The organism is Gluconacetobacter asukensis (genome assembly GCF_014174375.1).
GTDB lineage: Bacteria > Pseudomonadota > Alphaproteobacteria > Acetobacterales > Acetobacteraceae > Gluconacetobacter > Gluconacetobacter asukensis.
Window position 1 is genome coordinate 57,672 of the sequence record NZ_JABEQE010000003.1, and the last position, 56,568, is coordinate 114,239.

The window sequence follows — 56,568 nt, forward strand, 5'->3', positions numbered from 1 at the left end:
CCTGAACGAGGTCCCGACTGGCTTCGCCGGTCAGGATGATGAACGCGACCTTCTGCGTCTTGGGATTACCGCGGACCGCGCGCAGCAGCTCAAGCCCGTCCATGACGGGCATGTTGAAGTCCGAGATGACCAGATGCGTCGGATTCTGGCCAAGGTACTCGATGGCTTCCTTGCCATCCTTCCTTTGCGCGACATGGGCGAAACCCAGTTGCAGCAGGCTGTTGGCCAGAATTTGGCGAATGGAAGACTGGTCATCGACAACGAGGACCCTGATCTGTGAAGCCGCGGGCATTTTTCTTCCTCTTTCCCTTTGAGGTCCGGCGAGGCGCGCCGGTATCAGTCGTGGTGCATGGTGAGCGCGCATGGCAGCAATGCGTGGTCGCGCGCTATTCGGCTCGTATTAGCGTATCTGGGCGTTCATGGCGGCAGCACTGATCTGATCAAGAGGGACGATCTGGGAGGCTGCTCCGAGCTCGGCGGCAACCCGCGGCATTCCATAGACGACCGAGGATGCTCTGTCTTGCGCAATTGTCCAGGCTCCGGCCCGGTGCATTGCAAGCAGGCCCTCGGCGCCATCCTGCCCCATGCCGGTCAGGATGATGCCCATGGCATGGTTGCCCGCATATTCCGCGACGGAGTCGAACAGGACATCGACGGATGGACAATGACCATTGACCGGGGCGGCTTTCAGCAATCGTGTCACATATTGGCCGTCGCGCCGTTCCACGGACATGTGGCGGTCGCCTCCGGGTGCAATGCGGACCATGCCGGGCAGCAGGACTTCGCCATTGCGGGCTTCGCTGATGGAGAGGGCCTCGATCTTCTGGTTCAGCCTGTTGGCGAAACTGGCCGTGAACAAGGCCGGCATATGCTGGCAGACGACGATGGGTGGGCTCTGGGGCGGGAAACCTGACAGCACCTGTTCCAGAGCTTCCACCCCGCCCGTCGACGCGCCGATCGCAACCAGTCTGAAATCGTGGGACCAGGCTTTCTGGTGCTGCTGCGCGGAGGCCGGGTCGTTGCGCTGGAATTTCGCGACGGGGGAATGGGCCGCCTGCCGGACGAGGCGGGCCAGGCCGGCAAAGGCGTCGCCGCCGGGCGTTACGGAAGAGGGTTTGGGAAAGCAATCGAACGCGCCCATCTGCAGGGCGGTGATCGCGATATCCGCTCCGCGCGCCGTCAGGCCGGACACCATCACGACGGGAATCGGGCGCAGACGCATGATCTTGTCGAGAAACTGCAGGCCGTTCATGCTCGGCATCTCGACGTCGAGTGTGATGACGTCCGGCTGATCCTTGATGATCAGGTCCCGGGCTTCGATCGGGTTCGCCGCCTCACCGCAGATGACGATATCGGGATGCTGTTCGAAAGAGCGCCGGATCAGGGCCCTTGCCGTTCGTGAATCGTCAACCACGAGAACCTTTATCGGCTTCTCCACGCTTTAATGGTCCTTTCGGTAAATGGTCGGCGCAACCTGTATCAGACCGCACGCGCTTGCACAGGATACGCGCTCGGAATGGCCGACATACAGAAAGCCGCCAGGTTCGAGCTTGTCCGCCAGGCGCTGCCACAGGCGTTCGCGGGTGGCGTCATCGAAATAAATGACGACGTTCCGGCAGAAAATGGCTGAAAAAAACCCCTGGATTGGCCAGGAGGCATTGAGATTGAGGACGCGGAACGCGGGCAGGCGGCGAATAGGGCCGGCAAACCGGTAATCCCCGTCGTCGGACGGCTCCATGAACTGCGATTTCCTGCCGGCGGGAATGGCCTCGACCTCTTCGGCATTGTAGGCGCCTTCGGTGGCCTGGGCGACGACATTGGCGTTGATGTCGGTCGCGAGGATGCGAAAATCGTGCGAGACCGCGTCGGGAAAGGCCGTCATGACGGACATGGCGATGCTCCAGGGCTCCTGACCCGTGGAGCAGGCGGCCGACCACACACGCCCCCGCCTGCCTGCACGAACCTGCGGGGCGAGATGGGGGATCACGACGGATTCGAGATGATCGAAATGGTTCTTTTCCCGGAAAAAACTCGTGACGTTCGTGGTCAGGGCGAAGATCAGGTTCTGCATTTCGCCCTCGCCGGCGGACGACGTCACGAAATCCAGGTAGGCGTGGAACGAACCCTGGCCCCGTTCCCGCACCCGGCGGGAAACGCGCGAATAGACGAGGGCCTTCTTGGTCGTAGGAAGATGGATGCCTGCCTGCTCGCGCGCGATCTGCCGGACTCTCTGGAAATCGGCATCCGTATATTCGGACTCACTGGCCGGCATCAGGTCTTTCATTCGGAAACCGTATCCCCGACCAATTGCGCGACGACGGTGTCCAGGCGCAGGATACCGATCATCCGGTCATCGACCAGCACCAGCCCGGCCAGACAGCTGCCTTCCTCGGACACGGCCTGCACGTCCTTGAGGTCGATATCGGCCATGTCGATGACGCGATCCACCAGCAATCCGCAGACGACGCCGTCCTTCGATTCGACGATGACCGCGACCCGGCGGGGATTATCGGGCTGCGGCGGCACGTTCAGATAGATCGCGAGGTCGATCACCGTCAGGATGATCCCGCGCAGGTTGATGGCCCCGCAGACATAGGGGGGGGCAAAAGGCAGGGTCGTTGTCTTTTCGAACCCACGGATCTCGCGAACGCTGAGGATCGGAATGCAATATTCCTGCACACCAATGGCGAACACGATCATCTTGACGATCTTGGGGTCCGTGGCCCTTTTGAGTTCGATCTGCTCCGTCATCTCGATTCCCTGCTTAAATGTCGATTGCCTGGATGGCGCGGCTAGGCTGCCAGTTCCGGGCGGGTGTTTGATGGCTTGCTGTCGATATGTCCAATGGCGGAGGCCACCAGCGCCGAGACATCGAGAATCAGGGAAACGCTGCCGTCACCGAGAATGGTTGCCGCCGATACGCCGAATATCTGCCGGTAGTTGCTCTCGATGCTCTTGATGACAACCTGGGTCTGGTCGCGGATTTCATCGACAATGAGGGCGGCGCGGGCGCCGGATTCGTTCTCGACGACAAGAATGATCGAGGCATCGAGGGAATCGCGTGACGGTGCGTCGGACAGTTTCAGCGCCGTGGCCAGCGGAATCAGCGGCATGCAGTCGCCGCGGATGGAAATCACGTTGCTGCCGTCGGGCAGGGCGTAAATATCGCTCTGTTTGACGATCATGGTTTCGATGACAGACGAGATCGGAATGACCATGGTCGACCCGCCGGCGGCGATCAGCATGCCATCGAGAATGGCCAGGGTCAGAGGCAGGCTGAAACCGAATATGGTTCCCTTGCCGGGAGTGCTGCTGATCGTGATTCTGCCGCCTAGGCTTTGAATGGCCTGTTTGACGACATCCATGCCGACGCCGCGACCGGAGAGGTTGGAAATCGTTGCTGCCGTCGAAAAGCCCGGCATAAAGATCAGGTTGTTGATCTCGTCATCCGACAGGACCGCATTGGGCGGGATGATGCCCCGTTTGACCGCCGTGTCGAAGACGCGTTGACGGTTGATACCGGCGCCGTCGTCCTTGATGGTGATCAGGATCCGACCCGAACGGTGTTCGGCGGACAGGACGATGTGGCCTTCCGCCGGCTTGCCGGCGGCGATGCGGGCTTCCGTGCTTTCAATGCCATGATCCACGGCGTTCCGCAGCATGTGGGTCAACGGATCGGTCAGCTTTTCGACCAGCGTCCGGTCGACTTCCGTATCCTCGCCCTCGAGCGTCAGTACGATGTCCTTGCCGGTCATGGAACAGGCTTCGCGCACCACACGCTGCATGCGCTGGAAGACGGCGCGGACGGGCTGGGCCCGTACCGCCATGACGGCATCCTGGATATCCCGCGTCAGGGACTGCATGCTGCTGATGCTCTGGACCAGTTCATGCTGTCCCGCGGCATCGGTCCGGCGGGAGAGGGATTCGATCGCTGCCTGCGCGATCACCAGTTCGCCGACCAGATCCATGAGATCGTCGATCCGATGCAGGTCGACGCGAATCGATGCCTGCTCGGGCTTGCGGGCGGCGGCCTGTGCGGCCCCGGTGGCGGGAGGCGGCGTGGTGGTGCTGCCGGGATGGAGATCAAGCGCCGCCGCAACCGGCATGGGGAGGAGTGCTTCAACCGGAGGCGGCAACGCAGGCTCGGGAGCGGGGGGCTCTGCCGTGCGTTCTTCCTCGGGCGGGGGAGCGCCTGCGGCTTCCGTTTCCGCCGGTTCGGCCTGTTCTCCATCCTGTTCCAGGGGGACTTCGTCCTCGGCGGATTCGCGGACGATCGAGAAATCGCAGTCTTCGCTGACCCAGTCGAAGACCGTATTGGCGCTTTCTTCCGAGACCTCGGGCGGCAGGACGATATGCCAGGTGAGGTAGGATTTGTCGGGAACCAGGTCGGCGAGGGGAGGGAGTGCCGACCAGTCGCAGGTGATCTGGATCTCGCCACCGCATTCCCGGGCGATGTCGGCCAGGCCGATCAGAATGTTTCGTGCATCGTCGCCGCGCTCGTACAGCGCGTCATGAGGGTGGAAGGTCACGCGCAGCGCGGCGGCGGCCGGTGCGGGTGTCTCTTCGCCGAAGTCGAAATCAAAGGGAATCGGTTCGAAATCCGCCGCGACGGGTTCGAAATCTATGGGGACAGGGGAAAAATCCACCGGAATGACGTCTTCGGTCGTCGCTGCCGAGGCGCCGCCGTCATGATCCCCTCCGGTGCTGTTGATGGCTGCCAGTTCGGCGTGGCTCTCGGCGACGCGCGCCGGATCGACCGCCGCGCCGCCACGGGCCTCGTTGACCAGATCGCTCAGGACATCCATCGCCTTGAGGAAGGTCTTGACGACGTCGTGGGTTGGCGCGAAACGCCCCGAACGCAGGCCATCGAGAGAATTTTCGAAGACGTGCGAAAACCGCACAAGGTTATCGAGCCCGAAAGACGCTGCCCCGCCCTTGATGGAATGCACGGCGCGAAAGACAGCGTTGACGGTTTCATGCTCGGACTCGCCGTCCGACAAAGCCGAGAGCCCGCGTTCGAGCTCCTGTAGCTGCTCGTCACATTCCTGGAAGAAGATCTGGAGGATATCGTCCATATCGGAACTCATGCCGTCCCCGCTTTTTTCAGGCCGTTACCCGACGGATTGCCGCAACCAGACTGTCGGAGCTGAACGGTTTGATGATCCATCCCGTCGCCCCGGCTGCCCGGGCCCTGGCCTTCTTCTCCGGATCGCTTTCCGTGGTCAGGACGATAATCGGCAGATGCTTGAACGCGGCCATCTTTCGAACGGACTCAATCACGCCGAAACCATCCATGCGCGGCATGTTGATATCCGTAATGATCACGTCGGGAGGGGGGCTGGCGCTTTCCAGGACCTCGATGCCCTCCACACCGTCCCCGCCCTGAATCACATCGTGCCCGGCTTCTTCCAGCGCCTTGCGCAGCATGCCCTGCATGGTTCGGGAATCATCAATCGTCAGAACACGCAAAATCTTTTTTTCCGTCATGCTGAAAGCTCGCTGGAGGAAGTGGAAGGTTCTGACAGGAATTCACTGACCCCGAAAAGGGCGAACGCTTCCCTGACTTTCTCTGACGGCGCGACCAGGGGGCGACCGCTTGCCAGAAGAACCTGAAGGCACAGGCCGCCGATATACGCAACGCCTGAGGCGTCCAGAGCGGAACCCTCCGCCTCGGCCCGCGCGACAAGATGCTTGAGCGCCTCGACCGCCGCAGTGTCCAGGCGTTCTGGCAATGGAACCGGGGCGATGGAGAGCGTGGGGCCCGCTTCGTCTTCAGCGATCATCAGAAATCTTCCCATCCCTGATCGGATGAGGTGGTCAGCAGCGGTGTGGCTGACACGCTGGCATTGGCCGACCGCGGGGGCTTGGACGCCGGCGCCCGTCCCGAGGGAATGGTAAAGGCGCTTTCGTCGAACAGGCTTTCCCGATGATCGTCGCCGACCTTGAACCGGCTGATGGTCTGGGTCAGCGTCCTGGTTTCCGCCGTGAGGTTATGGCTGGCGGCTGTCGTTTCCTCGACCATCGCGGCGTTCTGCTGAGTCACCTGATCCATGTCGCCGATCGATGCGGTGACTTCGGACAGACGCTGGGCCTGATCGCGGGTGGAGACGGAAATCTCTTCAACCCGCGTCGAAATGTTCTGCGTGCTTCCGGCGAACTCGCTCAGGTACCGTCCGGTCTGCTGCACCAGGTCGACGCCCTTGTCGACCTGTTCCGCCGAGACGGAAATCAGGCGCTTGATCTCGCTGGCCGATTTGGCGGATTTTTCGGCAAGGGACCTGACTTCCTGCGCGACCACGGCGAAGCCTCGCCCGGCATCCCCGGCCCGGGCGGCCTCGACGCCTGCGTTCAGGGCCAGCACGTTGGTCTGGAAGGCAATGCCGTCGATAACCGAAATGATCTCGCCGATCGCGTCGGATGATTTCTTGATGCCATCCATGGCCCGCGTCGTCTCGGTCATGATATCGGTGGCCGATTTCACCTTGTCCAGGGATTGTTTCGCTTCGGAGTTGGCCTCGGAGCTGGCTTTGGCTGTGCGCTGGACACCATCGGTAATGGTGCGGACCGAAGCTGCGGCCTGGCCGAGATTGGCGGCCTGCTTCTCCGTTCGTTTCGCCAGATCGTCGGACGCGGTCGAAATCTCGGTGGCGCCGGTCGCGATCAGTTCCGAATTGCTGGCCAGGGCGCGCAGTGCATCGTTCAGGTGCGACGCCGAATTGTTAAACGCGTCGCGCAGGGGGGCGAATTCGCTGTTGAAGATCGTGGAGGTGATCCGGGTCCGCAGATCGCCGCGCGCCATGTCTGCCAGGGCGGAACCGAGGGCGTCGATCACTTCGTGGGTCTGCTTGTCGCGGGCCTGGCTGCGTTCGAGCGATTGCTGAATTTCCGCGGCCATGGCGGCCTGGCGGGCCTGCGCCGCGTTCTGCTCCTGAACGATGCGGGCGAATTCGACCATCACACGGGCCATGCGCCCGGTACCGTCCTGGTTTTCAAGAAACGGTACATTGCCGGAAATTTCGCCACGCCCAAGCCGTTCGCCGAGATCGGTCAGCGTCTCAAGCGGCTCCGTCACTACGCGCGTCAGCATGAACCAGATCAGTTGGACGACGACCGCGCCAAAGGCGAGGGCGCACATGTTCACGAAGAACATGTGCTGGATCGGCTCATGGATGAAATATCCGAGGGCTTCTATAACGATCTGAAGCAACAGATAGGCTTCCAGACCCAGCATCACGGTTCTGATCTTGCTCCGGAACGGTGCGTCCCGATACAGCCAATTCAACATGCTGATCTAACTTTCCTTACACACCTGGCGGGGCGCCGTCATGTGGAGCTACGCGCGTATACGGTCTCGCTTCGATGGCACGCCGGATTCCGATGGTTTTTCACGGCGTCCTCCTGCCCTGCGCGAGGATAATGGGCTGGTGCTTGTTCTCCAAGGCCCTTGGGGGCGCTTGTAAAGAGATGTTTTTATTTGAATGTCGGTCTGTGGCGCACGAGGCAGGATCGTGGCGGGCTTTCCCGGCCGGCCCGCCTGGAGCCGGACGGCAGGACGTGGTCCTTGCATGAGATTGCTCGCCAACTTCGAACGCCTGCATTGCCTGTTGGCCATTCCCGCTTTGTCTGCTGCCGCCGGAACGGGGCATTTCCCGAGGGAAGGGCCAGGGAGAAGGCCTCTTTTACCCTTCAGGTGTTGATATCGGGCATGACGTAAATCAATTAATAAGTCGTTAAATCTTATCGTGAGTGGGGTGCCGCTTCTACCGGCTTCGGGTTCCGGCTACCAGTCGCGGTTGCTATCTTTTTCCGCCTGCTGAACAATCGGATGATGCGGGAACGCGTTCATTCATGCGGCCCCGCCATGTCGGGGCCGTCATGATTCGTTCATCCGCCGAAGCTTCGGACCAGGCCGCCCGCCACCATCTGCCAGCCATCGACCATGACGAAGAAGATGAGCTTGAACGGCAGCGAGATGGTCGCCGGGGGCAGCATCATCATGCCCAGGCTCATCAGCACGCTTGCCGTGACGATATCAATGACGAGAAATGGAAGATAAAGCAGGAAACCCATTTCGAAGCCGCGGCTGAGTTCACCGATCATGAAAGCCGGCATGATGACCCGCCAGGGTGTTTCGGCCGCCGTCTTCGGCGTCGGTAGATTGGCCAGATGCTGGAAGGTCGCGATGTCGGCCGGTCGGGCATTGGCAAGCATGAAGGTGCGAAAGGGTTCGGCCGCCGCCTTCAGACCATCGATCTCGCTGACTTGTCCTTCCATCATGGGGACGATGCCGTGGGTCCAGGACTGTTCAAGGACCGGCTGCATGACAAAGAAGGTGAGGAACATCGCGAGTCCGATGATCACCGTGTTCGGCGGTGTTCCCTGCGCGCCAATGGCGCCACGCAGGAGCGACAGGACAATGATGATGCGTGTGAACGCGGTGACCATCACCAGCAGGCTGGGGGCGAGGGACAGCACGGTGATGAGCGCTGTTAACTGAATGAGGCGACTCGTCGTGCCCGTGTCCCCGAGCCCCTTGCCGAGATCGAGGGTCAGAGCCTGCGCGTGGGCCAGATCCGGAATGACAGCTAGCGTCGCGAAGGCCAGAATGCCGGTGATGATGGCCCCGGAACCGGTAGGACGGCTCGTGAGCAGTCGGACTGTCAACGCGTCATGCTCCCCTGTTCATCTCGATTGCGATGAAGCTCCGAATCCGTATTCTGGGACATTCGGCACGGTTTCATAAGACATTCCCATGGCGGCCCGCCGGTGACCGCGCAGGCTCCCGCGCTTCGAGCTGGCGCGCTATCAGCCGGCATGGATATCCGAAGGCTGGGCGGCCGATGGCAGGACGGGCGGAGGGAGGGCGCCCTGCTCGTCCACCCATCCCAGGAACAGGTCGTTTCCGCCACCGGTCAGAATCAGTCCCGTTTTCCTGTTGTATCGTATGATGCTGAGCCGGCGACGCTGATCGACGGCCAGGCTTTCGACGATCGCCAGAGTGCGGGTCTGGCGCCCTTTCAGCAGATAGGGCTCCAGATATTTCAGGCCGTGGCGGCTGAGGAGAATTAGTGCGATGACGATCGCGAACGACGCAAGATAGGCGAGCCATGGGAACGACCCGATACCATACGCCGGTGATCCCGTCTGGGACGTGGTAAGAAGGCCTGTCCCAGACATATTCCGCCCCTTTCAGCCCTGCGTGGCCGGAGACGAGGAAAGGATTTCCGTCATCGTCACGCCGATATGGTTATCATCGACGACCACGACTTCACCGCGCGCGATCAGCCGGTTGTTCGCATAGATGTCCACCGCTTCGCCCAGTTTCTTGTTCAGTTCCACGACCGCGCCGCGACCCAGCCGCAGTAACTGGCTGACCGGCATCGTTGCCGTGCCGATGACGGCCGTGATTCGGACCGGGATGTCGTAGACGGCCTCCATCTGGCTGGCGCCGACGGTTGTCGCGTCCTTGTCGCCCTGTTCCGGTGCGCTGGCGGCCGGAGACGCCGCCGACGCGCTGGTGGAGAAATCCTCCAGTCCGATATGTCCGCTATCCGAGTTCATGTTTCTCTCCGCCTAGTCTAAGCCTTTGGTGTTGGCTGATCTGCACGCTGTCCGGCCAGTGCCGTGACAGCGGTGATAATTTTTTCCGCAATTGATTTTCGCCACTGTTGCGGATCGATGACAATGTTATTCGCCGCCGAAACGATACTGATGGCGGCGGGTCCGGTATCGGGTACGGTTTCTATACGAATGCGCCCGTCTGTCCCGGCGACCGGTCCCAGAGAATGCGCATCGGCCTCCCGGCAGCGGATTGTGACATCGCCTTCGCATTCCCTGGCGAAGCACGCCGCGTCCGCGACTAGGTCGCGTTCCAGCCCGACAAGCATCGTGCCGTCCAGAGCCAGCAGGCCCCCGACGATCTCCACCACGGCAGAGACGAAGGCTCGGGTAGCGTCCTCGACGACCTGATGCCGCCGGACGTTCTCGGTTTCGAACGCCGCGGCGAGAGATGACAGATGGGATACGAATTCGCTGCGCAGCGCCTCTTCCCTCTCCTTCGCACCTTGCTCGAGGCCTTCGCGGAACGCTGCTTCGCGCAGGGACGCGAGGTCGTCGCAATGCATCGTGACAAGGTTGGGGTCGGGTGTGGGTTCGGCGGCAGGGATTTCGGTTGCCGCGATGCGGTCCGCGTCGAGTCCCGGGGCCGCGCCAAAATCCTCCAGGTCGATCAATGGACGGGGCGCGCGCCTACTGTCGGCCGCCCACGCGGCCTTGGGGCGGGCATCTGCTCTCGCCATGTCAGGCACATCCGACCAGCCGGAGGAAAGTGGAGAGGTCACGGAATGATCTCGTCATTGCCGGCGGTTTCGGTCAGGTCGATTTCACCGGCGTTGGCCAGGTTCTTGATCATGCCGACGATTTCGCCCTGTGCCGTTTCGACATCTTTGACGCGAACGGGGCCTAGCGACGCGATCTCTTCGAGGAGGATGCTACCGGCACGTTTGGACATGCATTGCAGGAAGAGCTTCCGGATGGTGTCGGAGGCGCCCTTCAGGGCCAGCGGCAATTTCTCGCGGTCGATTTCGTTGATGATCCGCATGAGCGAGTCGCGCGGCAGCCGCTTGATGTCTTCGAAGGTGAACATTAGCGCCTTCACTTTCTCCATATCGTCGTGATTGCGCTTGTCCATCGCCTCCATCAGGCGGGTCTCGGTCTTGCGGTCGAAATTGTTGAAGACTTCGGCTAGCAATTCGTAGCTATCCCGCCGGGCCGGCCGGCCGAGGGTCGAGATGAATTCGGAACGCAGCGTGGCTTCGACGCTGTCCAGAACTTCGCGCTGCACCGTCTCCATATGCAGGATCCGCATCATGACATCGGTGGCGTAATCGTCCGGCAGTAATGTCAGGACGCGGGCGGCATGTGCTGGCTGCAGACGGGTCAGGATGACCGCGGCAGTCTGCGGGTATTCGCTGCGCAAGTAGTTGGCTAGTACGGTTTCCTGCACGTTGCCCAGCTTGTCCCACATCGTCCGGCCAGCGGGACCACGGATTTCGTCCATGATCTTTTCGACCTGGTCGGGGGGTAAGGCCCGGCGCAGGAATTCCTCGGTGGTTTCATACGTACCCACCAGTCCGTCCGGCGATTCGAAGTTCTTCGTGAACTCCTGGCAGACACTCTCGACCGTTTCAGCCGTCACGATACCGAGGCTGGCCATCGCAATGGAAATGTCGCGGATTTCATCTTCATGCAGCAGTTTCAGCAGATTCGCTGCCTTGTCGCGTCCGATGGCCAGCATAAGGACTGCGGCTTTCTGCTTGCCGGACAGACGGGGTACAAGGGGTGGGTGCGCCATGAGTCCCGACGTGGCTTCCATCGCGGTTTCACTCACGGTCGCGTCCTTTCTTGATGTCGGGAGCCGACAGCCAGTTGCGGATAATGAAGAGGGTCTCGCGGGGGCTCTGCTCTATACGGTCTGACACTCTCGTCAGCGCGGCCATCCGCAGTTTGCCTTCGATCCCTGCAATGGAGATAGTCTCGTCTTCATCGCCCTTGGCGGCGGCCAAGGCAGGTGCGCCCTGACCCGGAAGGCCGGCAGCGGCGGCCGGCGGCCCGCCCGGCAAAGATTCTAAGTGCGTCGTCGCGAGAAGCGCCGGCAGGTCCTTGCCGCGTCGTAGCATGGGCCGGACCGCCAGGAAGATGGCGCCGACCGCCAGGAGGATGGGAACAACCCATTCGGCCACGTAAAGCATGTTATCGCGGCTGAACAGGCTGGAATTGTCCGCCGCGAAGCCGCCTTCCTGGTCCGACATGAAGCGCATGGAAACGACACTGACTTCGTCGCCACGGCTCTTGTCGTAGCCGACAGCCGTCCTGACCAAGGCTGTCAGCCTGTCGACCTCGGCGGTGTCCAGCGGCTTCCAGATATCGTTGCCGTTCTTGTCCCTGGTGTATGTGCCATCCACCAGAACGGCTAGGCTGATCTTGGAGACTCTTGGTCGAGTCTGGTTTATGATTCGGACCCGCTTGCCGATCTCGTAATTGTCGGTCTCTTCCTCGCGGTCATCGTTGGATCCGGTGCGGTTGTTCTGGTTCGCATTGACATTAGGCAGGTTGTTCGCGACTGAGGTGTTCGGCGTCGCTTCGGTATTGACGCTCTTGTCTGATGTCGTCTGCTGCGATCTCAGGACCTGCTGATTGGGGTCGTAGCTTTCCTCTGTTTCGCGAATTTCGTCGGTATTGATGGTGACGGCCGCCCGCGCGCGGACGTGGCCGCTGCCCAGTGTGGGCACCAGGATCTCTTCGGCGGCCTGTGCAAGGCGCTGTTCTTCTGCGTGGCGGAATTTGTCGAGTGACGCTTCCTGCCCATCCGTGCTGTCCGGATCGCCAGGCTTGGCCAGGACGTCGCCGCGGGTGTCGACGATCGAGATATTCTGCGGACGCAGGCCGGGGACGGCCGCCGCCACCAGGTTCTGGATGGCTTGGATACCGTCCGGCGCGATACGGGCCGCGCGGCCAATATCGAGCACCACGCTTGCCTGGGACGGGCTGGTCTGGGTCGAGAACAGGTCGCGGTGAGGAAGGACGAGGTGGACCCGAACGTTGCGCACCCCCTGGAGGAGACGAATGGATCGTTCAAGTTCGCCTTCCATGGCCCGAGTTTCGTTGATCGTCTGTTCGAACTGCGTACTGGTGAGAGTCGCGCTCTTGTCGAACAGTTCGTATCCGATGCTTCCGCCGCTCGGCAGGCCGTCCTTGGCGAGCAGCAGTCGCGCATTGGCAACCTGATCCTGCGGCACATAGATGCTTGTGCCGTCGTTGCTCGTTCTGGTGGCGATATGGGCTTTGGTCAGGTCGTCGACCATATGGGCGGCTTCATTGAGGTCGACGCCACCATAAAGAAGGGCCATCGACTGGCCGCTGCTCCGGGAGGCAAAGATACCGATTGCCGCAAGGAGGACTGCAGCGGCAGCCCCCATCACCATCAATCGTGTACGCCCCAGCCCCTTAAGGCCGGCCAATAAATTCTGCATAAGGAAACCGCTACGTTGATACAGCGCTGGACCGGGACTTCACGCAATTCCCAGGGAGTTTGATCATTCGAAATCTCTGCAGTTCGCATTGCCATCGCGCTGTCAGGCGCATCAAGGCGATCCGGAAGTACTGTGTCGCCATCATAGCGCAGCCGGTCTTCTCAGGAAGGGAGAAACGCCAATTCATGACGAAAATGCCCAAAAACCAGATTTCATCATGAGACGACAGGCAGATGGGGCGCCTGTCGCGCGGGGGCGCGTGTTCCGAAACTTAGGTTCTGTTTCACTGTGTCAGGGAAGATAGTCGTTGGTCGGCGGGGCCTGTTTGACATCCATGTTCAGTCGGTCTGCATTCTGGTCTTGAGTCAGGCCGGTGGGTCCTTGGGCTACCTGCCGCGCGACATTTGGCATTTGTTCCGGACGGCCCCAGCAATCTACGCCATTCCAGCTTTGCGTACAGTATGGCTGTGGAACGGGTGGTCTTGCCGGCGGTGCGCACCAATCCTCGCCTTCCTGAATATAGCCGGCATTGCACTCACGGCCCGCGAGATGCTGGGTGACGGTGTCGGCGGAGCAGCCCGCGAGAAGTGCGGTCATCAGAACCATCGCCCCGCGCTTGATTGTCATGACTGCTAGTTCCTGCTCTTCAGTAACACTGCGTTCCGGTCGCGTGGCGCCTGGCCGATCCAGAATACAGCATGGATGAATGACGCGGAATATGCCCGTGCACGTGCGCCTTCACAACTGGCGGCGTCATTTTTCCCGTGCAAAACATTCGCAAGGAAGACAACCCCTTTCGCGAAATTCTTGAAAGTAATGCATTCTGGGCTTCAGCTATGATTATTTCCAATCTGGATGAGCCGTTAGGGATACGCCTAGTCGCGCAGGAAGCGGTCACTGGCGCGACAATTTCAGTGCGTCCTGGTCGGATTCGGATTGCTTCTGGTCGGCTTTGGATTTGGACCACCAGGTCAATGTCCCCGAATCCACGGGCTGTCCGGTCGTGCCGTCGAAGGATGTGCGAAGGGGGCGGAATGTCCTGACCCCCGCCATGTATTGCGAAACGATATTGACCCGCTCGGGCATCATGTACCCCATGATGGCCGATATCTTGCGGGGGGCCATCTTGTTGGCCACGGAAACGAGGACGTGGATGTCCATGATGTTGAAGACTGCGGCGGCCTCCTTGGGAGGCATTTCCTCATAGATCCGTACCAGCCTGTCTGTCTCGGCCGACATCGTTTCGCGATGCGCGGCCTGCCGTTCGGCCAGCGCGGCTATCGAGCTATCCAGGCTCCGCATCTTTTCGTTGAGTGCCGCCTGGGCGGCGTCGAGGATGTGTTTCTGCTCTTCCAAGTTTTTCTGTTCATTCTCGAAGGTCGACTGTCTCGCCAGGATATTCTGGACCAGATCCGTTTCCACCCTGTCGACTTCGGGATCGGCGCCCTGTTTAGGCGTTACTGTCGCCACCGCTGCCTTCGCCACATCGGGGCAATCGCCGTCCGCGCATGCTTCGGCGCGACGGGCGATGGTTGCCTGCGCGGTTGCGGGGCGCGTCCCCGCATCGCGGTCATCGGAGGGGAGGGCGGAGATCCACCCTTCGGTGGCATTCCTCTCGGCGTTTGGATTGGGGTCTGTGTTTTCTGCGGATCTGCTCTGGCGTGGCTGCGGGACTGTGTCCTGCGTGGGCGGGTCATCGGCCTCTATGGCGTCGCCTTTCAGGTGGCCGGCGAGGGCGTGCATGTTCATCGCCAGCAGCAGAGTCATCAGAATTGACGAAACATGCACAAGCTTCCCGAATGACAGGCGAGGTATCAGCATCTTAACCTGATCGGCTTTCGGATTCGTGTCGATGACATGACGTTGGCCCAAATCGAGAATGCGGGCAATTAACTGGATTTAAACAGACAATTCGGCGCAGATTTTTGCGATCTGTTCGCAACGAGTTCTCGTAAAGTATGTAACTGTCTTGCGTTTCTGCAAGTCATGGGGTCTCCGGAGGCATTGAATGCAACGGACGTTGTAATTCGGAAACCGTAATCACATGTTTTTAATACCGCGCAATAAAAATGCTGGGAATGAAGGTTTCTGTCAAGCCGGACCATGGCCCGACGGCCTATTTTCTCCCGGCCGGGATGAAGTGTGGCCTGTGGAAAGGCAAGGAGCGATGTCAGTATGCATTTCTGGTGTGCGATGCTTCAAGCCGCCAAGTGGCTGTGCGCTTGTGTCGAGTAAGCGGGAGCGTGACTTAAAGGCGCTGCCCGGCTTGGCTCTGTGGCAGATTGTCTGGTTATTGCAGAGGAAGATGGCGTTCTTCTGCATTTATTGTGACAATTCTGTTTACCATCTTTTCTTGAAAGAATGGTGGAAGGGGTTGGATTCGAACCAACGTAGGCGCACGCCAGCGGATTTACAGTCCGCCCCCTTTAGCCACTCGGGCACCCTTCCGTGTTGGAAAGGGTGGTTAAGGCCATCGGCCGGACGTGTCAATGGTCTTGTCGTACGTTCTCTTACGGCATGTCGTGACGGGCGGGACGGTTCGTCCTATATCGAGGAAATGCGCACCCGTCCCCCGCGTCGTCCGGACGCCAGAATCGCTTCTCATTCGACCGATAACCGGGCGGAAACCGCCGGTCGGGAGTCTTTCCGCTCGCCCCGGCGCAGTGGCGGGACCACGCCGCGCGGAACCTACTGGCTGTATGGGCTGCACCCGGCGCTGGCGGCCCTGGCCAATCCGGAGCGGCGAATCCGCCAGATTCTGACGACCGAAGAGGGCGAGGCCGTGTTGCGCCAGCGGTTGGACGCCTCCCTGCCGATGCAGCCCCAGCGGGCCGATCGGGCACGGTTCGAGGCGTTGTGCGGTCGTGATGCCGTGCATCAGGGCATCGCGATTCTGACCGATATCCTGCCGCCCCTGGCGATCGAGGATGCTGTGGAGCGGCCTGGTCCGCTGCTGTTGCTGGACCAGGTGACCGATCCGCGCAATGTCGGGGCGATCCTGCGTTCCGCCGCTGCGTTTGGCGCCGCCGCCGTCGTGATGATGGATCGCAATGCACCCGACGAGACCGGGGCCTTGGCCAAGGCCGCCTCGGGCGCGCTGGATGTCGTGCCGCTGGTGCGCGTGGTGAATCTGGCCCGTACCTTGGATCTACTGAAGGAGCGGAATTTCTGGGTCGTGGGACTGGATGCCGGCGGGGGCGTGCTGGATGGAGGAACGTTCGGACAGCGACGCGCCGCTCTGGTCCTTGGGGCCGAGGGAGACGGGTTGCGGCGCCTGACCCGCGAGCATTGCGACGAGATCGCTGGACTGGCTATGTCGGGCGATATGGAAAGCCTGAATGTCTCGAATGCCGCGGCGGTCGCGCTGTATGAGGTGACCCGCCGACGCTGATGGTGTGGGGAGGCGATTCTAAAATCGCCCTCATGATCCGTGAAATGCGGCCGAGAATGGCTGACGGCAGGGAGGGAATCTGGCACCCTGGACGTGCCCGGTGGAGAGCGTTGCCGATGAGAGCCGCCATTCCTCTTCTGTTCGCTGCATCCCTTATGCTCGCCGGTTGTGTCGAGCGGCGTGCCGATGGGATCGTTGCCAGGTCCGATGTCTTGGCGGGCCCGGCGGCCGATGCCCATTTCGTCCGGGACTTCGCGGTGGCTGCTGGCCAGCCCGGCATAATCAATACATGGTTCATGCTGAATCCCGACTGCTCGGTCGGGGGCCAAATCACGGTGCGGGTGCAGGAGGCGCCGACACATGGCACGGTGACGATCGAACCGGGCGCGTATTATCCCAACTATGCGGTCGGCAGTCAGCGGCGGACCTGCAATCTGCGGCCTCAGCATGGTGTGCGGGCTATCTATCATCCCGCCCCCGGCGCGCTGGGAAAGGATCGCTTCTCCATATTGGTCGTAACGCCGCTGGGACGGTCCTGGACGACCGACATTCATGTCGTCATCCGCTGACGGGAGCGTGGACGCTGGCCGCCCCCTGACCGGAAGCTGTCTGTGCGGCGCGGTCGTCTATCGTCTCGACGGTGCGCCGTTGGATTTCGTGCTGTGTCATTGCGGCCGCTGCCGCAAGACGACGGGGTCGGCTTTCGCCGCCAACCTGATTGCCCATCCGAAGGATATGGTCTGGATCTCCGGCGACCCGGATGGGATCATGCGCTGGGACCTGCCGACGGCCAGCAGCTTTGCCACGGCGATCTGTCGTGCCTGTGGCACGTCGGTTCCGCACGCTACGCGAAACGGGCAGCTGATGATCGTTCCGGCCGGCACGCTGGACGATGACCCTGGTATACGGCCGCGCCGGCAGATCTTCACCGCCTCGCAGGCAGGTTGGTGCGTCGATCTTGAGGATGTGCCCGTGGAGACCTGACCATTGGCAACGGGAGCTTGATTGATGTTCAGCCATGTAACCATCGGTGTTGACGACGTTGCCCGCGCGATCCCGTTCTATGACGCATTTCTGGCCCCGCTGGGCATTACCCGGATCTGGACCGACGAGGACGGTGGCTTTGCCGGCTGGGGCAAGGATGAGGTGGGACCGAAGCTATACCTCACCCGCCCGTTCGATGGCCGGCCGGCGGCCCCGGGCAATGGAGGGATGTGCGCGCTGGTGGCGGACAGCCATGATTCGGTGCGCGCTGCCTGGGAGGCCGCTATGGCTCATGGCGGTAGCGACGAGGGTGCGCCGGGACTGCGCCCCAATTATGGCCCCGATTATTTTGGCGCCTATGTTCGCGATCCGGAGGGCAACAAGCTACACGTCGTCTGTCGCGGCCTCTGACGGGGTGATCCACGCATCGCCATGATGTCGCGAACATGCAAGTGGCGTGTCATTTTTGTAAAAGATTTTGCCGGGTGCGGCTTCCATCATCGCCCACGATCGCGCGTGTCGGTGCGGAGGTGAAGTCAGATCGCCATGCAGAAATTTTCCGCGTTTTCCCTGGCCCGTCAGGCAGTGGGACGTCATCTGGGGTGGCGACCTCAGTGGCGTTCGGTCGCGCCGAAGCCGAGCTATGACATCATCATCGTCGGCGGCGGTGGCCATGGGCTGGGCGCGGCCTATTACCTGGCCAAGCAGCATGGGCTGCGTAACATTGCGGTGGTCGAACGCGGATGGCTGGCGGGCGGCAATACCGCGCGCAATACCACCATCATCCGGTCGAATTACCTGTTCGAGCAGAGTTCGTCCTATTACGAACATGCGCTGAAATTGTGGGAAGGTCTCTCGGAAGAGCTGAACTACAATGTCATGTTCAGCCAGCGCGGCTGCCTGATGGTGGCGCATACGGTTCATGACGTGCAGGTCTTCAAGCGTCATGTCTATGCCAACCGGTTGAACGGCATCGATAATGAATGGCTGACGCCGGAAGAGACCAAGGCGTTCTGTCCGCCGCTGAACATCTCGCCCAACATCCGCTATCCCGTCCTGGGGGCTGCGCTGCAACGCCGCGCCGGTACCGCGAGGCATGATGCGGTGGCCTGGGGGTTCGCGCGGGCGGCCAGCGACCTGGGCGTCGACATCATCGAGAATTGCGAGGTCACGGGCATCGACCGCGACCCGTCGGGCAAGGTGACGGGCGTGCAGACGACGCGGGGACCGATCCGTGCGGGCAAGCTCGGCGTGTCGGCGGCGGGCCATAGTTCGGTAGTGCTGGCGATGGCCGGCATCCGCCTACCCTTGCAGGTCAATCCGTTGCAGGCGCTGGTGTCTGAACCGGTGAAGCCGGCCTTTCCCTGCGTGGTGATGTCCAACACCATTCACGCCTATATCAGCCAGTCCGACAAGGGCGAGATGGTGATCGGTGCCGGCACCGATTCCTATGTGTCGTACACCCAGCGCGGGGGCCTGCACATTCCGGCCCACACGCTGGAGGCGATCTGCGAACTGGTGCCGGATTTCCGCCGGCTGCGGATGCTGCGGTCATGGGGCGGGATCACCGACAACACGCCCGACCGCTCGCCCATTACGGCGAAGACGTCGGTGCCCGGCCTGTATGTGAATTGCGGCTGGGGCACCGGCGGTTTCAAGGCGACGCCCGGGGCGGCGAACCTGTTCGCCTGGACGATCGCACGCGACGAGCCGCACCCGATCAACGCGCCTTTCACCATCGAGCGTTTTCGCGACGGCACCCTTATCGACGAAGCCGCTGCGGCGGCGGTCGCGCACTGAAGCGGCGGAGACTGTCATGCTTCTGATCGACTGTCCCTATTGCGGTCCCCGGGCCGAAATCGAATTCGCCTATGGGGGGGAGGCGCATATCGCTCGCCCCGCCGCCGATGTGTCCGAGGTGGAATGGTCCGCGTTCCTGTATCTGCGCGACAATACCAAGGGTGTTCTGGCCGAGCGCTGGCGCCATTCTCATGGGTGTGGCCGCTTCTTCAACGCGCTGCGCGATACGCGGACCGACCAGTTCCACGCCTTTTATGAAATCGGGACGCCTCGGCCCGATATGGGAGGCGCGGTATGAGCGGCGCTTTCCGGCTGGCCGGTCGCGGTTGCATCGATACCACGCGGCCTGTCGTCTTCCGCTTCGACGGGCAGATGGTCAGGGGGTATGCTGGCGATACAGTGGCTTCCGCCCTGCTGGCAGAGGGCCGGCATCTGATGGGGAGATCCTTCAAATATCACCGGCCGCGCGGCCCGGTTTCCGCCGGGTCGGACGAGCCGAACGCGCTGATCGGCGTTGGCGAGGGGGGGCGGTACACGCCCAATCTGCGCGCGACCCAGGTCGAGATCTATGGCGGGATGGTTGCGGTCAGCCAGAATCGCGCGCCCAGCCTGCGCTTCGATATCGGGGCGTTGAACACGCTGGCGGCGCCGCTGCTGCCGGCCGGGTTCTACTACAAGACCTTCATGTGGCCGCGCGGATTCTGGGACAAGGTTTACGAACCGCTGATCCGCCGTGCCGCCGGGCTGGGCCGCGCGCCCACCGCGCCGGATCCCGACCATTATGCGCTGCATTACGCCCATTGTGACGTACTGGTGGCGGGCGGTGGCCCGGCTGGCCTTGCGGCGGCGCTGGCGGCGGGGCAGGCGGGGGCGCGGGTCATCCTGTGCGATGAGAACGCCGAATGCGGCGGTAGCCTGCTGACCGATACGTACAGCCTCATCGATGGCCTGCCCTGTGGGGAGTGGGTGGTGCGCATTGTCGCCGAACTGCAGCGGCTGCCGAATGTGCAACTGCTGACCCGTTGTTCGGCCTTCAATTACGGCCCGCACAACATGGTGGCGCTGAACCAGCGCCTGACCGACCATCTCGCGATGCCGCCGACCGATATGCCGCGCGAGCGGATTTGGCAGGTGCGGGCGCGCGAGGTGGTGCTGGCGGCGGGCGCGCTTGAACGGGTGCTGGTATTCGAGGGCAACGATCGACCCGGCATCATGCTGGCCAGCGCCGCGCGGACCTATCTGCATCGCTACGGCGTGGCCTGCGGCCGCAAGGCCATAGTGGTGACGGCGGACGATGCCGCCTATCGCGTTGCGCTGGATCTAGCCGAGGCCGGGATGAAAGTCGCGGCGATCGCCGATCTGCGCCCCGCGCCGGGCGGCCCGCTGGTCGAGGCGGCGCGGGCTCGGGGAATCGAGGTTCTGCCGGCCACTACCATTCAGCGTGCCCATGGCCATCTGCGGGTGACGGGAGCCGAACTGGCACCGGTCGGGGCGGATGGCACGGTCGGGAAGGGACGGACGGTCTCGTGTGATCTGGTGCTGATGTCGGGGGGCTTCACGCCCAGCCTGCATCTGCATAGCCAGGCACGCGGGGCCCTGCGTTTCGACGATGCACTGGGTGTCTATCTTCCCGGCGAATCGATCGAGCGCGTGCGGTCGGCCGGGTCTTGCCGGGGTGTCTTCGCTCTGGACGACGTGCTGCGCGATGGGGTTGCGGCCGGGCTGGCGGCGGCGGGTGGCGAGACCGGGCCGGTGTGGACGGTGACGCGCCAGGATGCACCGGGAACGGGGGGCTTCGCGGGCGTGTTGCCGCGCCGTGGCCCCGGCCATCTGGCGCTGGCCTTTGTTGATTTCCAGAACGACGTCACGGCCAAGGATGTGAAGCTCGCGGTGCGGGAAGGTTTCCGCTCCATCGAGCACGTCAAGCGCTACACCACCACCGGCATGGCGACCGACCAGGGCAAGGGCTCCAACGTCAACGCGCTGGCCATTGTCTCCAACGTGCTGGGGCGCAGGCCGGAGGAGATCGGGCTGACGACCTATCGGCCGCCTTATACGCCGGTGACGTTCGGCGCCTTTGCCGGTCATGCGCGCGGCGACCAGTTCGATCCGCTGCGTCTGCCGCCGATGGATGCATGGGCGCGCGCGCAGGGGGCGGTGTTCGAAGATGTCGGGCTGTGGCGCCGCGCGCGCTATTTTCCCCGCGCGGGCGAGGACATGGCGATGGCGGTGGCGCGCGAATGCCGCGCGGTGCGCGCGGTGGCCGGGATCTTCGATGCCTCGACCCTGGGCAAGATCGAGGTGGCGGGGCCGGACGCGGCGGAATTCATGAACCGCTTCTACGTCAATGCGTGGACGAAGCTGGGCGTCGGCAAATGCCGATACGGGTTGGTGTGTCGGGATAGCGGCTTTGTCTATGATGACGGGGTGGTCGGGCGGATTGCCGCCGACCGGTTCCATGTCACCACCACCACCGGCGGGGCGGCGGGCGTGCTGAACATGATGGAGGATTACCTCCAGACCGAGTGGCCCGATCTGGATGTATGGCTGACCTCGATCACCGAGCAATGGGCGGTGATCGCGCTGCAGGGGCCGCGCGCGCGCGACATTCTGGCGCCGCTGGTGGACGGGCTGGATATTTCGGCCGGCGCGATGCCGCACATGGCGCTGCGCGAGGGCACGATTGGCGGCGTGCCGATGCGGCTGTTCCGCGTCAGCTTCACGGGCGAGCTGGGTTACGAGATCAACGTCCCGTCCAGTCAGGCGCAGGCGGTCTGGGACCGGGTCTGGCAGGCCGGTGCCGCATTCGGCCTGACGCCCTATGGTACCGAGGCGATGCATGTGCTGCGCGCCGAGAAGGGGTACCTGATCGTCGGGCAGGAAACCGACGGCACCATGACCCCCGGCGATGTCGGCTGTAGCTGGGCGGTCAGCAAGGTCAAGCCGGATTTTATCGGCAAGCGGGCCCTCGCTCTGCCGGCCCTGAATGCGCCGGACCGGTTGCAGATGGTGGGCGTGCTGACCGATGATCCACGATTGGTGCTGGAAGAAGGCATGCAGCTTGTTCCTGCCGCCGATAGCCCGATGCCGATGTCGGCGGAGGGGCATGTGACCTCGTCCTATTTCAGCCCGGCGCTCGACCGCTCCATTGCGATTGCGATGGTGAAGGGGGGCCGTGGCCGGATGGGCACCAGCCTGTATGCGCCGAGCCTGGATGGCCCGGCGGTCAAGGTCATGCTGGTTGATCCTGTGTTCTACGATCCCGAGGGAGCGCGCCTGAATGGTTGAGATCGCCGAAGGCTGCGCGCTTGCCGGCCTTCCCCCAATGGTCCGGCTGGTGGTGCAGGGCCGCCCGGCGGCGCTGGATGCCGCCGCCGCGTCGCTGGGGTTGGACGCCCCGCCACCGATGCTGCGCGTGGCGTCTGGTGTAGGCGGCTCGGCGCTGCGGCTGGGGCCGTTCGAATTGCTGATCCTGCCTACGTTGGAGGGACGCGCGGGGCTGGACGCGGCCCTGGCTCCGGTGCCGCACAGTCTGGTGGAGGTCAGCGACCGGAATGTCGGCTTTCTGCTGGAAGGTGCGCGGGCTGCTGATATCCTGGCCGGTCTGTGTCCGCTGGATTTCGCCCTGTCGTCCTTTCCGGTCGGGATGGTGACGCGCACATTGCTGGACAAGGCAGGTGCGATGATCTGGCGGACGGACGCACACTCCTTTCATGTCGAAGTCTGGCGGTCATTCGGGCCTTATGTCGAGGCGCAAATGCGCGAGGTAGCGAAGGGCATTTCTTTCTCGCTTCTGACGGTCTGAAAAAAACGGATGACGGAAAAAGAAAACAGGAACAGCATATCGATATCGTAATGTCCGAGGTGGAGATCGGGAGGCGGGCGTGCCCGTGCCCTTCGCAACAGGACGGCCGCCGGCCGATGGAGAGCGTTGTGCCATGCCGAAATACGATGCCGAGGCGGTACGGGGCCTGATCGCCCGTCGTCGACCGGGACATGCGCTGGAAAGCGCGTTCTATACCGACCCGGAGATCTTCCGGGCCGATATGGACGCCATTTTTCACCAGCACTGGATCTATGCCGCGGTGGAATGCGAGGTGCCGGAAGCTGGCGACGCGCTGGCGGTGGATATCGGTGCTTCGTCCGTCGTGATCGTTCGGGGCGATGACGAGCAGATCCGGGCCTTCCACAATGTCTGTCGCCATCGTGGCGCGCGGCTGTTGCCGCCGGGGCTGTCCATCGTCGGCAATCTGGTCTGTCCCTACCATGCCTGGACCTATGGGCTGGATGGCGCCCTGAAATTCGCCGAACATATGGGCGACGGTTTTGACCCGTCCTGCCACGGGCTGCGCCCGGTGGCGCTGCGCTCGGTCGGCGGGTTGCTGTTCATCTGCCTGGCGGAAACGCCGCCCGACGATATCGACGATCTGGCGCGGCAGATCGAGCCGTATCTGGCACCGCATGATCTGCGCAACACGCGCGTTGCGCATTCGGCGGACCTGATCGAATATGGCAACTGGAAGCTCGTGATGGAAAATAATCGCGAATGCTACCATTGCACGCCCAATCATCCCGAACTGACGATTCCGCTTTTCGCCTATGGGTTCGGCTTCGCCCCCGAGGAACTGACGCCGGAAGGGCAGGAGCAGGCCGCGCGATATGAAACGCTGCGCCAGACCTCCCATACGGCGTGGGAGGAGGCGGGTTTGCCCTCGCGCCTGATCGAGCATCTGGACGATCGCCCGACCGGCTTTCGCACCGAACGCCTGCCGCTGGATGGCGCGGGCGAAAGCCAGACGATGGACACGATGGCGGCCTGCCGAATCCCGTTGGGTTCGATCCGCGACAAGGCGGCGGGGGGACTGCATTTCTGGACGCAGCCCAATTCCTGGCATCATTTCATGAGCGACCATATCGTGACCTTTACCGCGCTGCCGCTGGATGAGGGGCGCACGCTGGTCCGTACCAAATGGCTGGTCCACAAGGATGCCGTGGAAGGCGTGGATTACGATTTGGAGAAGCTGACCGACGTCTGGAACGTGACCAACCGCCAGGATGCCGATCTGGTGGAGATGACGCAGCGCGGAGTCGCTGATCCGGCCTATGTGCCAGGCCCGTATTCGCCCTATACCGAAGGGCTGGTCGAGAAATTCATGCTCTGGTACCTGGCGCGCCTGCACGCGCATCTGGGCTGACTGCCGGCATGATGTCCAGTGAGACCCTGCTGCCCTTTTGGGACCCCGAACAGGACGAAGTGCTGGTCTGCCGTGCTGTACGGCGGCAGACCCATGATGTGGCGACCTTTATCCTGACCGCGCCCGCGCCGCGCCGGTTCCGCTACCGGCCGGGGCAGTTCATGACCTTTACCGTCATGATCGGGGATGTCGTGTATCATCGCTGCTACACGCTCTCCTCCTCACCTAGCAGGCCGGATGCGGTGGCGATCACGGTCAAGCGCGTGGCCGGCGGCCCGGTGTCGAACTGGCTGCATGATCATCTGCAGCCGGGGATGGAGATTGCGGCACTGGGTCCGGCGGGGGATTTCGTGCTGGATGTGCCGCCGGACGGTGCGGCGGAACGATATGTGTTTCTCTCGGCGGGCAGCGGTATCACGCCGGTGATGTCGATGGTGCGGCACATGGTCGATACGCGCTTCGATGTTGATGCCGTGTTCCTGCATTCCGCCCGTTCGCCGAACGACCTGATTTTCGAACGTGAACTGGCATGGATGGAAAGCCAGGCGCCGTCGCTGCGGGTGCGGGTCACCTGCGAGCACGATACGCCCTGGCGGCGTTGGCCGGGTGCGATGGGGCGGATCGACGGGGCGCTGCTGATGCGCGAGGTGCCCGATCTGCTCGCCCGCCGCTGGTTCGTCTGCGGGCCGGAGGGCTATCGCCAGGCAGTGCGGGCGCTGGCCATGCAAGCCGGGCTGGATATGGAGCGATTCCACGAGGAGAGTTTCGATTTCGGTGAACTGGTGGCGCAGGAGGCCGACGGTTCCGATCAGGAGGCTGTGCCTGGCGGCGTGCAATATGCAGTCAGCTTCACCCGAAGCCGGCGCGAGATTGCCTGTGCCGGTGATACGCCGGTTCTGTCCGCCGCGCGGGCAGCCGGGATGCGCCTGCCGGCATCCTGCGCGCGGGGCATGTGCGGAACGTGCAAATGCAGGTTGGTATCCGGCACGGTGGAGATGCAACATGACGGTGGCATCCGCCAGCGTGAGATCGACCAGGGCATGATCCTGATCTGTTGCGCGCGCCCCACCAGCGATCTCGTGATCGAGCGTTAGAGCGATGGCCCCACGCGCCAGCGACCTCGCCAGCCTGCGCCGTTTCGGGTTCCTGACGCTGAAGACCTATTCGCTGATCGCTGTCAGTAACGCGATCGAGGCGTTGCGCATGGCCAATCGAGTGACCGGGCGCGAGGATTATGGCTGGCGGGTGCTGAGCCTGGATGGCGCGCCGATTGCCGCCAGCAACGGATTGTCGCTGCATCCGACCGAAGCGCTGGGGGACGCCGAGGGGCTCGATGTGCTGTTCGTGTGCGGTGGGATCGATGTCCGCTCCGCCACCAGCCAGGAGCTGCGGGTGGCGCTGCGCCGGCTGGCGCGGCAGCGGATCGTGATCGGGGCGTTGTGTACCGGCACTTTCGCCCTGGCCGAAGCCGGGCTGCTGCGTGGTTATCGCTGTGCGATCCATTGGGAAAATCTGGGCGCGATCCGCGAGGAATTTCCCGAGATCGATATCGTGGACGAGATGTTCGTGATCGATCGCGATCGCATCACCTGCACCGGTGGTGCGGTGCCGCTGGATATGATGCTGCGGATCATCGCCACCCATCTCGGCCCGGCGCGCGCCCGCGAAATCGCGACGCAGTTCCTGCTGGAGCGCGACCGGGCGGGGAGCGAGGTTCAGCCCGTCACCACGCTGGACCCCTTGCCGCCATCGATGGGCCGGGCCGTGCAGCTGATGGAAAGCCGTATCGACCAGAAGCTGAGCGTGGGTGAGATCGCGCGCGCCGCCGGCCTGTCGGAACGCCAGCTGGAACGGCTGTTCCGCACCTATACCGGTGCCACGCCGGTCGCTTATCTGGCCGCGACACGGCTGGAGCGCGCACGGCGCCTGCTGCGGCAGACCGGCATGTCGATCACGGATATCGGCATTGCCTGTGGCTTCATGTCCCTGGCCCATTTCTCGACCGCCTTCCGTAACCGGTTCGGCTATGCCCCGCGCCAGGAACGCCAGCGGCAGGCAGGCTGAAGGAACGAATATGATCCCCTATGCCGATGCCCTGCTGAAGCCGTTGCGCATCAAGTCGCTGGTCATCCGCAACCGGGTGATGAGCACCAGCCATGCGCCGGGCTATGGCGTCGATGGCAAACCGCAGGAACGCTACCAGCTTTATCACGCTGAAAAGGCGAAGGGCGGCATCGGGCTGACCATGTTCGGCGGTTCGTCCTCGGTCGAACTGGACAGCCCGGCCACGCCGTGGAGTCAGATCGCGGTCTCCGACGACAGCGTGATCCCGTATTTCCGCCAGTTCGCGGACCGGGTGCATGGCCATGGCGCCCGGTTGATGATCCAGTTGACCCATATGGGGCGCCGTACGCGGTGGGATACCGATGCGTGGCTGCCGGTGATCGGGCCCTCGGTCCGGCGCGAGCCGGCATCGCGGTCGATCCCCAAGGAGATGGAGCCGGAGGATATTACCCGTGTCGTCCGTGCCTTTGGAGCTGCCGCGCGGCGATGTCGCGAGGGCGGGTTGGACGGGCTGGAAATCTCGGGGGCGCATGGGCATCTGCTGGACCAGTTCTGGAGCCCATCGGTCAATCACCGGCACGATGCCTATGGTGGCAGTTTGGAACACCGGATGCGCTTCGGCATCGAGGTGCTGAGCGCGATCCGTGAGGCGACCGGGGATGATTACGTGGTCGGCATGCGCATGTCGGGCGATGAACTGATGAAGGGGGGGCTTACGCAGGAGGATTGTATTGCGATTGCCGAGGACTACGCGCGTCGAGGATTGATCGATTTCGTCAATGTCATCGGCGGGCAGGCGCGTGATGAGATGGCGCATGCGGTCTCGCTGCCTAATATGGCGTTTCCCGTCGCGCCTTTTCTCGGCCTGGCCAGCGCGATCAAGCGGGCGGTGGATATTCCCGTTTTTCACGCCCAGCGCATCACCGACCTGGCGACGGCGGCCCGCGCGGTGGCCGAGGGCCATGTCGACATGGTGGCGATGACCCGCGCGCATATCGCCGACCCGCATCTGGTCAGGAAACTGGCTGCCGGGCACGAGGACGATATCCGCCAATGTGTGGGGGCGGGCTATTGCATCGACCGGATCTATGTCGGTGGCGACGCGCTGTGCCTGCAGAATGCGGCGACGGGCCGCGAGGCGACGATGCCGCACGAGATCGTGCCGGCGCCGGTGACGCGGCGCGTGGTCATTGTCGGAGCCGGCGTGGCGGGGCTGGAGGCCGCGCGGGTCTGTGCCCTGCGTGGCCATCAGGTGACGCTGTTCGAACGAGAGGACCGCACTGGTGGGCAGGTGAACCTGGCGGCCCGCGCGACGTGGCGCGAGGCGCTGTCGGGCATTGTGCGCTGGCTGGACGGGCAGGTGCGCAAGCTGGGGGTCGACCTGCGACTGGGCGAGGACGCGACGGTGACCGATATCCTGCTGTGCGCACCGGATGTGGTGATTGTGGCGACGGGCGGCGATGCGATCCGGGGTGACGATCCGGGCAGCGACCTGCACCATACGACGCGGGACGTGCTGGCGGGGCGGATTGCGCCGACGGGCAGTGTGCTGATCTTCGACGAAATGGGACAGCATAATGCGTCCTCGGTGGCTGAATTGCTGGCGACGCGGGGGTGTCTGGTCGAGCTGGTGACGCATGACCGGCTGGTGGCGCAGGAGGTCGGTACCACCAACCAGCCGGTGCATCTGCGCGAATTCTATCGGCTGAACGTTGTGACGACGCCGAACATGGAACTGACCGAGACCTGGCGCGAGGGCAACCGGCTGGTCGCCGTGCTGCGCAACACCATGACGGGCGCGGAAGAGGAGCGGGTGGTTGATCACATCGTGGTCGATCGCGGCGGGGCGCCGGATAGGACTGTTTATGACGGGTTGAAGGCGGCCTCGGCCAATGACGGGCAGACCAACGCGCACGCGCTGGTCGCCGGACGGCCCCAGCCGGTGATGGAGCGGATCCGGGCGGGGGAATATGCGCTGTTCCGTATCGGCGATGCCGTGGCGGCGCGCAACGTCCATGCTGCGCTCTATGACGCGCTGCGGCTGTGCAAGGATCTCTAGCCTGATGCGGGCGCTGATCGCAGGGGAGATCGGGGGCATTGCGCTGGCGGCCGTGGTGGGCTGGCTGGTGCTGCTGGCGCGTTGGCTGAAGGGGCGCCCGGCGGCCGGTTGGCTGGCGGGGCTGCGGCATGTGCCTCGGCGCTATCTGGTGGATGTGCATCATGTCGTCGCGCGCCGTCCGGCGGCCGCGCGGATGCATGCCATGGCGGCCGGGGGCGTATTGGGTGGGTCGGCGCTGGCGCTGCTGGCGGTTCTGCTGGGTGCGGGGGGGATTGTCTGGGCGCTGGCGGCTCTGGTTTTCGGAATGGGGGGTATCGGTGCGCTGCTGGTGTGGCGGCGACGGGTGCCGAAGATGCCGCCCGCCTTGTCGGGAGGCGCATTTCTGTGGCTGCCGGCAGCTCTGGCCGCATGGTGTGTGGGCAATGGATTGGCCGCCCTGTTCATGGCGATCGGTGCGCCGGCGCTGCCGGTGATCCTGTCGGTGGTGCTGGGCGGCTTGGGCGGGGTGGCGCTGCTGCGGTTGGTGGCGCTGGGGCCGATGCGCCATGCATTGGCCGGCGTGGCATGGCTGGCCGGTCATACGCGGCCGGGCCGTTTCAGCGGGAAGGGGCGCGATACGGGGTTACGGCCGCTCGATCTTGCGGCGCCGCGTCTGGGCGTGCTGGTGCCTGCCGATTTTTCGGGGCCGGAACTGGCTGCTTTTGATGCCTGCATCCAGTGCGGGCGGTGCGAGGAGGCGTGCCCTGCTTTCGCCGCCGGGCAGCGTCTGAACCCCAAGGCGCTGATCCAGACCCTGTCGGGGGCGATGCGTGCCGTGCCGCCTCCTTATGCCGGGCGGCCGGCGCCATCGGTGCCGATGTTGCAGGGCAAGGGGGGAATGGGGCAGCCCATCGTCGGCAATGTGTTGCATCGCGACATGCTGTGGGCCTGCACCACGTGTCGCGCCTGTGTCGAGGAGTGTCCGATGCTGATCGAGCATGTCGACGCGGTGGTGGCGCTGCGGCGGGGACAGACCCTGATGCTGGGGGCGACGCGTGACGGCGCGGCACAGGCATTGCGGGCTTCGCGCGAGCGGGCCGAGCCAGGCGGTCGGGATCTGGCGGCGCGGGGGGACATGATTGCGGCCCTTGATGTGCCGGTGCTGCCGCCGGGGGGCGAGACGGACATCCTGCTGTGGCTGGGTGAGGGGGCATTCGACGCGCGCTATGGCCGCACATTGCGGGCGCTGGTCACGCTGATGCGCCGGGCCGGACTGCGCTTCGCCACCCTGGGCGCGGACGAGGTTGATTGCGGGGATCTGGCGCGCCGTCTGGGGGATGAGGCGACATTCCAGTCTCTGGCGGCGGAAGCCATCTCGGCGCTGAAGGCGCGGTGCTTTACGAAGATCGTTACCGCCGATCCGCATGTGCTGCATGTGCTGCGCAATGAATATCCGGCGCTGGGCGGCCGGTGGGAGGTTCAGCACCATACCGGCCTGCTGGACGAGCTGGTGCGCGACGGGCGGCTGCGCCTGGAGCGGCGGGAAGGTGCGCGCGTTGCCTATCACGATCCCTGCTATCTGGGCCGGTATAATGGCGAGATCGATGCGCCCCGCCGCCTGCTGGATGCAGCCTGCACCGACCGGGTGGAAATGGCGCGTCATGGCATGCGCGCCATGTGCTGTGGCGGCGGGGGCGGCAGTCCGGTCAGCGATGTCGATGCCGTCACCCGGATTCCGGACCTGCGGATGGAGCAGGCGCGAGCGGCGGGGGCGAGCCTGGTGGCGGTGGCCTGCCCCGGCTGCACCGCGATGCTGGAAGGCGTGACCGGGCCGCGCCCCGAGATCCGTGACGTGGCCGAACTGGTGCTGGCGGCGGTGGTGGCATGAGCAACGGTGCGATGACGAGGCGGCCCAGACGCGATCCGCGTGCGGAACGGGCGCGTTGCCTGGTGCCGGGCGGTGCCCGGCCGCGTCTGGCACGCGCCGGCTGGGATGGTATGGCGATTGCGCCGGATGCCGGGCCGCGTGAGCCCGTGATGATTCGCGTCGAAACGCCTGTCTTCTGGGTTGCGGCGGTCGTCGAGGCGCCGAATGGGCGGCTGGATCGCTGGGCGCGCCAGACACTGGGTGCGGCGCGTGCGTTGGCGGGGGCGGATGGTGGCGTCGTTGCCTTGCTGGCTGGGAGAGATGCGGGCGAGGCGGTGGGCGAGGCGGGTGCCGACCGTGTGGTGTGGCTGGATACGGCCATTGGTCCGGACGCGATGCCGGGGGTGATGCTGGCGGCGCTGGTGCCGTTTGCGCCGCGCCATGTGGTGCTGGCGGAAACGCCGGCGGGGGGGGATTGGGCGCGCCGGCTGGCTGCGCGGTCGGGGTGGCCGATCCAGACCGGAATTGAAATGCTGAGCGCGCGCCAGGCGATTCGGCCTGTTGGGGCCGCGTGGCGCGAGCGGGCGGCCATGCCGGCCCGAGTGCTGACCCTGCCGATCGATCGTGTCGCGCCCTATGGCGGGATGCGGCGCGAGGGCCGGGCATGCCCGCCGCCGGACGTGCCGGCGATGGAGGCGCGGATGGAGGTCGGGCCGGTGATCGCGGCGCAGGCTGCCGGTATTCCCCTGGCCGAGGCGCCGTTCGTGGTGGCGGCGGGGCAGGGGGTGCGGGATTTTGAAAGTTTCCATACCCTGTCTCACCTTATGGGCGCGACCGAGGGGGCGAGCCGTGTGGTGTGCGATGCCGGGCTGATGCCGCGCGCGGCGCAGGTTGGCGCGTCGGGCACGGTGCTGGATGCGCGCTGCTATCTGGCGTTCGGCATTGCCGGCGCGCCGCAGCATCTTCAGGGATTGGGCAAGGTGGAGCATGTGGTGGCGGTCAATACCGACCTGCATGCGGCGATCGTTGCGCGGGCGGGGCTGTCGATCATTGCCGATGCGCAGGCGGTCATGCCGGCGCTGATCGCCCTGCTGCGGGGGGGAGGGTGATGCGCAGCGTGGTGCTGCTCTCGGGCGGGGTCGACCCTGTCTCCGGCCGTCCGGCTCCGCCGCGCGGCGAGATTGCGGCCATCGGGCTGGCGCTGTCGGCGGGTGGGGCGGTCGGTGGGTTGCATGTGGGTCTGCCGGCGGCGGCCCTGGGGCAGGCGGCCGGTCATGGGCTGGGACAGATCGCGTGTCTGCGGGGGGTGGGCGATCCCGTCGCGATTCTGGCCGCGCATCTGTCTGCCGCGCCGCCCGATCTGGTGCTGGCGGGGTCGCGGGCCTGCGGTGGCGAGGATAGCGGCATGCTGCCCTATCTGCTGGCCGAGCGGCTTGGCTGGCCGCTGCTTGCCGGTGTGGTGGCGATCGGCACCGTGGCGGACGGCTGGCTGCCGGTGACGATCGGCCTGCCGTTGGGGGCGCGGCAGGACGCGCGGATCAGGCTGCCCTGCATCCTGTGCGCGCATGATGCGGCGCCGGCGCCGCCCTTTGTCTTCGACCGCGCGCGGCGGGTGGCGATGCATACGGTCGCTGTGGCGGATGCGGAGACCATCGCCCCGCTGGAAGGGACGGAGCGACCCTATCGTGCGCGCCCCCGGCTGATCGGGTCGGCCGCGCCGGCTGGTGGAGGGCGGGTGCTGGACAATCCGGACCCTGCCGAGGCGGCGCGGGTGCTGCTTGACCATCTGCGGGCGCTCGGCATGCTGGGCGCATGAGAAGGAACATCCATTGATGCGTGAAGATCTGCGTGCCCTGCTGGAGCGGCTGGATTTCCAGCCGCACGGCGTCAGCCATCCGCCCGTCCGCACGGTGGAGGAAGCGCATCTGCATTATGCGGGGCTGGAGGGGGTGCATACCAAGAATGCCTTCCTGAAGGATGCAAAGGGCGTTCTGGTGCTGGTGAGTGTGCCGGCGGACCGGCGGCTGGACATGAAGGCCCTGCCGGGGCTGATCGGGACCAAGCGCCTGTCCTTCGGCAGTCCGGAACTGATGCGTGCGGTGCTCGACACCGAACCGGGTGCGCTGGGGCCGCTCAGCCTGGTGGCCGATACGCAGCACCAGGTCCGCTTTGCCATCGAATCCTCTCTGCTGGAGGCCGATGCCATCACCTGTCATCCGCTGGACAATACGGAAACCTGGGTGATCCCCCGCGCCGTGCTGACCCGCCTGCTGGCCGATCTGGGGGTGGAACCGGTGGTCTTTACCCTGCCGGCGGAGGGGTAGGACCCGTCGCCACGTGCAGCGGCGATGTGGAAATATCGAGATGGACCGGGGAAAATCCTTTGCGGTCGCCGTCGCTCTGGATGGGAATGGCGGCGGGGGATGGCACCTGGATGGTCGAGGCCGTCAGGGTTCGCGTGCCCTTCTGCTGCTCGATCCTGCCGAGGAACAGCGAGAGGATGGTCTTGACCAGGGCCAGCTTGCCGGATGTTTCGAACAGGATGACGGAAAAATTCCTGTCCCCGTGCGCGGAATGGCGCGTCAGCTCGTATTTTCCGGCGTAGAGCGATCCTTTCGAGACGATGATGGTTGTGGCCCGATAGGGAATATCGTCGATCAGCGCGGTGAATTCCGTCAGTTCGAACCGGAAGAGGGATGAGAGCGTGCTGACGGCATAGGCGGCGCGGCCCACCCATGCTTTCAGGCGCGTCGAGGTGCCGTGGACGATGTGGGCGTCGAACCCGATGCTGGCCATCTGTACGAAAGGCTGGCGCCCCGCCTTGGTGTGGAGATAGCCTGGCCAGATGGTCGTGAAATGGCCGGCCTGGATCAGGGTGGCGTTCCTGATCTCGTTGAAGGGGATCTTCAGCTCGTGCGCCAGCACGTTGGCCGAACCGAGGGGGAGGATGCCCAGGATGGCGGAGGTGCCGATCATGCCCGCTGCGACTTCCGCGATCGTGCCGTCTCCGCCTGCCGCGATGATGTGGGAATAGAGCCCGCTGGCGGCGGCGTCGCGGGCGAGGATGGTCGCGTGGCCGGGATATTGTGTCTGCGCGAGCGTCGGGCGCAGGCCGGCCTGTTCCAGATGGCGTACGAAGCGGGAAATTCTTGAGCGACTATGATGTCCGGCCGTCGGGTTTGTAATAATAATGACTTTTTTCATCGAAAATATTCATCTTCTGGGAAATGTCCGCGATCATATACACCGCCCCAGGGATGAAAGACATGGCCGGGCTGGTCAGTCAGGAAACACCACCGTGCGATGCCCGTTGACGATCACCCGCCGTTGCAGATGGTAATGCACGGCCTTGGACAGCACGCGCCGTTCCACGTCGCGGCCCTTGCGGATCAGGTCGTCGGGCGTGTCGGCGTGCGAGATCCGTTCGACATCCTGTTCGATGATCGGACCTTCGTCGAGGTCTGCCGTGACGTAGTGGGCGGTGGCGCCGATGAGCTTGACGCCGCGGGCCTGGGCCTGGTGATAGGGGCGCGATCCCTTGAAGCTGGGCAGGAAGGAATGGTGGATGTTGATGCAGCGGCCGGAGAGTTTCGCCGCCATCTCGTTCGACAATACCTGCATGTAGCGGGCCAGAACGACCAGGTCGGCCCCGGTTTCGGCCACCAGGCGCCATAGCTGCTCTTCCTGCGCCGCCTTGGTCATGGGGGTGACGGGCAGGTAGTGGAACGGGATGCCGTCGGTGGCGACGGCGCGGGTGGCCTCGCGCGGGTGGTTCGACACGATGGCCACCGGGTCCATCGCCAGTTCGCCGATGCGCCAGCGATAGAGCAGGTCGGCCAGGCAATGGTCGAATTTCGACACCATGATCAGCACGCGCTGCCGCGCGCCGGCCGGGTAGAACTGCCAGTGCGCGTCGAACCGGGCCGCCACCTGGGTCAGGATCGCCCGGTCGGGCGGGGTGGCGGCGGTAAAGGCGATGCGTATGAAGAACTGGCCCTCCGCCAGATCCGCATGCTGATGGATCTCGATGATGTTCGCGCCCGCGTCGAACAGGCAGCCCGACCAGGCGGCGACCAGACCCGTCTGGCTGGCGCAGGTGACGATGAGGATATGGGCGTCGGCATAGGCCATGGTCGGGTTGTCTTTACCGGTCGGAGAACAGCCTGATGCCGGCATGGGACAGCACGTCCGGCGCGGCGCGGCGGGCGGCGAAGTCGGGCAGGGCGGTGCGATGGCAGGCGCTGGGGCTGATGCCGAACATGCTCTTGAAATGGCGGGAGAAATGCGAGCAGTCGGAAAAGCCCATCTCGATGGCGATCTCGGTCACGCTCATTTCGCCGGCTTCCAGCAGGGCGCGGGCGTGGCGCAGGCGCAATGTGCGATAGAAATCCTGCGGCTTGCGGCCCAGCGTGGTCTGGAACAGCCGTTCGAGCTGGCGGCTGGAGATGCCCAGCCGGGCGGCGAGCTGCGCGATCGGCAGCGGGCGCGCCATGTTCTGTTCCATGTGTAACACCGCGCGCCGCACCCGCGGGTCGGCGAAGCGGGTTGCCGAGGCCAGGGTCGGGGGCTGGGGTTGCAGCCTTGTCTGGTTGCCGGCGGCGCCGGCGCGTTCCATCAGCAGGATATGGCTGGCCTTGAGCCCCGCCGGGCGGCCGATGCTGCGTTCGATCAGGTGCATGGCCACGTCGGCCGCCGCCCCGCCGCCGGAGCAGGTGATGCGGTCGCCATCGTCGAGGAACATCTGGTCACTGACCGGCTCGTGGGTGGGAAAGGCCTCCTGGAAATCCTGGCGATGGTACCAGCTGACGCAGACGCGGCGATTGTCCATCAGCCCGGCGCGGCACAGGGCGAAGGTGCCGGTGCAGACGCCGATGAGGGTGATGCCCATGGCGGCGGCGCGGCGCAGCCAGGCGGTGGTGACGTAATCGATCTGCTCCTGCCCGTGCAGCAGGCCGCCGACCACGACGATATGGTCGAAGGCCCTGGGATCGCCCAGCGGGGCGTCGCGCGCGATGGCCACGCCGCAACTGGAGCGCACCGGATGGACCGAGGCGGAGAGGACCTGCCAGGAACAATGGATGGGGCGGCTGCGATCGTCCTTGTCGGCGGCGAGGCGCAGATGGTCGACGAACAAGGCGAAGGCGGACAGCGTGAAATGCTCGGCGAGAATGAAGCCGACGCGCAGGCGCGGCTTGATGCCGGCCGATGCCCCTTCTGACATGATCATTCTCCCGATCGTGGCCGGCCCGTGCCGGGCGGTTTGATTTCTTGTCCGAAACGAGGATACGGAACCATAAGCGCGTGCCTCTTGTCCCGATACGACATAAATTTCATTCAATCCGTCAGATTCATCCACCGGGCGCGAGAAATGCCTGTATGGCGGGCAGGGACGGCGCGCCGTCGCGGGTGGTCACGCCGTCCAGCCAGGTGTGCCAGGCATCGGGATGGTCGCGCAGCCAGTGCCGGGCGACCTGGGGCGGGGGCATATGGTCGCGCTGGATGGCCAGCATCATGATGTTCTCGTCGGGGATCGTGAAGCGGATTTGGGCCAGCAGCCGCGCCGCGTTGGGGCAGTCCGTGCGGTAGCCGCGCCGGATCACGGTATTGACGGTGGCCCCGCCATCGGGGCCGAAGACCTTGTCGCCGCCGGTCAGGTAGCGCAGGGCGAAGCGCAGGTTCATGGGATGGGGCTCCCACGCCAGGAACACGATCGGGCGGTGGCTCTGGATCGTGCGGTCGACCTGGCTGAGCATGCCCTGTTCGCTGCTTTCCACCAGGCGGAAGCGTTGCAACTGGAACTGGTTGGTGCGGATCATGTCCAGCACCAGCGCGTTGCCGTCATTGCCGGCTTCCAGGCCGAAGATCATGTAGCCCAGGCGCGAGCCCCATGCCGCGATGTCGCGATAGTCGCGCAGGCCCGCCTGCCAGACATAATCGGGCACCGCCAGCGTGTAATGCGCGCCCGACAGGTTGGTGGCCAGCCGTTCTACCGACCCGTCGGCAAGGAATGGGGCGATCGGGGTGCTGCCCGCGGGTTCCCAGTTGCTGAGAAACGCGTCCACGCGCCGGTCGCGCATGGCCACATAGGTCATGGTGAGGGCCAGCATCGGCGTGCGGGGGGCGTAGCCGAGGGCCTCGAACAGCGTGGCGGCGACGGCGGTGACGGCTTCGGCATCCGTCCAGCCGACATTGGACAGGCGGACCGGTGCGCAGGCGGCCGGATCGCCGGATGCGGCATGCGCCCCGCCCGCCGGGAGGGCCAGCAGGGCCAGCATCGCGAGCAGGCGGCCGGTACGGCTGGGCATGCGGACAATCCTCCTTCTGACCGGCAGGGCTCCCGGCTATCATGTCGGGCCTGTCGGCCTGTCACCCGAATGTTCGCGTCGGATGACGGTTCGGTTCCGACATGAAACACAGGAAGAGCGGATCGGGTCGATTTTTTTGTGTCGATGGGCTGGCCCCGACATTCCCTCGCCGTGGCAAGGGCCTTATCAGACTGTCGGATATCCTGCCTGACCGATCGGAGCCCGTCATGTCCATTGCCACCGCGCGTGCGGTCATCGAGAGCTATTACCGCATCTTCAATTCCGGCGACCGCGCGGCCTTTCTGGCCCTGCTGACCGATGATGTCGTGCATGACATCAACCAGGGCGGCAGCGAGAGCGGGGTGGCGGCGTTCCGCGCCTTTCTGCAACGCATGGACCGCTGCTATCGCGAGGAGATCCGCGACGTGGTGGTGATGGTCAATGACGATGGCAGCCGGGCGGCGGCGGAATTCGTCGTCCATGGCACCTATCTGAGCACCGACGAGGGGCTGCCGGAGGCCGCCGGCCAGACCTATGTGCTGCCGGCGGGGGCGTTCTTTACCCTGCGCGAGGGCAAGGTCGCGCGGATTTCGAATTACTACAACCTGCCGGAATGGACGCGGCAGGTTACGGGCGGGTAGGGGCCTGCATCGCGATCCGTACAATGCGGATTTAAAAAATTGCCGTTCAGCGCGGAAGGGATTGGGGAGCGTTGAGTGCCTGGCGGGCGCGGGCCGCGTCGGCTGGGGTGATGGGGGCGGCGCGGTTGCCCCAGCTGTTGCGTACGAAGGTTGTGACGTCGGCGACCTGGGTGTCTGTCAGTTTCCAGGCGAAGGCCGGCATGCTGGTGCCGCGATCGTTGCCGCGTGTGATCGCGGACTGGGCGCCTTGCAGGATCACGTTGAGGGCGCTGGCCGGATCGGCCGACTGGACGCCCGCGTGGCCGGCCAGGGCCGGGACCATGCCCGGGATGCCTTGCCCGTCGGCGCCGTGGCAGGCGCGGCAGCTTTCGCCGTAGAGGCGCGCGCCGGCTTCCATCGCCGCCGTGCCCGGTGGGGCGGGCGGCGTGGCCTCCTGCCCGGGTGGTGTGGGCACCGAGCGCAGATAGACCGCGATTGCCCGCAGGTCGGCGTCGGTCAGGAACTGGGTCGAGCGGCTGACGACTTCGGCCATCGGGCCGGCCGCGACCGCGCGGCGGCTGGTGCCGGTGCGCAGGTAGGCGACGATGTCCTCCTCCGTCCAGCCGCCCAATCCGGTGCGGGCGGCGTCATCCAGCGCCGGGGCGAACAGGCCTTCCAGCGGTGCGCCGCCCAGATAGGCGCGCACATCGTCGGCCCCCAGGCGGTTCTTGGGCGAATGGCAGGTTGTGCAGTGACCCAGGCCGGTCACCAGATAGGCGCCGCGATTCCATTGCGCGTCGCGCGCGGGATCGGCGCGGAACGGTGCCGGGTCGAAATAGAGCATCGACCAGACGAAGGCTGACAGCAGGCGGATATTGAAGGGAAAAGAGAACTGGTTGGTCGCCACCGCGTTGCGTACCGGCTGCAGGCTGGCGAGATAGGCCTTGATGTCCAGAATGTCGCGGTCGCTGGCCCTGGCATAGGTATTGAACGGCATGGCGGCATAAAGCCGCTGGCCCTTGCCGCCGATCCCGCGCTTGACCGCGCGCAGGAACTGCGCGTCCGTCCAGCCGCCGATGCCGGTTGCGGTGTCGGGCGTGATGTTGCTGCCCAGCAGGGTGCCGAAGGCGGTACGGATGGCCCGTCCGCCCGCGAAGGGACGGCCGCCGGGTGCCGTGTGGCACGCCACGCAGTCCCCGGCCGCCGCCAGATAGGCGCCACGCGCCACCGCCTCCTGGTCGGGAATGGTGGCCTGGCCCGCCGCGCGGGCCGGCGCTGCGCCGGCCCCGATCAGCAGCAGGGCCGCGCAGGCGGCGCGGCGCATGCGGTTGCGGCCGCTGGTCACTGTTTGGCGAACAGCTGGTCCATCGAACGCAGGGCCTTGAATTCCAGGGCATTGCCGGCCGGGTCGAAGAAGAACATCGTGGCCTGCTCGCCCGGCAGGCCCTTGAAGCGGACCTGCGGTTCCAGGACGAAGGGGATATTGTGCGCGCGCACGCGCTCGGCCAGCGCCTCCCAGCTTTCCATGTCCAGCACGACGCCGAAATGCGGGATCGGCACATTGTGGCCATCGACCGCGCCGCTGCCCGTGCCGCCCTGGGGGTCGCGGGGGCCGGTGCAATGGGTGACGATCTGGTTGCCGAACAGGTCGAAATCGATCCAGCTATCGGAGCTGCGCCCCTCGGGGCAGCCCAGGACCTCGCCATAGAAATGGCGGGCGGCGTCGAGATCGTCCACGGGAAAGGCGAGATGGAACGGTGCGGACACTTTCTGTTTCTCCTGATGGTTCATGGATGATTCTGTTATTGGTGCGGCGGTGCGGCGCTATGCGCGCGCCTGGAACCATTCGGCGCGGAACGGCATGCGGTCCGGCCGGCGTCCTGTGGCGTGGAGCAATGCCTGCGAGATGGCGGGGGCCAGCGGCGCCACCATGATCTCGCCCGCGCCCTGGGGCGGCCGGTCGCTCTCGACGATGACCGGCACGATTTCGGGCATTTCGGCGATGGACAGCAGCGGATAGTCGACGAAGTTCGACTGTTCCGCCGCGCCGTCGCGGAAGGTGATTTCGCTTTTCAGCGCGGAGGTCAGGGCAAAACCGACTCCGCCCTGGATCTGGGCGTTGAAGGTATTGTGGTTGACGACCAGCCCGGCATCCATCGCGCAGACCACGCGGGCCACCTTCCAGCGGTCGCCCACGCGCTTGAGTTCCACCACCTCGGCGCATTCCGACACGAACGAGCCGCCGCGCCCGAAATAGGTGTTGAAGGCGATGCCGCGTGCGATGTCCGGGCCGGCCGGCCGGTCCCATCCTGCCGCCTGGGCAGCCGCGTCCAGGACCCGCAGCCCGGCGGGGTAGTTGCGCAGCAGGTGCCGGCGATAGGCGTACTGGTCGATGCCGGCATGATGGGCGAGATCGGTGATGAAGCTTTCCCAGAACAGCACGCCGGCGCTCGACCCGACCGAGCGCATGAAATAGACCGGGATCGGCAGCGGCGTCTGGATGACGTCCACATGGAAGTTGGGGATGGCGTAGGTCTGCTGGTACAGCCCGTCGACCATGCTTTCGTCGTAATCGCCCAGCGGTGTCTTGGTGAGCCAGTACGGCCGGGTGGTGGCGAACAGCGACTGGCCGCAGACCCGCGCGTGGACCGCCAGCGGGTAGCCGTCGGCATCCAGCACCGCGCGCAGCCGGCCCTTGTTGTTGGGCCGGAAATGATCGTGCTGGATATCCATCTCGCGCGTGCGGATCAGCTTGACCGGGCGGCCGAGCGCCTTGGCCGCCTTGGCTGCCTGCGCGACGAAGGCCGGCACGATCTTGCCGCCGAAACTGCCGCCCAGGAAGCCGACATGCAGGTGGACCTGGTCCTCATGCATGCCGCAGATCTTGGCCACGGCCGAGACGGTGGCGTCCGTGCTCTGGATCGAGCCCCAGACATCCACCCGGTCCTTCTGCACATGGACCGTCGCGTTCATCGGCTCCATCGCGGCATGGGCCAGGTGTGGAACGCTGAAGCGGCTTTCGATCACCCGGTCCGGATGCTGGCCGATGATCTTGAGCGCGTCGCCCTGCGAGAGTGCGGGCACGCCGATTTCGGCCTCCAGCCCCGCCTCGGCCAGATTGTCGATCAGCGCGGTCGACAGGTGGCCGTTCTCGCCGGCCGAGAAGACGACATCGAGCAGGTCGACGGCGCGCTGGGCCTGCCAGTAGCGATCGGCGACGGCGATGACGGCGTCATCGAGTTTCAGGATGTGACGCACCCCGGGCTGTTTCAGCACCTCGGCCTCGTTGCGGACATCGACCAGCCATCCGCCGATGGCCGGCGCGATGCGGATGGCGGCGTTGAGCATGTCCGGCAGCGTGACGTCGAGCCCGAAGATGGCCGAGCCATTGGTCTTGGCCGCCGTGTCGCGGCGGGGCAGGGATTTGCCGATCAGCCGGAAGGCGCTGCGGTCCTTCAGCGGCGGATCGGACGGTACGGGCAGCTTCGCCGCGTCGGGGGCCAGCGTGCCGTAGGCCAGTTTTTCCCCCGTCGCCCGGTTGTGTACCCAGCCGTCGCGCGTCTCGCACTGTCCGGGGGGCACGCCCCAGCGCGTGGCGGCGGCGCTGACCAGCATGATGCGTGCCGCCGCGCCGGCGGTGCGCAGCCGGGCGTACAGCTTGGTGGTCGAGGTGGAGGCGCCTTCCTTCTGCGACGGTTTCTCGTTGCGGAACTGGATCTTGTAGGCGTCGCGCCCCATCACCCAGCGCACGGCGACGGCCGGCCAGTCGGCATCCAGCTCCTCGGCCAGGATACTGGGCAGGACGGTGTACGAGCCCTGGCCGACCTCTGGCTGGCACAGGCCGAGGGTGACGGTGCCCGCCTGGTCGATGAAGATCCAGTCCGTCAGTTCGGATTCCGCGACCTCGCCCCGCCGGGCGATGGCGGCGTCCAGCGGGACGGCCAGCACCGCGCCGAAGGCGGCCGCGACCTCGAGGAAACGGCGCCGGCCCAGCAGGACAGGGGATGGGTGGTGCGACATGACCGTGCCTCCTCTCACGCCCGCCGGGCGGCGGCGTGGATGGCCGCGCGGATGCGGATATAGGTCGCGCAGCGGCAGAGATTGGTGATGGCCTGGTCGATATCCTGATCGGTGGGATTGGGATTGCGGGCCAGCAGGGACGTGGTGGCCATGATCATGCCCGACTGGCAGTAGCCGCATTGCGGCACGTCCAGTTCGTTCCAGGCCTGATGCACGGGATTGGTCTCGTCGGTCGGCAATCCCTCGATCGTGGTCACGGCGCGCCCGCGCACATGGCCGACGGCCATGACGCAGGTGCGCACGGCCTCGCCGTCCAGATGCATGGTGCAGGCGCCGCACATGCCGATCCCGCAGCCGAACTTGCTGCCCGTCAGGCCGAAATGCTCGCGCACCGCCCACAGGAGGGGCACGTCGTCGGGCCCGTCGAAGATGACGGGCTTGCCGTTGAGGCTGAAAGTGACCGACATCGATGCTCCTTCTGGAAGGCCCGGCGCAGCCGGGCGGTGTCAGAGCCTGACCGGAAATGTGGGCTGGTGAGCGAGAGCGGCCCGACAGGGCCGCGGCCGGCGTGTGTTTTCGAGCATCGCAGCGCAGCGGCCTCTATGGCCGTGAGCAGTGAAGCGCAGAAAACGCGCGTCGGATCGCCATCAGCACGCATTTACGGTCAGGCTCTCAGACGGTGGCGTAGAGCGTGGCGTATGGCCGCGCGCCGTCCTGCTCGCGGCTGCGCAGCAATTGCAGCACGCCGGCCGCCAGCCGGGCGTTGTGGTCGCGCATGACGGTGTAGGCGGTCTCGGGATCGCCAGCGACGATCGCCCGCATGACCGCGCCATGATCGTCATGCGACCGGGTCAGGCGCTCGCCGTTTTCCAGCGGCTGGGCCTGGCGGAATGCGGCCAGGCGGGTGCGCAGGTCGCGCATCAGTTCCGCCAGGGTATGGTTGTGGGCGCCGCGTCCGATCAAATCGTGGAACTGCTGGTTGATGGCCCAGTACGCCTTGCGGTCGCCGCGCGCGGAGGCGTCCTTGCCCTGCTCGTACAGGTCCTGCAGCAGGCTCTTTTCCAGCGCGTTCATTTTCTGCGACGCCAGCCGGGCGCACAGCGCCTCGATCTCGCACTCCGCGTCCAGCATGTCGGCCAGCTGGTCGAGGCTGATCTGCGTGACCACCGCCCCGCGCCGGGGCTGGAATTCGATCAGTCCCCTTGCCGCCAGTTCCTTCAGCGCCTCGCGCACCGGGGTGCGCGACACGCCGAAGCTGGCGGCCAGGCCCTGCTCGTCCAGTTTCTGGCCGGGCTGCAACTGGCCATGGATGATCTGTTCGGCCAGGCGGTTATATATATCTTCGGCATATGTCGACATGAAGGGCTCCTTGCGTTCAATCCCGCTTCAACTGTGTACCAGATTCGGCGGAGACTTGCCCTGCATGCAAGCAGCGATATGATTTTCCAGCGCCGAGAGCTGCGCGGCCTGCGCCTGCGGCGACCGGCCGGCCAGATGGGGCGTGAGGATGAGATTGGGCAGCGCGCGCAGCCGTGGCGGCGCGAGCGGTTCGCCCTCGAACACATCCAGCGCGGCGCCGGCGATGACGCCGTCCTCCAGCGCCGCGATCAGGGCCGTGGTATCGACCACGCTGCCGCGCCCGATATTGACCAGGAACCCCTGCGGCCCGAGTGCCCGCAGCAATGCGGCATCGACCAGATGGCGCGTCTGCGCCCCGCCGGGGCAGGCCACCACCAGATAGTCGGCGCGCGTGGCCATGGCCGTCAGGTCGGCCACATGTTCCGCGCCCCTGAAGGGACGCGGGGCGCGGGCGTGATAGAGGACGCGCATGTCGAACCCCAGCGCGCGGGTGGCGATGGCCTGGCCGATCTGCCCGAAACCCAGCAGGCCCAGCGTGCGCTCGTGCGGCGCCGGGCGCGGCTGGCGCAGATCCTCCCACCGGCCCGCGCGCACGCCCTGGTCCAGCCGGAGCAGGTCGCGCGAGATGGCCAGCAGCAGCGCCATGGCGTGATCGGCCACCGTGTGGGCGTTTGCGCCGGGGGTATTGGATACCAGCACCCCCCGCGCCTGCGCCGCACCGAGATCGACATTCTCGTGCCCCACCCCGGTACACAAGACCCATCGCAGCGCGGGCAGTGCCGCCATGTCGTCGGCCGACAGCCCGACCGAGCCGTTGGTGACGACAAGACGGACCTGCGCCCGCACCCCCTGGTCGAGCAGCGCGACCGGTGTGGCCGGCCCCGGCCATTCGACGACGCTTCCATGCCGCGCCAGCATCATCCAGGCGGGCTCGGCCAGCGGGACGCGCGTCAGGATCGCCATGGCGTCATCGGGTCCGGGCCGGGACGGGGGGTGGGACAGGCGTGTCACGGTGTCAGGCCGCGACCACGTTCTTGACCGCGCCGCGCCAGCCGCTCTCGGTCATGTCGAAGACGATGCCTTCGGGGGTCTTGTACTTGACCTCGTAGAACACGTTCGGATCGGTTTCCTTGCGGCCGGTCACATAGGCGCCGCCGGCCTCGGTCACCTTGCTGCCGGCTTCTTCCAGGCTGTCGACCCAGACGCCGAAATGGATCAGGCCGTAATAGCCCTTCTGATTTTCGAAGCCCGGTACCGGCTCGTCGCCGAAATTCAGCAGCGCGATGTTCACGATGCCGTCCGACATATAGATGCCCCGCATGGCGCGGCCGGCGCGCTGCATGCCGAAAGCCTGTTCGAAGAATGTCGCCGCCGCCTCGGGGTCCGGCACGGACAGGGCGATATGTCTCAGCTTGCTCGTCTCACTCATGGGTCACTCTCGTCCTTGATATACGCACGTGCCGCCTGAGCCTCATCAGGGCGGAACTTCACTATGCATAGGAATACAATTCGGCGCTACAAAATACTTTGACAGAGAATTGTATTTTTGCCTAGCCTGCGAGCAAGGCAGGAGGGGTGCGTGTCGACGATCGGTCGAAACCTGCCGTCAAATAGATCACATGATTGAAAAAGATGCAGATCTGTGAGGGCGGGCGATTGGTGCGTGACGATTTCCTGTGCGATCCGACGGGTTTCGCCCAGCTGACGCCGGAGCAGCGCGCCCGCATGCGGACGATCGGGGCGTGCTGGAACGACGATATCGTGGCCCATCGTGCGGAGATGGTGGCGCTGTATTCCCCGCTGGCCGCCGGCGCGCCCAAGGCCGCGAAGGTTGTCCGTGACATTGCCTACGGACCCGACGCGCGGCAGGTGCTCGACATCTTCTGCCCCGACGGTCAGGAGGGGGCGCGGCCGGTCGTCGTCTTTATCCATGGGGGGGCGTTTACCCGTGGTGCCAAGAGCGCGAATGGCGAGATCTATGACAATGTCCTGCACTGGTTCGCCCGGCTGGGCTATGTCGGCGTCAATGTCGAATACCGTCTGGCGCCTGCCGTCACCTGGCCCGATGGCGCATGGGACGTGCTGGACGCGCTGACCTGGGTACGGGACAGCATTGCCGCCCATGGCGGCGACCCGGCGCGGGTGCATGTGATCGGCCATTCGGCGGGCGGCAGCCATCTGGCCACCGCCGCGCTGGAGCCGGGGCTGGGCGGGCTGCCGGCGGGGGTTCGCAGCCTGGCGCTGGTCAGCGGCCGGCTGCGTGCCGACCGGCGCCCCGACAACCCCAATGCGGGCAATGTGGCGGCCTATTTCGGCCCGGACGAAAGCCTGTATGCCGCGCGATCGCCCGTGAGCCGTGCCGCGGACTGCCCGCTGCCGGTGCTGGTGGCCGTTGCGGAATTCGAGAACCGGCACCTGGATACGTACGGCGCGGAATTTGCGCACGCCGTGGCGCGGGCAGGCCGGGTGCCTGTGCGCTGGGTCCGCCTGGCGGGCCACAACCACACGTCGATCGTCGCCCATCTCAACACCGGCGAGGAAGGATTTGGCCGCGCGCTCGATGCCTTCTTCCGCTTAAATGATTCCGTGTCCGTTTCGGAACGGAAGCGAACAGGAGCCTCGTAGGACAGATGCAGAAACGGATCATGATCGTCGGCGCCGGCCCTGTGGGCATGGTCTGCGCCCTGGCCCTGGGGCGGCAGGGATTCGACGTCACCGTCGTCGAACGCGAGGCCGGACCGGTGATGGACCAGCGCGCGGCGTCGCTGCACCCGACCACGCTGGCCATGCTGGGCGATCTGGGTATTGGCGAGACGATTATCGACAAGGGGCTGATCGCGCCGAAATACCAGTTCCACGACCGTGTCAGTGGCGAGATCGTGGCGGAATTCGACCTGTCCACCATGGCCGACGAATTCCGCTATCCTTATGTGCTGCAATACGAACAATATAAATTCACCGACGATGTCAGCACCCGTTATGCCGACGAGATCGGGATTGCGGTGCTGTTCTCGACCGAAGCGACGCAGATCGTCCAGCATGCGGACGGCGTGACCGTCACGCTGGAGCATGACGGTGCGCAGGAGGTGCGGGAGTACGATTATCTGATCGGCGCCGATGGCGGACGCAGCATCGTGCGCAAGTCGCAGGATATTGCCTTCGAGGGCTTTACCTATGACGAGCGGTTCGTGAAGATCGCGACCTTCTTCGATTTCGGCGCGCAGCGGCCGGACTATGCCTTCCGCAATTATTTCTCGGACCCGAACGAGTGGTGCAACCTGTTCAAGGTGCGCGGCGCGGACGGCAAGGGGTTGTGGCGCGCGATCTTTCCCACCCGGGTCGGCGAGTCCGAGGAAGAGGCGCTGAGTCATGCCGGCATCCAGGGGCGGTTGCAGAAATTCTTTCCCAAGGCCGGCGATTACGACATTGCCTATTCCAACATGTATGCCGTCAACCAGCGTGTCGCGGCCACCTTCCGCAAGGGGCGCGTGCTGCTGGCGGGGGATTCGGCGCATGTGAACAACCCGATCGGCGGCATGGGCATGAATGGCGGCATTCATGACGCCGTCAATCTGAGCGAGAAGCTGGGCCAGGTTCTGCGCGGCGAGGCCGATGCGGCGGTGCTGGACCTGTACAGCCGGCAGCGGCGCAAGGCCGCGGTGGATTTCGTCCAGGCCCAGACCATCCAGAACAAACGCCTGCTGGAAGAACGCGACCCTGAAATCCGCGCCCGGCATCTGCGTGACCTGCGCGACGCGGCCGCCGACCCCGAGCGGGCCCGGGCCTTCATGCGGCGCGCGTCGCTGGCCGACAGCCTGAAGGCGGCGGCTTCCGTGACCTGATTTTCTGCCCGCTTCGTGCCATGCCCCCAGACAAGGATCGCAGAATGCCCCTCGCCAATGTCGAGACGTCCGCCATTCCGGCGACGTCAGCCCCCAGGACGCAGCCCGGCGCCGGTCCCCTTGGCTGGTATACGGGCCTGTCGAAGGTCGAAAAGATCACCTTCTGGAGCTGCTATGGTGGCGTGGCGCTGGATGCGATGGATCTGCGCATCTTCAGCTTCCTGATCCCGGTGCTGATGAAGGCCTGGCATGTCGCGCCCGCGCAGGCCGGGCTGCTGGGCAGCGCGGCCCTGTACGCGGCGGCGGCCGGCGGGTGGATGACGGGCCTGCTGGGCGACTGGTTCGGGCGCGTGAAGGCGATGCAGTTCACGATCGTCATCTACTCGCTGTTCACGTTCCTCAGCGGCTTTGCCACCAGTTACGAACAATTGTTCATCTGCCGGACGATTCAGGGATTCGGTTTCGGGGGTGAAATCACCGCCGGCGTGGTGCTGATGGCCGAAATCGTCGGTCATCAGAACCGGGGCCGCGCGGTGGGATGCCTGCAAAGCGGCGTGGCCGTGGGCTGGGCCCTGGCCGCCATCATCGCCAGCGTCGCGATTGCGCTGCTGCCGGAATCCATTGCGTGGCGCGCGGTATTCTGGTCGGGCATCCTGCCCGGGCTGCTGCTGATCGTCATCCGGCGGCATGTGGACGAGCCTGCAATATACAAGGAATGTCGCGAGCAGGCGATCGAGCGCGCGGCGCGGATGAAGATCCATGACATTTTCCGCCCTGCCATCCTGCGGCGGACGACGCTGTCCACCGTGCTGGCGCTGGGGGTGCAGACCAGCGGGCTGGGCATTTCGACCTGGTTGCCCGCCTATCTGACCCTGTCGCGCCACCTGTCGCCCGGTGCCACCGGGCTGTATGTCATCGTGCTGACGGCGGGTGCCTTCTTTGGTTATATCGGCAGCGCCTATCTGTCGGATCGCTGGGGCCGGCGGCCCAATTTCTTTGTCTATGTCACGGGCAGCATCGGCATCCTGGCCATCTATCTCTGTCTGCCGATGCCGGCCTGGGCGCTGCTGGTGGCGGGCTTTCCGCTCGGCTTCTTCTCGCAGGGGCTCTATGGCGGCATGGGCACCTTCTTTTCCGAACTGTTTCCCACGGCGATCCGTGCCAGCGGCACCAGCTTCGCCTATAGCGCCGGGCGGCTGGGTGCGGCGTCGGGCGTGGCCCTGGTGGGGGCGCTGGCCCATGGGGTGGGGATCGGTGTCGCGCTGCTGTGGGTCTGCCTGGCCAGCTATGTGCTGGTGCTGATCGCGACGATCCTGCTGCCCGAGACCGGTCGGAACGGGCGCCTCGCCCACTGACGCGTGCCCCGGCACACGGGCTGGGGAGTTCGTTTCTTCCAAGAAATTTCTTTGCGCCGGCCGTGGTGCCGGTGTCCGCGATCCGCGTGAATCGCTCGTCAGGCCGGCGGATGGCATGCCTTATGGGCTCAGCGGGATTTTTTCGCTTCCTTTTGTATACAAAACAGACTGAAAAAGTGTTTTTTCGAGTCTATGTCTACGTAACGGCATCAAAATGATATCGACATATCGTTTTGGTATGCGATATAATCTGGATCACATGATGATCGGGGTGAAAACATGCGTAAGACCATTTTCGGTATAACGCGCCGGAACCTGCGGGCGGTCCTGCTGATGGGTGCCGGCCCCTGCGCGCTCGCACTTCCCGCCCTGGCGGCGACGGCACAGCATCAGGTGCCGGGCCATGGCCCCCACCCGGCAACCGCCCGGCAGCCGGCCCGCTCGACGGATGCCGGCCCGGCCCGCAAGGCCGCCGTCACCACGCCGGCCAAGCCGGCGGGTCATGATGCGCAGGGGCTGGAGGAAGTGACCGTGTCGGCGACGCGGCGCACCACCAGCGTCCAGCATACGCCGATGGCGATCGATGCGATCAGCGGCCGCGTGCTGACGCAGATGCATGCCCAGGGCATTTCCGACTATGCCACGCAGATTCCGGGCCTGAGCATCCAGGATCAGGGGCCTGGCCAGAAGCGCCTTGCCATCCGCAACCTGACCGCGGCCGGCGAGCCGCAGGTGGGCATGTATCTCGACGAAATTCCGATCGTCGGCTTTACCGGCGAGAATACGGATGCGGGGTCGGCCCAGCCCGACGTGAAATTGTGGGACATGCAGCGCATCGAGGTGCTGAAGGGCCCGCAGGGCACGCTCTACGGCTCGGGCTCGGAAGGGGGCACCGTCCGCATCATCTCGGAGCGGCCGGACCTGGCGAAATTCGGCGGCCGCGTCGACACGTCGGTTTCGACCTATGCCACGGGCGGATTCAATAATTCACAGAATGGCACGATCAATATTCCGATCATAAAGGACAAGCTGGCGATTCGCCTTTCGGCCTATCGCGACAGCAACGCGGGATGGATCAAGGAATATTACCTGCAGCAGAACGGCACCAACTGGGTGCATAATGCCGGCGGGCGGCTGAACATCCGCTATCGTCCGATGGAGAACTGGACGATTGACTTTATCGGCTATCGCCAGAACACGAATACCGGCGACCTGTTCAACCTCAACCCCCAGTTCGATTCCGTCGCCCACAGCAAATGGGCAGCGGCCAATTTCGTCAAGCAGCCGATGACGGACCAGTTCCAGGCCTACAACCTCATTTCCACCAATCACATGCATTGGGCGACGTTGACCGCCATTGCGTCCTGGCAGGAACGCAAGATGGAATATACGCATGATACGTCATTCAATTACGGAAATGATTGCAGTAGTGGCGATTTCTGGAACTGCTATCCGCTGGCGCAGTACCAGCAGCGTCTGGCATCGGGCCAGATCAACGCGGTGAACGACCGCCAGCGCGTCAGCGCCTGGACGGCCGAGGTGCGGCTGTCCGCGCCCAGCCATGCCCGAATCCAGTGGACGGGCGGCGTGTTCTACCAGATGCGCAAGAACATGTTCAATCTGTACTATGGCGGGGTGGATTCCGCCGGCTTCTTCGACCGGATGTCAGACGGTTATGCCCCGACCACCAAATATGCCCGGGCCAACTGGGACGACACGCAGCAGATCGCGGAATTCGGCGAGCTGACCTATCCCATTACCTCGAAGCTGAAAGTCACCGGCGGCGTGCGCGTCTTCCAGGTTTCGCGCACCTTGAACACGCTGTCGATCATGCCCTTCATGGATTTCAGCGCCGTGCCCACCTACTACCCGAAGCTGTCGGCGAAGGAGAATTCCGCGACCGGAAAGTTCCTGGTGTCGTATGACATCACGCCGAACGCGATGGTCTATGCCGAGGCGGCGGAAGGCTATCGCATCGGCGGGCCCAACCTGCCGATCGGCTTTACCGTGCAGCAGGCCCCGCCCTATCAGCCCGATACGGTGTGGGACTATGAATTCGGCTGGAAGACCGGCTGGTGGAACAACCGCGTGACCTTCAACGGCGCCTTCTACCGGATGAACTGGTCGAACGTGCAGCAGCAGGGCACAGACCCGACAGGTGCCTTCGATTATATCGTCAATGCCGGGTCGGCCGCCGCGACGGGGTTCGAGGCCGAACTGGCGGCCCGGCCGATCCGCGCGCTGCAACTGGGGCTGGGCACCAACTATGCCGACGCCCAGCTGGTCGGGCGGCAGCCCTATCAGCCGCTGGCGGTCAACCAGACGCATGCCGGCGACCCGCTGCCCTACGTGCCGCGTTGGACGCTGAACGCCAACGCCACCTACACGTTCGACGTGCTGGGCCACGAGACCTACCTGCGCGGCGATATCGCCTACCAGAGCGGGCGCAGCACGGCCTTCAACCGCGCCAATCCCGACTATATCTATCTGGGCGGTTGGTTTCTGGCGAACGTCAATCTGGGCATGAAATTCGGCCGCTACAGTGCGCAGATCTTCGCCAGCAATATCCTGAACCGGCAGACGCGCGTGTCGGGCCACGTCAATTCGGTGATGCCGGTCTATTATAACTCCTCGCCGCCGGCGACGGTCGGGCTCGACCTGTCCGCGACGTTCTGACGACACGGCGCCGGACCGTCCGGTCCGGGAATGGCGGGCCGGCGCGGGGGAAATTCCGCGCCGGCCTTGCTGTTGGTTTTTCCCATTTTTGGAGTCCCGTCCATGCATTTTGCCCCCTATGCCCGGTCGCGCCCCCTGCGGATCGGGCTGGCCGGCCTCGGCTCGATCGGCATTCAGGTGGCGCGCCTGCTGGATGCCGGGATTCCCGGCCTGGAACTGGCCGCCGTGGCGGCCGGGGACCAGGAGCGGGCCCGCGCGCGGCTGGCTGGCCTGGCGAATCCGCCGCCCGTGGGCGACCTGGCCATGCTGGGGGAATGCGATGTGGTGGTCGAGATGCTGCCTTCGCGCCTGTTCGTGGATATCGCGCGGCCGACCCTGGCGCGGGGGGCGACGCTGATCGTGGCCTCGGTCGGTGCGCTTTTGTCCAACATGGAGCTGATAGACCTGGCGCGTGCCAGCGGGGGGCGGATATTGGTGCCCAGCGGGGCCATCCTGGGGCTGGATGCGATCAAGGCCGCCTGTGAAAGCCAGGTGGCATCGATCCGGATCGACACCCGCAAATCGCCCGCCAGCCTGGCCGGTGCGCCGCATATCGTCGCGAATGCGATCGATATCCACGCCATTATCGCGCCCACCGTGATTTTTACCGGCACGGCGGATGAGGCCGCCATCGCCTTTCCGGCCAATACCAATGTCGCCGCCGCCCTGGCGCTGGCCGGGCTGGGGCCCGCGCGCACGGATGTTCGCGTGATTGCCGACCCGGCGGTGGATCGCAATATCCACACGATCACCGTCGAGGCCGATTCTGCGCGCTTTACCGCGACGATCGAGATCGTGCCCAATGCGGAAAATCCCCGCAGCGGGCAGTTGACTCCGCGTTCGATCGTCGCCTGCCTGCGCGACCTGGTCTCGCCGATCCGGATCTGCAGTTGAGCGGGTCGTCGGGCAGCGGGGGGACGATCAGCATTCCGGGAAATTGACCGCGAGGCCGCCCAGCGCCGTTTCCTTGTAGCGGTGGTTCATGTCGCGGCCGGTTTCCGCCATGGTGCGGATGACCTGATCCAGCGAGACATGGTGGGCGCCGTCGCCATGCATGGCCAGCGAGGCGGCGTTGATGGCCTTGACCGCGCCGAAGGCGTTGCGTTCGATGCAGGGGATCTGCACCAGGCCGGCGACCGGGTCGCAGGTCATGCCCAGATGATGTTCCATGCCGATCTCGGCGGCATTTTCGATCTGGAGCGGGGTCGCGCCCAGTGCCGCCGCCAGGCCCGCCGCCGCCATGGATGAGGCCACCCCGACCTCGCCCTGGCAGCCGACCTCGGCGCCCGAGATCGAGGCGTTGAGCTTGAACAGCCCGCCGACCGCCGCCGCCGTCAGCAGGAAATCATGCATGCCCTGGCGCGAGGCGTCGGGGCAGAAATCGCGGTAATAGCGCAGCACGGCCGGGATCACGCCCGCCGCGCCGTTGGTGGGCGCGGTGACGACGCGGCCGCCGGCGGCGTTTTCCTCGTTGACGGCAATGGCGAACAGGCTGACCCAGTCCATCGCCTCGTGCGGGGGGCGCTGGTTGAGGCGGGCGCGCTCCTGCAGGCGTTCGTGCAGTGCCGCCGCGCGGCGGCGGACCTTGATCCGGCCGGGCAGCGTGCCGTGCTGGACCAGGCCGCGTTCGACGCAGGCCATCATGGTGTCGATGATCCGGTCCAGATAGGCGGTGATCTCGGCATGGGGACGGAGGCTTGCCTCGTTGGCCAGGACAATTCCTGCGATGCTCAATCCGCTTTCGCGCGTGCGGTCCAGCAGTTCGATGCCGCTGGTGAAATCCAGTTTCATGTCGGGCTGGGCGTAGCCGGCCTGTTTCGTCGCGTCCTCGGGCACGATGAAGCCGCCGCCGACCGAACAGAAGCGTGCCGTGTCCAGCACCGTGCCGTCGGCGGAAAGGGCCTGGAACTGCATTGTGTTGGGGTGGACGGGCGGGATCGTGTCGCGGTCCAGCACGATGTCGTGTGCGGGGTCGAAGGCGACGGGGCGGCCGTGCACCAGCACCGTGCGGTCGGTGCCGATCGTGCGGACGATGTCATCGGCGGCGTCGGGGTCGACGCTCTCCGGCGTTTCGCCCGCCAGGCCGAGGATGACGGCCTTGTCGGTGGCGTGGCCGCTGGCGGTCCATGCCAGCGAGCCGTAGAGCGTGACGCGCAGTCGTGCGACGGGCATCGCGGGATCGAGATGCGCGATAAAGCGCCGGGCGGCGCGCATCGGCCCGACCGTGTGGGACGAGGAGGGGCCGATGCCGATCTTGAAAAGGTCGAAGAGGCTGATCATGGGCGGTGATGGTGCGCCTGACAGCGGCACGGCACAAGGAGGCGCGCGCCATCTGTACGGCGGAAAACGACAGGGGGCGCGCCGATGGTCAGGCTTTGCCGAGACGCTGCCGGGTCTGCCAGTCCGGGGCTTCGAAGAACGGGGCGTTGGAGGCGGGCAGGGGGGGCAGGCCCCTGATGTGATCGGCGGCTTTTTCCGCGATCATGATGGTCGGGCCGTTCAGATTGCCGTTGGTGACGCGCGGCATGATCGAGGAATCCACCACGCGGAGGCCCTCGACCCCGATGACGCGGGTCTCGGGATCGACCACGGCCATCGGGTCGTCCGTGGCCCCCATCCTGCAGGTGCAGGAGGGGTGCAGCGCGCTTTCGACTTTCCGGCGGATGAAGGCGTCGATCTGGTCGTCGCTCGTGCAGTCGGCGCCGGGTTGCAGTTCCTGGCCCCGGAACGGGTCGAAGGCGGGCTGGGCGAAGATCTCGCGCGTCAGGCGCACGCACGCGCGCATGTCGGTCCAGTCGTCCGGGTGGCTCATGTAGTTGAACTGGATTTTCGGCTTTTCCGCCGGGTCGGCCGAGCGCAGGCGGACCCGGCCTCGGCTTTTCGAGCGCATCGGGCCGACATGGGCCTGGTAGCCATGGCCCTGCGCCAGGCCCTTGCCGTCATAGGTGACGGCCAAGGGCAGGAAATGGAACTGGATGTCGGGATAGCGGATGCCGGCGCGGCTGCGGATGAAGCCGCAGCTTTCGAAATGGTTGGTGGCGCCCAGCCCGTCCTTGAACAGCAGCCAGCGCAGGCCGATCCGGGCGCGGGCCCAGGGCGACATGGCGGAATAGAGCGTGACCGGCTGGCGGCAGGCGACCTGGAAGTAGAATTCCAGATGGTCCTGGAGATTTTCCCCCACGCCCGGCCGGTCGGCCAGGACCGTGATGCCATGATCGCGCAGTTCTTCCGCCGGGCCGATTCCCGACAGTTTGAGAAGCTGCGGGGAGTTGATGGGACCGCCGCAGAGAATGATTTCGCGTGTGGCGCGAACGGTATGGGACACGCCATGGCGCGTATAGGTCAGGCCGGTGGCGCGCCGGCCATCGAAGAGGATGCGCGTGACGCGGGCGTGGGTTTCCAGAAACAGGTTGGGGCGTTTGAGCGCCGGGCGCAGATAGGCGTTCGCCGTGCTCCAGCGCCGGCCGCGATGGACCGTCATGCTCATCCGGTCGAAGCCTTCCTGGCGGAAGCCGTTATAATCGCCGGTGCGGCCGTAGCCGGCCTGTTCGCCCGCCTTCATCCAGGCGTCGTGCAGGGGATTGTCCAGCGTGCCGTATTGCGTGTGCAGCAGGCCGCCGCGTCCGCGATAGGAATCCTCGCCCTCGGCGCAATCCTCGGCGCGGCGGAAATAGGGCAGGACGTGGCGATAGCCCCAGCCGGCAGCGCCACTTTCCTCCCATTCCTGGTAATCCAGCGCGTGGCCGCGCACATAGACCATGCCGTTGATGGAGGATGAGCCGCCGAGCCCCTTGCCGCGCGGGGTGTGCATGCGGCGATTGTCCAGATGCGGTTCCGGCTCGCTTTCGTAGAACCAGTTGAAGCGTTTCGAATGCATCGGCATGGCCAGGGCGCTGGGCATCTGCACGATGATCGAGCGGTCGCTGCCGCCGAATTCCAGCAGCAGGACGCGGTTGCGGCCGTCCTCGGTCAGGCGGTTGGCCAGCACGCAGCCGGCCGAGCCGGCGCCGACGATGATATAATCATAGTCCCGCATCAATAGGGTGCCTCGACATCGCCCAGCGCCACGTAGACGCTCTTGATCTGGGTGTAGTGATCGAGCGCCGCGCGGCTGTTCTCGCGGCCCAGGCCGGACTGCTTGTAGCCGCCGAAGGGGAGTTCGATCGGCGTCACGTTATACTGGTTGATCCAGCAGGTGCCGGCTTCCAATCGGGCGATCACCCGATGCGCGCGGGCCAGGTCGCGGGTGAAGATGCCGGCGGCCAGGCCGAACGGGGTGGCGTTGGCGCGGGCGATCACTTCGTCCTCGTCGGTGAAATCCAGCACTGCCATCACGGGGCCGAAGATTTCCTCGCGCACGATCGTCATCTCGTCATGGCAGTTGGCGAACACGGTCGGTTCGACGAAGGCGCCGCGCCGCAGGGCGCCGCGTGTGGCGCGTCGGCCGCCGGCCAGGAGTTCGGCGCCTTCCTTCTTTCCGGTCGCGATATAGGACAGGACCTTGCGCATGTGATCGTCGGAGATCAGCGCGCCGACATCGGTTTTCGGGTCGAGCGGATCGCCGATCGTCATGGCCGATACGCGGGCCTTCAGCCGTTCGAGGAACCGGTCGCGGATGCCGGATTGGACGAAGACGCGCGTTGCGTTGGAACAGACCTCGCCGGCCGAATAGAAATTGCCCAGCAGGGCGGCCGACACCGCATTGTCCAGGTCGGCATCGTCGAAGATGATCAGCGGCGATTTTCCGCCCAGTTCCAATGTGACATATTTCAGGGTGGCGGCGGCGTCCGCCATGACGCGGCGGCCGGTGCCGACTTCGCCGGTGAGGGATATTTTTCGGATCTGCGGTGCGCGGGTCAGCAATTGCCCGGTTTCGCGCGTGCCCTGCACGACGTTGAACACGCCGTCGGGCAGGCCGGCCTCGCGGAAGATGGCCGCCAGGCGCACGGCCGTCAGGGGGGTGAGCTCGGCGGGTTTGAAGATCATCGCGTTGCCGCAGGCCAGGGCCGGTGCGGCCTTCCAGCAGGCGATCTGGATCGGGTAGTTCCAGGCGCCGATCCCGGCCACGATGCCCAGCGGTTCGCGTCGCGTGTAGCCGAAGGCCGTCGGGCCCAGATCGACGTAATCGCCGGTCATCGTCGCGGCAAGGGCGGCGAAATATTCCAACGCGTCGGCGCCGGACAGCACGTCGACGCTGGATGTCTCGGCGATCGGTTTGCCGGTGTCCAGCGTTTCGATCCGGGCCAGATCCGCGTTGTCGCGGCGCAGCAGGTCGGCGGCGCGGCGCAGGATGCGTGCCCGTTCGGCGCCGGTGTGGGCGGCCCATGCGGCCTGCCCGCGCGCCGCGGCCTCGATGGCCTGTGCGACCATTGCCTCGCCGGCTTCCTCGACTTCCGCCAGCACATTGTTGGTTGCCGGATTGCGGGTTTCGAACCGTACGCCGTTGCCGGTGGCGGGGCGGCCGTCGATCCAGCTTGTGCACAGCCCCTCCGGCGCGCCGTGCCGGATCGCGGGGGGTGGGGAGGGCGATGCGCCGGCGCCGATCTGGCTGTCGAGAAAGGCGAGGACCTGCTGGCGGGGCATGCGGCTGTCGAACGCCGCCGGTGGGGCCAGGGCCGCGCGCAGCCATGTGCCGTCGATCAGCGAGGCCAGCGTGTCGGCCGTGGCGTGGGCGCGGGTCCGGGGCAGCAGGTGGCCGAGATCGTGCCGCAGGTTCGAGAGCATGCGGGCCTGGTAGGCGCGCTGGATGCGGCCCAGCGTCGGGCTGTGGACTGCCTGCCCCCACAGGGCCAGCCAGATGGCGACCTGACGAGTGGTGAACTGTTCGCCCCCCAGGCAGACGCCGATCAGGGCTTCCAGCCGGGCCCGTGGCCCCCGCGCATGGCGCAGGGCGCGCGCGACGTCGGCAGAGAGGGCGGCGGCGGTGCCGCGGAATGCCAGCCCGAGCAGCGCGTCCTTGTCGCCGAAATAATGGACCAGGAG

General features: G+C 65.1%; 52 protein-coding genes and 1 tRNA gene (2 of these 53 running past the window's edge). 22 read left to right on the forward strand and 31 right to left on the reverse strand.

Going from position 1 to position 56,568, the window contains the following annotated elements:
- From HLH35_RS04570 to HLH35_RS04650, 17 genes are all read right to left on the reverse strand, one after another.
- Positions 1–292 carry the 5' portion of a response regulator gene (locus HLH35_RS04570; protein WP_182964275.1) on the reverse strand. Its footprint begins 98 nt before the window's first position, so 292 of the gene's 390 nt are visible here — the first part of the coding sequence; the start codon lies at positions 290–292; its stop codon lies off the left edge, out of view.
- A 108-nt stretch (positions 293–400) separates the two neighbouring features.
- Positions 401–1,438 (reverse strand): chemotaxis-specific protein-glutamate methyltransferase CheB, encoded by a 1,038-nt coding sequence (locus HLH35_RS04575; protein WP_182978028.1) that lies wholly within the window; start codon positions 1,436–1,438, stop codon positions 401–403.
- Positions 1,439–1,441: 3 nt separating this feature from the next.
- The gene (locus tag HLH35_RS04580; protein ID WP_182978029.1) at positions 1,442–2,284 is read right to left on the reverse strand and encodes a CheR family methyltransferase; all 843 of its coding nucleotides are present in this window, start codon (positions 2,282–2,284) and stop codon (positions 1,442–1,444) included.
- Positions 2,281–2,751 carry a chemotaxis protein CheW gene (locus HLH35_RS04585; protein WP_182978030.1) on the reverse strand — a complete coding sequence of 157 codons (471 nt, stop codon included), beginning with the start codon at positions 2,749–2,751 and terminating at the stop codon, positions 2,281–2,283. The genes HLH35_RS04580 and HLH35_RS04585 overlap by 4 nt, the downstream gene beginning before the upstream one ends.
- A gap of 41 nt (positions 2,752–2,792) precedes the next feature.
- Positions 2,793–5,075 (reverse strand): chemotaxis protein CheA, encoded by a 2,283-nt coding sequence (locus tag HLH35_RS04590; protein ID WP_246384848.1) that lies wholly within the window; start codon positions 5,073–5,075, stop codon positions 2,793–2,795.
- 28 nt (positions 5,076–5,103) lie between these two features.
- Positions 5,104–5,487, reverse strand: a complete 384-nt coding sequence (locus HLH35_RS04595; protein ID WP_182964280.1) for a response regulator — start codon at positions 5,485–5,487, stop codon at positions 5,104–5,106.
- Complete coding sequence (locus tag HLH35_RS04600) at positions 5,484–5,783, reverse strand: STAS domain-containing protein (protein WP_182978032.1); 300 nt, start codon at positions 5,781–5,783, stop codon at positions 5,484–5,486. Before HLH35_RS04600 ends, HLH35_RS04595 begins: the two co-directional genes overlap by 4 nt.
- Positions 5,783–7,285 carry a methyl-accepting chemotaxis protein gene (locus tag HLH35_RS04605; protein WP_182978033.1) on the reverse strand — a complete coding sequence of 501 codons (1,503 nt, stop codon included), beginning with the start codon at positions 7,283–7,285 and terminating at the stop codon, positions 5,783–5,785. The genes HLH35_RS04600 and HLH35_RS04605 overlap by 1 nt, the downstream gene beginning before the upstream one ends.
- Positions 7,286–7,884: 599 nt before the next feature.
- Positions 7,885–8,619 (reverse strand): flagellar type III secretion system pore protein FliP, encoded by a 735-nt coding sequence (fliP, locus tag HLH35_RS04610; RefSeq protein ID WP_338029298.1) that lies wholly within the window; start codon positions 8,617–8,619, stop codon positions 7,885–7,887.
- Between the two features lie 186 nt (positions 8,620–8,805).
- The gene (locus HLH35_RS04615) at positions 8,806–9,177 is read right to left on the reverse strand and encodes a hypothetical protein (protein WP_182978034.1); all 372 of its coding nucleotides are present in this window, start codon (positions 9,175–9,177) and stop codon (positions 8,806–8,808) included.
- A 12-nt stretch (positions 9,178–9,189) separates the two neighbouring features.
- Entirely contained in the window at positions 9,190–9,561 is a 372-nt protein-coding gene (gene fliN / locus HLH35_RS04620) for a flagellar motor switch protein FliN (RefSeq protein WP_182978035.1), read from the reverse strand.
- Positions 9,562–9,578: 17 nt separating this feature from the next.
- Positions 9,579–10,340: a FliH/SctL family protein gene (locus HLH35_RS04625; RefSeq protein WP_338029293.1), complete on the reverse strand. Its 762-nt coding sequence runs from the start codon at positions 10,338–10,340 to the stop codon at positions 9,579–9,581.
- A complete protein-coding gene (gene fliG / locus HLH35_RS04630) occupies positions 10,337–11,353 on the reverse strand; it encodes a flagellar motor switch protein FliG (protein ID WP_182978226.1) in 1,017 nt (338 codons plus the stop codon). Before fliG ends, HLH35_RS04625 begins: the two co-directional genes overlap by 4 nt.
- A gap of 28 nt (positions 11,354–11,381) precedes the next feature.
- On the reverse strand, positions 11,382–13,031 hold the full coding sequence (gene fliF / locus HLH35_RS04635; protein ID WP_182978036.1) for a flagellar basal-body MS-ring/collar protein FliF: 1,650 nt from the start codon (positions 13,029–13,031) through the stop codon (positions 11,382–11,384).
- Positions 13,032–13,322: 291 nt separating this feature from the next.
- Complete coding sequence (locus HLH35_RS04640) at positions 13,323–13,658, reverse strand: hypothetical protein (RefSeq protein WP_182978037.1); 336 nt, start codon at positions 13,656–13,658, stop codon at positions 13,323–13,325.
- 267 nt (positions 13,659–13,925) lie between these two features.
- Positions 13,926–14,798, reverse strand: coding sequence for a MotE family protein (locus HLH35_RS04645; RefSeq protein WP_246384849.1), 873 nt, complete (start codon positions 14,796–14,798; stop codon positions 13,926–13,928).
- Between the two features lie 595 nt (positions 14,799–15,393).
- Positions 15,394–15,479: transfer RNA gene (locus HLH35_RS04650), tRNA-Tyr, on the reverse strand.
- A gap of 109 nt (positions 15,480–15,588) precedes the next feature.
- Here HLH35_RS04650 and rlmB point away from each other — a divergent pair.
- The 16 genes from rlmB (at position 15,589) to HLH35_RS04730 (ending at position 32,694) form a co-directional block, all read left to right on the forward strand.
- The gene (rlmB, locus tag HLH35_RS04655) at positions 15,589–16,422 is read left to right on the forward strand and encodes a 23S rRNA (guanosine(2251)-2'-O)-methyltransferase RlmB (RefSeq protein ID WP_182978039.1); all 834 of its coding nucleotides are present in this window, start codon (positions 15,589–15,591) and stop codon (positions 16,420–16,422) included.
- A 116-nt stretch (positions 16,423–16,538) separates the two neighbouring features.
- Positions 16,539–16,991: a hypothetical protein gene (locus HLH35_RS04660; RefSeq protein ID WP_182978040.1), complete on the forward strand. Its 453-nt coding sequence runs from the start codon at positions 16,539–16,541 to the stop codon at positions 16,989–16,991.
- The gene (locus HLH35_RS04665; protein ID WP_182978041.1) at positions 16,975–17,406 is read left to right on the forward strand and encodes a GFA family protein; all 432 of its coding nucleotides are present in this window, start codon (positions 16,975–16,977) and stop codon (positions 17,404–17,406) included. The genes HLH35_RS04660 and HLH35_RS04665 overlap by 17 nt, the downstream gene beginning before the upstream one ends.
- 24 nt (positions 17,407–17,430) lie before the next feature.
- Complete coding sequence (locus tag HLH35_RS04670) at positions 17,431–17,817, forward strand: VOC family protein (protein ID WP_182978042.1); 387 nt, start codon at positions 17,431–17,433, stop codon at positions 17,815–17,817.
- A 135-nt stretch (positions 17,818–17,952) separates the two neighbouring features.
- Positions 17,953–19,206, forward strand: coding sequence for a sarcosine oxidase subunit beta family protein (locus tag HLH35_RS04675; protein WP_182978043.1), 1,254 nt, complete (start codon positions 17,953–17,955; stop codon positions 19,204–19,206).
- A 16-nt stretch (positions 19,207–19,222) separates the two neighbouring features.
- Positions 19,223–19,504: a sarcosine oxidase subunit delta gene (locus HLH35_RS04680; RefSeq protein ID WP_182978044.1), complete on the forward strand. Its 282-nt coding sequence runs from the start codon at positions 19,223–19,225 to the stop codon at positions 19,502–19,504.
- Positions 19,501–22,494 (forward strand): sarcosine oxidase subunit alpha family protein, encoded by a 2,994-nt coding sequence (locus tag HLH35_RS04685; RefSeq protein WP_182978045.1) that lies wholly within the window; start codon positions 19,501–19,503, stop codon positions 22,492–22,494. The genes HLH35_RS04680 and HLH35_RS04685 overlap by 4 nt, the downstream gene beginning before the upstream one ends.
- Positions 22,487–23,011 (forward strand): sarcosine oxidase subunit gamma, encoded by a 525-nt coding sequence (locus HLH35_RS04690; RefSeq protein ID WP_182978046.1) that lies wholly within the window; start codon positions 22,487–22,489, stop codon positions 23,009–23,011. The genes HLH35_RS04685 and HLH35_RS04690 overlap by 8 nt, the downstream gene beginning before the upstream one ends.
- Positions 23,012–23,144: 133 nt before the next feature.
- Entirely contained in the window at positions 23,145–24,401 is a 1,257-nt protein-coding gene (locus HLH35_RS04695; protein WP_182978047.1) for an aromatic ring-hydroxylating oxygenase subunit alpha, read from the forward strand.
- Between the two features lie 8 nt (positions 24,402–24,409).
- A complete protein-coding gene (locus HLH35_RS04700) occupies positions 24,410–25,495 on the forward strand; it encodes a hybrid-cluster NAD(P)-dependent oxidoreductase (RefSeq protein WP_182978048.1) in 1,086 nt (361 codons plus the stop codon).
- 4 nt (positions 25,496–25,499) lie between these two features.
- A complete protein-coding gene (locus tag HLH35_RS04705; RefSeq protein ID WP_182978049.1) occupies positions 25,500–26,465 on the forward strand; it encodes a GlxA family transcriptional regulator in 966 nt (321 codons plus the stop codon).
- Between the two features lie 10 nt (positions 26,466–26,475).
- Positions 26,476–28,524 (forward strand): NADH:flavin oxidoreductase, encoded by a 2,049-nt coding sequence (locus HLH35_RS04710; RefSeq protein ID WP_182978050.1) that lies wholly within the window; start codon positions 26,476–26,478, stop codon positions 28,522–28,524.
- A gap of 4 nt (positions 28,525–28,528) precedes the next feature.
- A complete protein-coding gene (locus HLH35_RS04715) occupies positions 28,529–30,391 on the forward strand; it encodes a DUF3483 domain-containing protein (RefSeq protein WP_182978051.1) in 1,863 nt (620 codons plus the stop codon).
- Positions 30,388–31,479: an FAD-binding protein gene (locus HLH35_RS04720; RefSeq protein WP_182978052.1), complete on the forward strand. Its 1,092-nt coding sequence runs from the start codon at positions 30,388–30,390 to the stop codon at positions 31,477–31,479. The genes HLH35_RS04715 and HLH35_RS04720 overlap by 4 nt, the downstream gene beginning before the upstream one ends.
- Positions 31,479–32,186, forward strand: a complete 708-nt coding sequence (locus tag HLH35_RS04725; protein ID WP_182978053.1) for an electron transfer flavoprotein subunit beta — start codon at positions 31,479–31,481, stop codon at positions 32,184–32,186. Before HLH35_RS04720 ends, HLH35_RS04725 begins: the two co-directional genes overlap by 1 nt.
- A gap of 16 nt (positions 32,187–32,202) precedes the next feature.
- The gene (locus HLH35_RS04730; RefSeq protein ID WP_182978054.1) at positions 32,203–32,694 is read left to right on the forward strand and encodes a prolyl-tRNA synthetase associated domain-containing protein; all 492 of its coding nucleotides are present in this window, start codon (positions 32,203–32,205) and stop codon (positions 32,692–32,694) included.
- Here the strand turns inward: HLH35_RS04730 and HLH35_RS04735 are convergent.
- The 4 genes from HLH35_RS04735 to HLH35_RS04750 all read right to left on the reverse strand — a co-directional run bounded on the left by HLH35_RS04735 (position 32,672) and on the right by HLH35_RS04750 (position 36,675).
- Positions 32,672–33,574: a diacylglycerol/lipid kinase family protein gene (locus tag HLH35_RS04735; protein WP_182978055.1), complete on the reverse strand. Its 903-nt coding sequence runs from the start codon at positions 33,572–33,574 to the stop codon at positions 32,672–32,674. The two genes, HLH35_RS04730 and HLH35_RS04735, sit on opposite strands and share 23 nt — an antisense overlap.
- A 75-nt stretch (positions 33,575–33,649) precedes the next feature.
- Positions 33,650–34,501: a formyltetrahydrofolate deformylase gene (gene purU, locus HLH35_RS04740; RefSeq protein ID WP_182978056.1), complete on the reverse strand. Its 852-nt coding sequence runs from the start codon at positions 34,499–34,501 to the stop codon at positions 33,650–33,652.
- Positions 34,502–34,514: 13 nt separating this feature from the next.
- A complete protein-coding gene (locus HLH35_RS04745; RefSeq protein WP_246384850.1) occupies positions 34,515–35,591 on the reverse strand; it encodes a GlxA family transcriptional regulator in 1,077 nt (358 codons plus the stop codon).
- 127 nt (positions 35,592–35,718) lie between these two features.
- Complete coding sequence (locus tag HLH35_RS04750; protein ID WP_182978058.1) at positions 35,719–36,675, reverse strand: glycine betaine ABC transporter substrate-binding protein; 957 nt, start codon at positions 36,673–36,675, stop codon at positions 35,719–35,721.
- Between the two features lie 227 nt (positions 36,676–36,902).
- Between HLH35_RS04750 and HLH35_RS04755 the strand changes: the two genes are divergently transcribed.
- On the forward strand, positions 36,903–37,316 hold the full coding sequence (locus HLH35_RS04755; RefSeq protein ID WP_182978059.1) for a ketosteroid isomerase-related protein: 414 nt from the start codon (positions 36,903–36,905) through the stop codon (positions 37,314–37,316).
- Positions 37,317–37,362: 46 nt separating this feature from the next.
- Here the strand turns inward: HLH35_RS04755 and HLH35_RS04760 are convergent, their stop codons facing one another.
- The 7 genes from HLH35_RS04760 to HLH35_RS04790 form a co-directional block, all read right to left on the reverse strand.
- Entirely contained in the window at positions 37,363–38,640 is a 1,278-nt protein-coding gene (locus HLH35_RS04760) for a c-type cytochrome (protein WP_182978060.1), read from the reverse strand.
- Complete coding sequence (locus HLH35_RS04765) at positions 38,637–39,062, reverse strand: VOC family protein (protein WP_456305629.1); 426 nt, start codon at positions 39,060–39,062, stop codon at positions 38,637–38,639. The genes HLH35_RS04760 and HLH35_RS04765 overlap by 4 nt, the downstream gene beginning before the upstream one ends.
- Before the next feature lie 57 nt (positions 39,063–39,119).
- Positions 39,120–41,315, reverse strand: coding sequence for a xanthine dehydrogenase family protein molybdopterin-binding subunit (locus HLH35_RS04770; RefSeq protein ID WP_182978062.1), 2,196 nt, complete (start codon positions 41,313–41,315; stop codon positions 39,120–39,122).
- Positions 41,316–41,329: 14 nt separating this feature from the next.
- A complete protein-coding gene (locus HLH35_RS04775) occupies positions 41,330–41,782 on the reverse strand; it encodes a (2Fe-2S)-binding protein (protein WP_182978063.1) in 453 nt (150 codons plus the stop codon).
- Between the two features lie 205 nt (positions 41,783–41,987).
- The gene (locus HLH35_RS04780) at positions 41,988–42,674 is read right to left on the reverse strand and encodes a GntR family transcriptional regulator (protein WP_182964314.1); all 687 of its coding nucleotides are present in this window, start codon (positions 42,672–42,674) and stop codon (positions 41,988–41,990) included.
- 27 nt (positions 42,675–42,701) lie between these two features.
- A complete protein-coding gene (locus tag HLH35_RS04785) occupies positions 42,702–43,637 on the reverse strand; it encodes an NAD(P)-dependent oxidoreductase (RefSeq protein WP_220790544.1) in 936 nt (311 codons plus the stop codon).
- A 52-nt stretch (positions 43,638–43,689) separates the two neighbouring features.
- A complete protein-coding gene (locus HLH35_RS04790) occupies positions 43,690–44,103 on the reverse strand; it encodes a VOC family protein (RefSeq protein ID WP_182964315.1) in 414 nt (137 codons plus the stop codon).
- 203 nt (positions 44,104–44,306) lie between these two features.
- Here HLH35_RS04790 and HLH35_RS04795 point away from each other — a divergent pair, with 203 nt between their 5' ends.
- The 5 genes from HLH35_RS04795 to HLH35_RS04815 all read left to right on the forward strand — a co-directional run bounded on the left by HLH35_RS04795 (position 44,307) and on the right by HLH35_RS04815 (position 51,480).
- Positions 44,307–45,299: an alpha/beta hydrolase gene (locus HLH35_RS04795; protein WP_182978064.1), complete on the forward strand. Its 993-nt coding sequence runs from the start codon at positions 44,307–44,309 to the stop codon at positions 45,297–45,299.
- Positions 45,300–45,304: 5 nt separating this feature from the next.
- Positions 45,305–46,516 (forward strand): FAD-dependent oxidoreductase, encoded by a 1,212-nt coding sequence (locus HLH35_RS04800; protein ID WP_182978065.1) that lies wholly within the window; start codon positions 45,305–45,307, stop codon positions 46,514–46,516.
- Between the two features lie 44 nt (positions 46,517–46,560).
- Complete coding sequence (locus tag HLH35_RS04805; RefSeq protein WP_182978066.1) at positions 46,561–47,871, forward strand: MFS transporter; 1,311 nt, start codon at positions 46,561–46,563, stop codon at positions 47,869–47,871.
- 279 nt (positions 47,872–48,150) lie between these two features.
- The gene (locus HLH35_RS04810; RefSeq protein ID WP_182978067.1) at positions 48,151–50,547 is read left to right on the forward strand and encodes a TonB-dependent receptor; all 2,397 of its coding nucleotides are present in this window, start codon (positions 48,151–48,153) and stop codon (positions 50,545–50,547) included.
- 102 nt (positions 50,548–50,649) lie between these two features.
- Complete coding sequence (locus tag HLH35_RS04815) at positions 50,650–51,480, forward strand: aspartate dehydrogenase (RefSeq protein WP_182978068.1); 831 nt, start codon at positions 50,650–50,652, stop codon at positions 51,478–51,480.
- Positions 51,481–51,507: 27 nt separating this feature from the next.
- Here the strand turns inward: HLH35_RS04815 and HLH35_RS04820 are convergent, their stop codons facing one another.
- From HLH35_RS04820 to betB, 3 genes are all read right to left on the reverse strand, one after another.
- Positions 51,508–52,866: an L-serine ammonia-lyase gene (locus HLH35_RS04820; protein WP_182978069.1), complete on the reverse strand. Its 1,359-nt coding sequence runs from the start codon at positions 52,864–52,866 to the stop codon at positions 51,508–51,510.
- 88 nt (positions 52,867–52,954) lie between these two features.
- Positions 52,955–54,622, reverse strand: a complete 1,668-nt coding sequence (gene betA, locus HLH35_RS04825) for a choline dehydrogenase (RefSeq protein ID WP_408870094.1) — start codon at positions 54,620–54,622, stop codon at positions 52,955–52,957.
- Positions 54,622–56,568, reverse strand: the 3' portion of a protein-coding gene (gene betB, locus HLH35_RS04830; RefSeq protein WP_182978071.1) for a betaine-aldehyde dehydrogenase. It continues 147 nt past the right edge of the window; 1,947 of the gene's 2,094 nt are visible here — the last part of the coding sequence; the start codon falls outside the window, past its right edge — the gene reads right to left on this strand; its stop codon occupies positions 54,622–54,624. The genes betA and betB overlap by 1 nt, the downstream gene beginning before the upstream one ends.

What these genes read in the sequence shown, in the direction of transcription:
- HLH35_RS04580 (WP_182978029.1), bottom strand. Translation starts at nt 2,284, where the DNA reads ATGAAAGACCTGATGCCGGCCAGTGAGTCCGAATATACGGATGCCGAT.
- HLH35_RS04585 (WP_182978030.1), bottom strand. Translation starts at nt 2,751, where the DNA reads ATGACGGAGCAGATCGAACTCAAAAGGGCCACGGACCCCAAGATCGTC.
- HLH35_RS04590 (WP_246384848.1), bottom strand. Translation starts at nt 5,075, where the DNA reads ATGGACGATATCCTCCAGATCTTCTTCCAGGAATGTGACGAGCAGCTA.
- HLH35_RS04595 (WP_182964280.1), bottom strand. Translation starts at nt 5,487, where the DNA reads ATGACGGAAAAAAAGATTTTGCGTGTTCTGACGATTGATGATTCCCGA.
- HLH35_RS04600 (WP_182978032.1), bottom strand. Translation starts at nt 5,783, where the DNA reads ATGATCGCTGAAGACGAAGCGGGCCCCACGCTCTCCATCGCCCCGGTT.
- HLH35_RS04605 (WP_182978033.1), bottom strand. Translation starts at nt 7,285, where the DNA reads ATGTTGAATTGGCTGTATCGGGACGCACCGTTCCGGAGCAAGATCAGA.
- HLH35_RS04615 (WP_182978034.1), bottom strand. Translation starts at nt 9,177, where the DNA reads ATGTCTGGGACAGGCCTTCTTACCACGTCCCAGACGGGATCACCGGCG.
- fliN (WP_182978035.1), bottom strand. Translation starts at nt 9,561, where the DNA reads ATGAACTCGGATAGCGGACATATCGGACTGGAGGATTTCTCCACCAGC.
- fliG (WP_182978226.1), bottom strand. Translation starts at nt 11,353, where the DNA reads ATGGCGCACCCACCCCTTGTACCCCGTCTGTCCGGCAAGCAGAAAGCC.
- fliF (WP_182978036.1), bottom strand. Translation starts at nt 13,031, where the DNA reads ATGCAGAATTTATTGGCCGGCCTTAAGGGGCTGGGGCGTACACGATTG.
- HLH35_RS04640 (WP_182978037.1), bottom strand. Translation starts at nt 13,658, where the DNA reads ATGACAATCAAGCGCGGGGCGATGGTTCTGATGACCGCACTTCTCGCG.
- HLH35_RS04645 (WP_246384849.1), bottom strand. Translation starts at nt 14,798, where the DNA reads ATGACTCTGCTGCTGGCGATGAACATGCACGCCCTCGCCGGCCACCTG.
- rlmB (WP_182978039.1), top strand. Translation starts at nt 15,589, where the DNA reads ATGCGCACCCGTCCCCCGCGTCGTCCGGACGCCAGAATCGCTTCTCAT.
- HLH35_RS04660 (WP_182978040.1), top strand. Translation starts at nt 16,539, where the DNA reads ATGAGAGCCGCCATTCCTCTTCTGTTCGCTGCATCCCTTATGCTCGCC.
- HLH35_RS04665 (WP_182978041.1), top strand. Translation starts at nt 16,975, where the DNA reads ATGTCGTCATCCGCTGACGGGAGCGTGGACGCTGGCCGCCCCCTGACC.
- HLH35_RS04670 (WP_182978042.1), top strand. Translation starts at nt 17,431, where the DNA reads ATGTTCAGCCATGTAACCATCGGTGTTGACGACGTTGCCCGCGCGATC.
- HLH35_RS04675 (WP_182978043.1), top strand. Translation starts at nt 17,953, where the DNA reads ATGCAGAAATTTTCCGCGTTTTCCCTGGCCCGTCAGGCAGTGGGACGT.
- HLH35_RS04680 (WP_182978044.1), top strand. Translation starts at nt 19,223, where the DNA reads ATGCTTCTGATCGACTGTCCCTATTGCGGTCCCCGGGCCGAAATCGAA.
- HLH35_RS04685 (WP_182978045.1), top strand. Translation starts at nt 19,501, where the DNA reads ATGAGCGGCGCTTTCCGGCTGGCCGGTCGCGGTTGCATCGATACCACG.
- HLH35_RS04690 (WP_182978046.1), top strand. Translation starts at nt 22,487, where the DNA reads ATGGTTGAGATCGCCGAAGGCTGCGCGCTTGCCGGCCTTCCCCCAATG.
- HLH35_RS04695 (WP_182978047.1), top strand. Translation starts at nt 23,145, where the DNA reads ATGCCGAAATACGATGCCGAGGCGGTACGGGGCCTGATCGCCCGTCGT.
- HLH35_RS04700 (WP_182978048.1), top strand. Translation starts at nt 24,410, where the DNA reads ATGATGTCCAGTGAGACCCTGCTGCCCTTTTGGGACCCCGAACAGGAC.
- HLH35_RS04705 (WP_182978049.1), top strand. Translation starts at nt 25,500, where the DNA reads ATGGCCCCACGCGCCAGCGACCTCGCCAGCCTGCGCCGTTTCGGGTTC.
- HLH35_RS04710 (WP_182978050.1), top strand. Translation starts at nt 26,476, where the DNA reads ATGATCCCCTATGCCGATGCCCTGCTGAAGCCGTTGCGCATCAAGTCG.
- HLH35_RS04715 (WP_182978051.1), top strand. Translation starts at nt 28,529, where the DNA reads ATGCGGGCGCTGATCGCAGGGGAGATCGGGGGCATTGCGCTGGCGGCC.
- HLH35_RS04720 (WP_182978052.1), top strand. Translation starts at nt 30,388, where the DNA reads ATGAGCAACGGTGCGATGACGAGGCGGCCCAGACGCGATCCGCGTGCG.
- HLH35_RS04725 (WP_182978053.1), top strand. Translation starts at nt 31,479, where the DNA reads ATGCGCAGCGTGGTGCTGCTCTCGGGCGGGGTCGACCCTGTCTCCGGC.
- HLH35_RS04730 (WP_182978054.1), top strand. Translation starts at nt 32,203, where the DNA reads ATGCGTGAAGATCTGCGTGCCCTGCTGGAGCGGCTGGATTTCCAGCCG.
- HLH35_RS04735 (WP_182978055.1), bottom strand. Translation starts at nt 33,574, where the DNA reads ATGAAAAAAGTCATTATTATTACAAACCCGACGGCCGGACATCATAGT.
- purU (WP_182978056.1), bottom strand. Translation starts at nt 34,501, where the DNA reads ATGGCCTATGCCGACGCCCATATCCTCATCGTCACCTGCGCCAGCCAG.
- HLH35_RS04745 (WP_246384850.1), bottom strand. Translation starts at nt 35,591, where the DNA reads ATGTCAGAAGGGGCATCGGCCGGCATCAAGCCGCGCCTGCGCGTCGGC.
- HLH35_RS04750 (WP_182978058.1), bottom strand. Translation starts at nt 36,675, where the DNA reads ATGCCCAGCCGTACCGGCCGCCTGCTCGCGATGCTGGCCCTGCTGGCC.
- HLH35_RS04755 (WP_182978059.1), top strand. Translation starts at nt 36,903, where the DNA reads ATGTCCATTGCCACCGCGCGTGCGGTCATCGAGAGCTATTACCGCATC.
- HLH35_RS04770 (WP_182978062.1), bottom strand. Translation starts at nt 41,315, where the DNA reads ATGTCGCACCACCCATCCCCTGTCCTGCTGGGCCGGCGCCGTTTCCTC.
- HLH35_RS04775 (WP_182978063.1), bottom strand. Translation starts at nt 41,782, where the DNA reads ATGTCGGTCACTTTCAGCCTCAACGGCAAGCCCGTCATCTTCGACGGG.
- HLH35_RS04780 (WP_182964314.1), bottom strand. Translation starts at nt 42,674, where the DNA reads ATGTCGACATATGCCGAAGATATATATAACCGCCTGGCCGAACAGATC.
- HLH35_RS04785 (WP_220790544.1), bottom strand. Translation starts at nt 43,637, where the DNA reads ATGGCGATCCTGACGCGCGTCCCGCTGGCCGAGCCCGCCTGGATGATG.
- HLH35_RS04790 (WP_182964315.1), bottom strand. Translation starts at nt 44,103, where the DNA reads ATGAGTGAGACGAGCAAGCTGAGACATATCGCCCTGTCCGTGCCGGAC.
- HLH35_RS04795 (WP_182978064.1), top strand. Translation starts at nt 44,307, where the DNA reads ATGCAGATCTGTGAGGGCGGGCGATTGGTGCGTGACGATTTCCTGTGC.
- HLH35_RS04800 (WP_182978065.1), top strand. Translation starts at nt 45,305, where the DNA reads ATGCAGAAACGGATCATGATCGTCGGCGCCGGCCCTGTGGGCATGGTC.
- HLH35_RS04805 (WP_182978066.1), top strand. Translation starts at nt 46,561, where the DNA reads ATGCCCCTCGCCAATGTCGAGACGTCCGCCATTCCGGCGACGTCAGCC.
- HLH35_RS04810 (WP_182978067.1), top strand. Translation starts at nt 48,151, where the DNA reads ATGCGTAAGACCATTTTCGGTATAACGCGCCGGAACCTGCGGGCGGTC.
- HLH35_RS04815 (WP_182978068.1), top strand. Translation starts at nt 50,650, where the DNA reads ATGCATTTTGCCCCCTATGCCCGGTCGCGCCCCCTGCGGATCGGGCTG.
- HLH35_RS04820 (WP_182978069.1), bottom strand. Translation starts at nt 52,866, where the DNA reads ATGATCAGCCTCTTCGACCTTTTCAAGATCGGCATCGGCCCCTCCTCG.
- betA (WP_408870094.1), bottom strand. Translation starts at nt 54,622, where the DNA reads ATGCGGGACTATGATTATATCATCGTCGGCGCCGGCTCGGCCGGCTGC.